Origin of the sequence: Brevundimonas naejangsanensis (genome assembly GCF_003627995.1) — a bacterium.
GTDB lineage: Bacteria > Pseudomonadota > Alphaproteobacteria > Caulobacterales > Caulobacteraceae > Brevundimonas > Brevundimonas naejangsanensis_B.
Map to the genome: position 1 here is coordinate 1846553 of NZ_CP032707.1, position 54938 is coordinate 1901490.

Annotated in this window: 55 protein-coding genes (2 of these 55 running past the window's edge); 28 read left to right on the plus strand and 27 right to left on the minus strand. The window is 70.0% G+C overall.

Annotated features, from left to right (window positions below):
- Positions 1-1050 carry the 3' portion of a P1 family peptidase gene (locus tag D8I30_RS08735; RefSeq protein WP_121482402.1) on the plus strand. 117 nt of this gene lie to the left of the window's left edge, so 1050 of the gene's 1167 nt are visible here — the last part of the coding sequence; its start codon lies off the left edge, out of view; the stop codon is at positions 1048-1050.
- 171 nt (positions 1051-1221) lie between these two features.
- On the opposite strand, the gene xseA is transcribed toward D8I30_RS08735, so the two are convergent.
- A complete protein-coding gene (gene xseA / locus D8I30_RS08740) occupies positions 1222-2697 on the minus strand; it encodes an exodeoxyribonuclease VII large subunit (RefSeq protein WP_121482403.1) in 1476 nt (491 codons plus the stop codon).
- 97 nt (positions 2698-2794) lie between these two features.
- Between xseA and D8I30_RS14415 the strand changes: the two genes are divergently transcribed.
- The 3 genes from D8I30_RS14415 to purD all read left to right on the plus strand — a co-directional run bounded on the left by D8I30_RS14415 (position 2795) and on the right by purD (position 4741).
- Positions 2795-2962, plus strand: a complete 168-nt coding sequence (locus D8I30_RS14415; RefSeq protein ID WP_162938845.1) for a hypothetical protein — start codon at positions 2795-2797, stop codon at positions 2960-2962.
- A 20-nt stretch (positions 2963-2982) separates the two neighbouring features.
- Positions 2983-3390 (plus strand): hypothetical protein, encoded by a 408-nt coding sequence (locus D8I30_RS08745; RefSeq protein ID WP_162938846.1) that lies wholly within the window; start codon positions 2983-2985, stop codon positions 3388-3390.
- Positions 3391-3463: 73 nt separating this feature from the next.
- The gene (gene purD, locus D8I30_RS08750) at positions 3464-4741 is read left to right on the plus strand and encodes a phosphoribosylamine--glycine ligase (RefSeq protein WP_121482405.1); all 1278 of its coding nucleotides are present in this window, start codon (positions 3464-3466) and stop codon (positions 4739-4741) included.
- Positions 4742-4759: 18 nt separating this feature from the next.
- On the opposite strand, the gene D8I30_RS08755 is transcribed toward purD, so the two are convergent.
- Positions 4760-5458 carry a murein L,D-transpeptidase catalytic domain-containing protein gene (locus tag D8I30_RS08755; RefSeq protein ID WP_121482406.1) on the minus strand — a complete coding sequence of 233 codons (699 nt, stop codon included), beginning with the start codon at positions 5456-5458 and terminating at the stop codon, positions 4760-4762.
- Between the two features lie 127 nt (positions 5459-5585).
- On the opposite strand from D8I30_RS08755, the gene D8I30_RS08760 reads away from it, so the two are divergent.
- The gene (locus tag D8I30_RS08760; protein WP_121483466.1) at positions 5586-6902 is read left to right on the plus strand and encodes a metal-dependent hydrolase family protein; all 1317 of its coding nucleotides are present in this window, start codon (positions 5586-5588) and stop codon (positions 6900-6902) included.
- Here D8I30_RS08760 and lpxK read toward each other — a convergent pair.
- From lpxK to D8I30_RS08780, 4 genes are read right to left on the minus strand one after another with little or no spacing between them, the layout of a single operon-like run.
- Positions 6893-7909, minus strand: a complete 1017-nt coding sequence (gene lpxK / locus D8I30_RS08765) for a tetraacyldisaccharide 4'-kinase (protein ID WP_121482407.1) — start codon at positions 7907-7909, stop codon at positions 6893-6895. The two genes, D8I30_RS08760 and lpxK, sit on opposite strands and share 10 nt — an antisense overlap.
- A complete protein-coding gene (locus D8I30_RS08770; protein ID WP_121482408.1) occupies positions 7906-9207 on the minus strand; it encodes a 3-deoxy-D-manno-octulosonic acid transferase in 1302 nt (433 codons plus the stop codon). Before D8I30_RS08770 ends, lpxK begins: the two co-directional genes overlap by 4 nt.
- Positions 9208-9209: 2 nt before the next feature.
- The gene (locus D8I30_RS08775; protein ID WP_121482409.1) at positions 9210-9896 is read right to left on the minus strand and encodes a lysophospholipid acyltransferase family protein; all 687 of its coding nucleotides are present in this window, start codon (positions 9894-9896) and stop codon (positions 9210-9212) included.
- Positions 9893-11746 carry an ABC transporter ATP-binding protein gene (locus D8I30_RS08780; protein ID WP_121482410.1) on the minus strand — a complete coding sequence of 618 codons (1854 nt, stop codon included), beginning with the start codon at positions 11744-11746 and terminating at the stop codon, positions 9893-9895. The genes D8I30_RS08775 and D8I30_RS08780 overlap by 4 nt, the downstream gene beginning before the upstream one ends.
- 100 nt (positions 11747-11846) lie before the next feature.
- On the opposite strand from D8I30_RS08780, the gene D8I30_RS08785 reads away from it, so the two are divergent.
- Positions 11847-12512: a fused DSP-PTPase phosphatase/NAD kinase-like protein gene (locus tag D8I30_RS08785; RefSeq protein WP_121482411.1), complete on the plus strand. Its 666-nt coding sequence runs from the start codon at positions 11847-11849 to the stop codon at positions 12510-12512.
- Between the two features lie 27 nt (positions 12513-12539).
- Here the strand turns inward: D8I30_RS08785 and D8I30_RS14420 are convergent, their stop codons facing one another.
- From D8I30_RS14420 to folE, 15 genes are all read right to left on the minus strand, one after another.
- Positions 12540-12713 carry a hypothetical protein gene (locus tag D8I30_RS14420; RefSeq protein ID WP_162938746.1) on the minus strand — a complete coding sequence of 58 codons (174 nt, stop codon included), beginning with the start codon at positions 12711-12713 and terminating at the stop codon, positions 12540-12542.
- Positions 12710-12904, minus strand: coding sequence for a hypothetical protein (locus D8I30_RS08790; protein WP_121482412.1), 195 nt, complete (start codon positions 12902-12904; stop codon positions 12710-12712). Before D8I30_RS08790 ends, D8I30_RS14420 begins: the two co-directional genes overlap by 4 nt.
- Before the next feature lie 101 nt (positions 12905-13005).
- Positions 13006-13257: a DUF4170 domain-containing protein gene (locus D8I30_RS08795; protein ID WP_121482413.1), complete on the minus strand. Its 252-nt coding sequence runs from the start codon at positions 13255-13257 to the stop codon at positions 13006-13008.
- Between the two features lie 11 nt (positions 13258-13268).
- Positions 13269-14063, minus strand: a complete 795-nt coding sequence (locus tag D8I30_RS08800) for a 3'(2'),5'-bisphosphate nucleotidase CysQ (RefSeq protein ID WP_121482414.1) — start codon at positions 14061-14063, stop codon at positions 13269-13271.
- Positions 14060-15406 (minus strand): TldD/PmbA family protein, encoded by a 1347-nt coding sequence (locus D8I30_RS08805; protein ID WP_121482415.1) that lies wholly within the window; start codon positions 15404-15406, stop codon positions 14060-14062. The genes D8I30_RS08800 and D8I30_RS08805 overlap by 4 nt, the downstream gene beginning before the upstream one ends.
- Before the next feature lie 65 nt (positions 15407-15471).
- The gene (locus D8I30_RS08810; RefSeq protein WP_430805156.1) at positions 15472-15864 is read right to left on the minus strand and encodes an MAPEG family protein; all 393 of its coding nucleotides are present in this window, start codon (positions 15862-15864) and stop codon (positions 15472-15474) included.
- A gap of 5 nt (positions 15865-15869) precedes the next feature.
- Positions 15870-17648, minus strand: coding sequence for a M14 family metallopeptidase (locus D8I30_RS08815; RefSeq protein ID WP_430804636.1), 1779 nt, complete (start codon positions 17646-17648; stop codon positions 15870-15872).
- A gap of 122 nt (positions 17649-17770) precedes the next feature.
- Positions 17771-20086, minus strand: coding sequence for a methyl-accepting chemotaxis protein (locus D8I30_RS08820; RefSeq protein ID WP_121482418.1), 2316 nt, complete (start codon positions 20084-20086; stop codon positions 17771-17773).
- A 94-nt stretch (positions 20087-20180) separates the two neighbouring features.
- A complete protein-coding gene (locus tag D8I30_RS08825) occupies positions 20181-21710 on the minus strand; it encodes a UbiD family decarboxylase (RefSeq protein WP_121482419.1) in 1530 nt (509 codons plus the stop codon).
- Between the two features lie 45 nt (positions 21711-21755).
- The gene (locus tag D8I30_RS08830) at positions 21756-22004 is read right to left on the minus strand and encodes a helix-turn-helix domain-containing protein (RefSeq protein WP_121482420.1); all 249 of its coding nucleotides are present in this window, start codon (positions 22002-22004) and stop codon (positions 21756-21758) included.
- 41 nt (positions 22005-22045) lie between these two features.
- Positions 22046-22900 (minus strand): aldo/keto reductase, encoded by an 855-nt coding sequence (locus D8I30_RS08835; RefSeq protein ID WP_121482421.1) that lies wholly within the window; start codon positions 22898-22900, stop codon positions 22046-22048.
- A 44-nt stretch (positions 22901-22944) separates the two neighbouring features.
- Positions 22945-23811 carry an alpha/beta hydrolase family protein gene (locus tag D8I30_RS08840; protein ID WP_121482422.1) on the minus strand — a complete coding sequence of 289 codons (867 nt, stop codon included), beginning with the start codon at positions 23809-23811 and terminating at the stop codon, positions 22945-22947.
- Positions 23812-23862: 51 nt separating this feature from the next.
- Complete coding sequence (locus D8I30_RS08845) at positions 23863-25716, minus strand: gamma-glutamyltransferase family protein (protein ID WP_121483467.1); 1854 nt, start codon at positions 25714-25716, stop codon at positions 23863-23865.
- A gap of 134 nt (positions 25717-25850) precedes the next feature.
- Complete coding sequence (locus tag D8I30_RS08850) at positions 25851-26288, minus strand: biopolymer transporter ExbD (protein ID WP_121482423.1); 438 nt, start codon at positions 26286-26288, stop codon at positions 25851-25853.
- Positions 26289-26505: 217 nt separating this feature from the next.
- Entirely contained in the window at positions 26506-27120 is a 615-nt protein-coding gene (gene folE, locus D8I30_RS08855) for a GTP cyclohydrolase I FolE (RefSeq protein ID WP_121482424.1), read from the minus strand.
- A 140-nt stretch (positions 27121-27260) separates the two neighbouring features.
- Between folE and cysS the strand changes: the two genes are divergently transcribed.
- A complete protein-coding gene (gene cysS, locus D8I30_RS08860; protein ID WP_121482425.1) occupies positions 27261-28667 on the plus strand; it encodes a cysteine--tRNA ligase in 1407 nt (468 codons plus the stop codon).
- A 33-nt stretch (positions 28668-28700) separates the two neighbouring features.
- Here the strand turns inward: cysS and D8I30_RS08865 are convergent, their stop codons facing one another.
- Complete coding sequence (locus D8I30_RS08865; RefSeq protein WP_121482426.1) at positions 28701-29984, minus strand: lytic murein transglycosylase; 1284 nt, start codon at positions 29982-29984, stop codon at positions 28701-28703.
- A 358-nt stretch (positions 29985-30342) separates the two neighbouring features.
- Between D8I30_RS08865 and ykgO the strand changes: the two genes are divergently transcribed.
- The 6 genes from ykgO to D8I30_RS08895 all read left to right on the plus strand — a co-directional run bounded on the left by ykgO (position 30343) and on the right by D8I30_RS08895 (position 34415).
- Positions 30343-30468 (plus strand): type B 50S ribosomal protein L36, encoded by a 126-nt coding sequence (gene ykgO / locus D8I30_RS08870; RefSeq protein WP_003165750.1) that lies wholly within the window; start codon positions 30343-30345, stop codon positions 30466-30468.
- Positions 30469-30731: 263 nt separating this feature from the next.
- Positions 30732-31004 (plus strand): DUF2312 domain-containing protein, encoded by a 273-nt coding sequence (locus D8I30_RS08875; RefSeq protein WP_121482427.1) that lies wholly within the window; start codon positions 30732-30734, stop codon positions 31002-31004.
- Between the two features lie 197 nt (positions 31005-31201).
- On the plus strand, positions 31202-31498 hold the full coding sequence (locus tag D8I30_RS08880; RefSeq protein ID WP_162938924.1) for a hypothetical protein: 297 nt from the start codon (positions 31202-31204) through the stop codon (positions 31496-31498).
- A gap of 622 nt (positions 31499-32120) precedes the next feature.
- Positions 32121-32411 (plus strand): hypothetical protein, encoded by a 291-nt coding sequence (locus D8I30_RS08885; protein ID WP_121482428.1) that lies wholly within the window; start codon positions 32121-32123, stop codon positions 32409-32411.
- A 415-nt stretch (positions 32412-32826) separates the two neighbouring features.
- Positions 32827-33267, plus strand: a complete 441-nt coding sequence (locus tag D8I30_RS08890; RefSeq protein WP_205570682.1) for a DUF805 domain-containing protein — start codon at positions 32827-32829, stop codon at positions 33265-33267.
- 203 nt (positions 33268-33470) lie between these two features.
- A complete protein-coding gene (locus tag D8I30_RS08895) occupies positions 33471-34415 on the plus strand; it encodes an alpha/beta fold hydrolase (RefSeq protein WP_121482429.1) in 945 nt (314 codons plus the stop codon).
- Positions 34416-34422: 7 nt separating this feature from the next.
- On the opposite strand, the gene D8I30_RS08900 is transcribed toward D8I30_RS08895, so the two are convergent.
- Both D8I30_RS08900 and D8I30_RS08905 read right to left on the minus strand, forming a co-directional pair.
- Positions 34423-35895 carry a sigma-54-dependent transcriptional regulator gene (locus D8I30_RS08900; RefSeq protein ID WP_121482430.1) on the minus strand — a complete coding sequence of 491 codons (1473 nt, stop codon included), beginning with the start codon at positions 35893-35895 and terminating at the stop codon, positions 34423-34425.
- Between the two features lie 115 nt (positions 35896-36010).
- Positions 36011-37816 carry an FG-GAP repeat domain-containing protein gene (locus D8I30_RS08905; RefSeq protein ID WP_121482431.1) on the minus strand — a complete coding sequence of 602 codons (1806 nt, stop codon included), beginning with the start codon at positions 37814-37816 and terminating at the stop codon, positions 36011-36013.
- A 250-nt stretch (positions 37817-38066) separates the two neighbouring features.
- On the opposite strand from D8I30_RS08905, the gene D8I30_RS08910 reads away from it, so the two are divergent.
- From D8I30_RS08910 to D8I30_RS08960, 11 genes are all read left to right on the plus strand, one after another.
- Positions 38067-39854: a M3 family oligoendopeptidase gene (locus tag D8I30_RS08910; RefSeq protein WP_121482432.1), complete on the plus strand. Its 1788-nt coding sequence runs from the start codon at positions 38067-38069 to the stop codon at positions 39852-39854.
- A gap of 192 nt (positions 39855-40046) precedes the next feature.
- Positions 40047-41390, plus strand: a complete 1344-nt coding sequence (locus D8I30_RS08915) for a serine hydrolase domain-containing protein (protein WP_121482433.1) — start codon at positions 40047-40049, stop codon at positions 41388-41390.
- A 96-nt stretch (positions 41391-41486) separates the two neighbouring features.
- The gene (locus D8I30_RS08920) at positions 41487-41732 is read left to right on the plus strand and encodes an aa3-type cytochrome c oxidase subunit IV (protein ID WP_162938847.1); all 246 of its coding nucleotides are present in this window, start codon (positions 41487-41489) and stop codon (positions 41730-41732) included.
- Between the two features lie 223 nt (positions 41733-41955).
- Complete coding sequence (locus D8I30_RS08925; protein ID WP_121482434.1) at positions 41956-43089, plus strand: Re/Si-specific NAD(P)(+) transhydrogenase subunit alpha; 1134 nt, start codon at positions 41956-41958, stop codon at positions 43087-43089.
- The gene (locus D8I30_RS14955; protein ID WP_121482435.1) at positions 43086-43613 is read left to right on the plus strand and encodes an endonuclease domain-containing protein; all 528 of its coding nucleotides are present in this window, start codon (positions 43086-43088) and stop codon (positions 43611-43613) included. Before D8I30_RS08925 ends, D8I30_RS14955 begins: the two co-directional genes overlap by 4 nt.
- The gene (locus D8I30_RS08935; protein WP_121482436.1) at positions 43614-43940 is read left to right on the plus strand and encodes an NAD(P) transhydrogenase subunit alpha; all 327 of its coding nucleotides are present in this window, start codon (positions 43614-43616) and stop codon (positions 43938-43940) included.
- Positions 43937-44218 carry a hypothetical protein gene (locus D8I30_RS08940; RefSeq protein ID WP_121482437.1) on the plus strand — a complete coding sequence of 94 codons (282 nt, stop codon included), beginning with the start codon at positions 43937-43939 and terminating at the stop codon, positions 44216-44218. Before D8I30_RS08935 ends, D8I30_RS08940 begins: the two co-directional genes overlap by 4 nt.
- 19 nt (positions 44219-44237) lie before the next feature.
- Positions 44238-44609: a hypothetical protein gene (locus D8I30_RS08945; RefSeq protein ID WP_121482438.1), complete on the plus strand. Its 372-nt coding sequence runs from the start codon at positions 44238-44240 to the stop codon at positions 44607-44609.
- A gap of 26 nt (positions 44610-44635) precedes the next feature.
- A complete protein-coding gene (locus D8I30_RS08950; protein WP_121482439.1) occupies positions 44636-46054 on the plus strand; it encodes an NAD(P)(+) transhydrogenase (Re/Si-specific) subunit beta in 1419 nt (472 codons plus the stop codon).
- A 48-nt stretch (positions 46055-46102) separates the two neighbouring features.
- Positions 46103-46480, plus strand: a complete 378-nt coding sequence (locus tag D8I30_RS08955; protein WP_121482440.1) for a cupin domain-containing protein — start codon at positions 46103-46105, stop codon at positions 46478-46480.
- Between the two features lie 50 nt (positions 46481-46530).
- Positions 46531-48000: an amidohydrolase family protein gene (locus tag D8I30_RS08960; RefSeq protein ID WP_121482441.1), complete on the plus strand. Its 1470-nt coding sequence runs from the start codon at positions 46531-46533 to the stop codon at positions 47998-48000.
- On the opposite strand, the gene D8I30_RS08965 is transcribed toward D8I30_RS08960, so the two are convergent.
- On the minus strand, positions 47978-48556 hold the full coding sequence (locus tag D8I30_RS08965; RefSeq protein WP_121482442.1) for an HdeD family acid-resistance protein: 579 nt from the start codon (positions 48554-48556) through the stop codon (positions 47978-47980). The two genes, D8I30_RS08960 and D8I30_RS08965, sit on opposite strands and share 23 nt — an antisense overlap.
- A gap of 251 nt (positions 48557-48807) precedes the next feature.
- Positions 48808-49044, minus strand: coding sequence for a hypothetical protein (locus D8I30_RS08970; protein WP_121482443.1), 237 nt, complete (start codon positions 49042-49044; stop codon positions 48808-48810).
- A 94-nt stretch (positions 49045-49138) separates the two neighbouring features.
- On the opposite strand from D8I30_RS08970, the gene D8I30_RS08975 reads away from it, so the two are divergent.
- From D8I30_RS08975 to D8I30_RS08985, 3 genes are all read left to right on the plus strand, one after another.
- Positions 49139-50122, plus strand: coding sequence for a helix-turn-helix transcriptional regulator (locus D8I30_RS08975; RefSeq protein WP_205570684.1), 984 nt, complete (start codon positions 49139-49141; stop codon positions 50120-50122).
- Positions 50123-50333: 211 nt separating this feature from the next.
- Entirely contained in the window at positions 50334-51773 is a 1440-nt protein-coding gene (locus D8I30_RS08980) for a hypothetical protein (protein ID WP_121482444.1), read from the plus strand.
- 80 nt (positions 51774-51853) lie between these two features.
- Positions 51854-52699, plus strand: a complete 846-nt coding sequence (locus D8I30_RS08985) for a hypothetical protein (RefSeq protein ID WP_121482445.1) — start codon at positions 51854-51856, stop codon at positions 52697-52699.
- 132 nt (positions 52700-52831) lie between these two features.
- On the opposite strand, the gene D8I30_RS08990 is transcribed toward D8I30_RS08985, so the two are convergent.
- Entirely contained in the window at positions 52832-54262 is a 1431-nt protein-coding gene (locus D8I30_RS08990) for a helix-turn-helix domain-containing protein (RefSeq protein WP_121482446.1), read from the minus strand.
- Between the two features lie 155 nt (positions 54263-54417).
- Between D8I30_RS08990 and aceA the strand changes: the two genes are divergently transcribed.
- A protein-coding gene (aceA, locus tag D8I30_RS08995; protein WP_121482447.1) for an isocitrate lyase crosses the window boundary here: on the plus strand, positions 54418-54938 show its beginning. 757 nt of this gene lie beyond the right edge of the window; only the first 521 of its 1278 coding nucleotides appear in the window; the start codon lies at positions 54418-54420; its stop codon lies beyond the right edge, outside the window.

The window sequence follows — 54938 nt, forward strand, 5'->3', positions numbered from 1 at the left end:
CGGGCGCCGGGCATTCTCTCGCCGGGGCCGCTGAACGCCATCACCGATGTGGCCGGGGTGCGGGTCGGCCAGGTGACGCTGCGGTCGGGCGACAGCGTCCGCACCGGCGTCACCGTCGTAGTGCCGCACGGCGGCGACCTGTTCCGCGACAAGGTCCCGGCCGGGCTGTCGGTCGCCAACGGCTTCGGCAAGCTGGCGGGCGCGACCCAGATTCGGGAGATGGGCGAGATCGAGACTCCCATCGTCCTGACCAACACCCTGTCGGTGGCGCGCGGCATCGACGGCGTCCTGGACTGGACGCTGAAACAGCCGGGGCATGAGGACGTCCGCTCGGTCAACGCCGTGGTGGGCGAGACCAACGACGGCGGGTTGAACGATATTCGCGCCCGCGTGGTCACGGCCGCCGACGTGGTGCGGGCCATCGAGACGGCGACGTCGGGGCCGGTGGCGCAGGGCGCGGTCGGGGCGGGGACGGGCACCATCGCCTTCGGGTTCAAGGGCGGGATCGGAACCAGTTCGCGCAAGCTGCCCTACAGCCTGGGCGGCTTCACCGTGGGGGTGCTGGTGCAGTCGAACTACGGCGGGGTGCTGAGCATCGACGGGGCGCCGGTCGGGGTGCGGCTGGGCCGCTACTATCTGCGCGAAGAGGTGGAGAATGAGCGCGCCGACGGCTCGATCATGATCGTGGTGGCGACCGACGCGCCGCTGTCGGACCGCAACCTGGAGCGGCTGGCGAACCGGGCCTTCGCCGGACTGGCGCGGACGGGGGCGGCGTTTTCGAACGGGTCGGGCGACTATGCCATCGCCTTCTCGACGGCGGAAGGCGTGCGGCGGACGGCTGAGCGCCGGGCGGGGCAGGCGAGCGTCGCGGACTGGCCCAACGACCGCATGTCGCCCCTGTTCGTCGCGGTGGCCGAGGCGACCGAGGAGGCCATTTTCAACTCCCTGCTGAAGGCGCAGACCACGACCTCGGTGATCGACGGCAAGACGGTGACGGTCGAGGCGCTGGACATCGAGGCGGTGAAGGCGGTGCTGGGCGAGGGGCGCTGACCTTCTCCTCCCCATGCAATGGGGAGGTGGATCGGCGGCGCAGCCGACGAGACGGAGGGGCCGCTTGGTTCCGCTGTCCCAGGTTTCTGGCAGGAAGGTTCGGAGGTTTTCGTGCCGCAAGCCCCTCCACCGCTGCGCGGTCCCCCTCCCCATTGCATGGGGAGGAAAGGGTCAGAACAGGTCGCCTTGGCCCGGCGGCGGGGCCTTCGGACGCGGGGCGGACTTGGGCGTAGGCGTCGGGCGCGGGGTTGAGCCCTCGCCGTCGATGGTCGCCCCTCTCGCCCCGTCGCCGAAGACGATCCGCACGGCCTGGCCGGGCGACAGGGCGGCGGCCGAGGCGATCATGGCGCCGTCGGCGTCCTCGATGCGGGCGAAGCCGGGCTTGGGCCGCTTGGGGTCGAGGGTGGCCAGCGCCCGCGACAGGGCGGCCAGCCGGGTTTCGTCGCGGTCCAGCCGTCGCTTCATCGCCGGGCCGAAACGGTCGGCATAGGCGGCCAGCCGGTCGCCGCGCCGCTCGATGGCGCGGTCCAGCAGGCCCCTGGACAGGCGCCCGGCGACGACCGCCAGTTGGCGTTCGTGCACGGCGACGTTGCGGTGAAGGCCCGAGCCCAGGCGGCTGGCGGTGTGGTCCAGCCGTTGCTGCGGCAGGGCCAGCAGGTCTTCGGGGCGGGCGGGCAGGCCGCGCGCGGCGGCGCGCAGGCGGGTGCGGCGGTCCTCCAGCATCCGCGCCCCGGCGCGCGACAGGCGGCCCTCCAGATCGCTGAGCGCCCAGCGCAGATCGGCCAGCACCGGCGTGGCGATCTCGGCCGCGCCGGTCGGGGTCGGCGCCCGGCGGTCGGAGACGAAGTCGATCAGGGTGGTGTCCGTCTCGTGCCCCACAGCCGAGATGATGGGGATGCGGGCGGCTGAGACCGTGCGCGCCAGACCTTCGTCGTTGAAGCACCACAGGTCCTCGACCGAACCGCCGCCGCGCGCCACGATCAGCAGGTCGGGGCGGGGGATCGGCCCGTCCGGCGTCATCTGGTCGAAGCCGCGGATGGCGTTGGACACCTGGCCGCAGGCGGCGTCCCCTTGAACCACCACGGGCCAGACGATGACGCGGCAGGGCCAGCGCTCGGCGATGCGGTGCAGGATGTCGCGGATGACCGCGCCGGTCGGGCTGGTGATGACGCCGATGGTCGCTGGGAAGGTCGGCAGCGGCTTCTTCTTCGCCGGGTCGAACAGGCCTTCGTCGCGCAAGCGGATCTTCAGCCGCTCCAGCTGGGCCAGCAGGGCGCCCGCGCCCGCCGCCTCCATGCTCTCGATCACGATCTGATAGGAGGAGCGCGCCGGATAGGAGGTGATCTTGCCGGTGACGATGACCTCCAGCCCCGTCTCGGGCTGGACGCCCAGGCCGCGCACCACGCCCTTCCAGATCACGCCGTCGATGGCCGACTTGTCGTCCTTGAGCGTCAGATAGACGTGGCCCGAGGCGTGGCGGTTCACCTTGGAGACCTCGCCGCGCAGCCGCACATGGCCGAAGCGGTCCTCGAGCGTGCGCTTGAGCGCGAAGCTCAGCTCCGAGATCGACAGGGGCGGGTTGTTGTCGCGAGCCGGGGCGGGCGTCTGGGCCGCGCCTTCGAAGGCGTAGTCGTCGTCGGAATGCATGGCGCCACCCTAGCGGGACCGGCGGCGGGCGCAAAGGCATGGAGCATCGCGGCGAAGCGTGGCGGAACGGCCGCGTCCCGGCGCGCGTTGGCCCGCCATGATTCAGTCTTCAGATCCTGGATCGCCCGACGACCTGCCGCCGGATCAGGCGCGGGAGCGCGACATGGCGCGCCGCAGCAACAATCCGACGCTGAGCCTGTGGCTGGTTCTGACGCTGATCCTTCTGGCCGGCGCCGGCGTCTATGTGGTCTCGGCCCTGTTCTAGCGACTTACGGAGATTTTCTCATGATGAGGTCTTTGCTCGCCGCCGCTTCGGTCACGGTCCTGATGGCTGCCTGTTCGCCGGCGCCCCGTCAGGCCGAGACGCCCGAGGCGGCGCCTGACGCCGCCTCGGCGCCCGCCGACACCCCGGTCGCCCCAACGGGCGCCATGGCCCTGGGCCTGACCGCGACGCAGCTGGAGAATGCGGCCCTGGCGGCGCCTGACGGGACCGGGCTGGGAGACATCCAGCGCGTCGACGTGAACGGGGCCGGGCAGATCACCGGCCTGGTGGTGGCGCCGATCGGCGCCGGCGAACGCTGGGTGCGGCTGCCGCTGGAGGGGCTGACCGTCAAGACGATCGGCCAGGACCACCTGGTGGTGGCCGACCTGACCCTGGATCAACTCAAGGCCATGCCCGCCTGGGCCCCCTGATCATTGCCCGACGCGTCGCCGGTAACCCTTTCCGGCGCTTGACCGCGGCGGCGCGTCCGGTCATTCCGCCAGCATGAACATTCTGCTCGTCGGATCGGGTGGGCGCGAACACGCCCTGGCCTGGAAGATCGCCCAGTCGCCGCTGGCGACGCGGCTCGTCGTCGCGCCCGGCAATCCCGGCATGGCGAAACACGCCGAGCTGCGGCCCGAGTTCAAGGTCACCGACGCCGAGGGGCTGGCGGCCCTGGCGCGCGAGATGAAGGCCGATCTGGTCGTGGTCGGCCCCGAGGCGGCCTTGGCCGAGGGCCTGGCCGACCGGCTGAACGCGGCGGGCATCCCCTGTTTCGGCCCCACGGCCAAGGCGGCCCAGCTGGAGACCTCCAAGGCCTTCTCCAAGGCCTTCCTGCAGCGCCACGGCATCCCCACGGCGGGCTATGGCGTCTATGAGGACGTGGCCGAAGCCAAGGCCGCGCTGGCGCAATACTCAGCCCCCTATGTCATCAAGGCCGACGGCCTGGCGGCGGGCAAGGGCGTGGCCATCAGCCCGGATCGCGCCGACGCCGAGGCCGAGATCGAGCGGATGCTGGGCGGCCGGTTCGGCTCGGCTGGGTCGCGCGTGGTCATCGAGGAATTCATGGACGGGGAGGAGGGCTCCCTCTTCGCCCTGTGCGACGGCAAGCGGGCGGTGCTGTTCGGCGGCGCCCAGGACCACAAGCGCGCCTTCGACGGCGACCTGGGCCCGAACACGGGCGGCATGGGGGCCTATTCGCCCGCCCCGGTCTTCACCCCCGAGCTGGTCCAGCAGGCCGACGAGCGCGTGGTCCAGCCGACCATTCAGAAGATGGCCGAGGAAGGCGCTCCCTATCGCGGCGTTCTCTACGCCGGCCTGATGGCGACCAGCGACGGCCCCAAGGTAGTCGAGTTCAACGCCCGCTTCGGCGACCCGGAATGCCAGGTGCTGATGATGCGTCTGGACGGGGACATCGTGCCCCTGCTGCTGGCCTGCGCGCGCGGCGACCTGACCCAGGCCCCGACGCCCCGGTTCAAGCCGGGCGTGGTCATCTGCGTCGTGCTGGCGGCCAAGGGCTATCCCGACAGCCCGCTGGAGGGCTCGGTCATCCGCGGCGCCGATCAGGACTTCGGCCCCCACGTCCAGGTCTTCCACGCCGGGACGCGCAAGCGCGACGACGGCGCCCTGGTCGCGGCGGGCGGTCGGGTGCTGAACGTCTGCGCCTATGGCGAGGACGTGGCCCAGGCGCGCGAGCGCGCCTATGCAGCCATCGCCCAGATCGACTGGCCCGGCGGCTTCCACCGCAGCGACATCGGCTGGCGGGCGTTGGCGCCGCGCTGACGCGGTTGCCGCTTCGGCTCAGGTCATGGCGAAAAGCAGCCGGCCCTCGCCCATGCGCTCGCGCAAGGGGACCAGGTCGGCGTGGGACACCGAGAAGCAGCCGTACGACCGGCCCAGCTTGCCCTCGCGCGCCAGGAAGGCCGGATCGGCGTAGTCGGCGCCGTGGATGATGATGGCCCGTTGGCGCGCCCGGTCGTTGGTAGGCTCCAGCCCGTCGAGCAGGACGTTCGGCCCCTGCTGGCTGCCCCAGCCGGCGCCGCCCGTGGCGTAGGCGCCGATCGAGGACATATGGCTGTCGGGCTTGTTCGAGAACCGCTCCGCATAGCCTGAATGCTTGGGGTCCGAGCCCCGGCCGTGGCTGGTGCGGTAGGCGGTGACCCGGCCGCCTTCGAGATCGACCTCGTAGAAGCGTTCCGAGCCCGAGAACTTCTGGAAGTCGACCAGATACATCCGGTCGCGCTGGATGATCCTGTGGCCGTGGGCGTCCAGGGCGGCGCGGGCGCGCTCCATCAAATCCTTACGGACGAGGCCTTGGGGGTCGATCAGCGCGCCAGCCTCGGCGACCTGAATCTGCGGCGCGGCGGCTCGGTGGGGCAGGATCGGAAGGGCGGGCACCACGGCTCCGGCCAGCTTCACGCTGGAGGTCGAGGCGGCGGACGAACACCCCGCCAGAAGGGCGGAACCGCCCAGGATCAAGCCACGTCTGGAAAGCCGCATGCAACGCCCCCCGCACCGTTAAACAACTGTGCCGGCTTGTTTCATGAACCTCGCCGGGGAAGCAACCTTGGCCTTGGCGCGAAGTTTGGAATGGTTATGTTGCCGCGTGGAGTTCTGGGAGGGATTCGTGAAAAAACTTGCCCTGATTGTGACCGCCGCCGTTCTGGCTGCGACCGGCGCCCAGGCGCGCCAAGCTGCGGCGCCCGCGCCGGTTTCCGCTGAACAGCCGACGCGGTTCGTTCAAGTGGGGCGGCTCTTGGCCGATCCGGCCAGCGGCCGAGTGCTGCGCGATAAAACTCTCGTGATCAGAGGGAACCAAGTCGTTGAAATCCGCGACGGCTTCGTCGGCCAGGGCGACGTGGTCGACCTGCGCAACGCCTTTGTCCTGCCCGGCCTGATCGACAGCCACGTCCACCTGGGCAGCGAGCAGAGCCCGAACAGCCGCCTGGACCGGGTGACCCAGTCCAATGCCGACCAGGCCATGATCGGCGCGCGCCACGCCCGGCGCACCCTGAACGCGGGCTTCACCACCGTGGCCGACCTGGGCGGGGCCAATGAGGCCATCTTCGCCTTGCGCGACGCGGTGCGGCGCGGCGACGTGGCCGGTCCGCGCATCATCGCGGCGGGTTCGTCCGTCTCGGTCCACGGCGGCCACGGCGACGCCAACGGCTATCGCGACGACATCCTGCACGTCCTGTCCAACGAGAGCGTCTGCTCAGGGGCCGAGGACTGCCGCCGCGCGGTGCGGACCCAGGTGCGCGCGGGCGCCGACATCATCAAGATCACCGCCACGGGCGGCGTGCTGTCGAACACGGCCGCCGGTCTGAACCAGCAGTTCACCCAGGACGAACTGGCCTCCATCGTCGAGGTGGCGCACCGCATGGGCCGCCAGGTGACGGCCCACGCCCACGGCGTCGACGGCATCAACGCCTTCCTCAAGGCGGGCGGCGATTCCATCGAGCACGGCACCTATCTGGACGACGAGTCCATGCGGCTGTTCAAGGCGAACGGCGCCTGGCTGGTGCCGACCCTGCTGGCGGGGGATTTCGTGGCCCGCGTGGCCTCCGGCCCGGACAACTTCTTCACCCCCGCCCAGAGCGCCAAGGCGCTGGAAGCCGGGCCCAAGATGCTGGACATGGCGCGGCGCGCGCACCGGGGCGGGGTCAAGATCGCCTTCGGCACCGACTCGGGCGTCTCGGCCCACGGCGACAACGCCCAGGAGTTCGCCCTGCTGGTCCGTGCGGGTCTGACCCCGCTGGAAGCCATCCAGGCGGCCACGGTCGGCGCGGCCGAGCACCTGAAGATCGCCAATGATGCGGGCCGCATCGCGCCGGGCATGCCCGCCGACCTGATCGCCGTGTCCGGCGATCCGCTGAGCGACGTCACCGAACTGGAACGCGTCCGCTTCGTAATGAAGGGCGGCCAGGTCTTCCGTCAGGACTGAGGCTTCAGCCGATCCCGCAGGAAGGCGGCGAAAGCCGCCTCATCCTCGAAACGCGCGGCCACGGGCCAGGGTGACACCCTGGCCCTTTTTTCTGGGCTGAGCCGGACCCAGTCCTTTTCCGTCGTCACCAGACCGGCGCCGTAAACCGAGGCGCGGTCGTTCAGGAAGGCGAAGTCGCGGTCCGACAGTTCGGCGTGGTCGGGATAGGGCACGAAGTCCTTGAGGTCGCAGCCCGCCGCGATCAGCGACCGCTCCACCTTCCACGGCTTGGCGATCCCGGCGAAGCCGACCTGGGGGCCGGGCGGCGGCGGGGCGGCGGGCTCCAGCCGGGCGATGAAGACGGGCAGGTCGCCGAAGACGGCCAGCAGCTCGGCGTCGGCCTCGGGCGCATCGGCGGGCAGCAGGACGACCACGCCGTCGGCCCGCGCCAGGCCAGCTTTCAGCGGCTCGCGCATCGGACCGGAAGGGAAGACCGAACCGTCGCCGAAGGGCCATTCGTCGCCGCGCGTCTCGCCGTCGACCACGACCAGGCTGAGCGTCTTCTTCAGGGCCGGGTTCTGGTGGGCGTCGTCCAGCACCAGGGCCTGGGCGCCGTCGGCGGCGGCGGCGCGGGCCCCGGCCACGCGATCCCGGGAGATCCAGGCGGGCGCGCCCTGCGCCAGCATCAGCGGCTCGTCTCCGACGTCGGCGGCCGTGTGACGGACCAGGTCGACGCGGACGGGGCCTTCGAGCCGCCCGCCGTAGCCGCGCGACAGGGCGGCGGCGTTGATCCCTTGCGCGTGCAGCAGGCGCAGCACCTCGCGCGCGATCGGGGTCTTGCCTGAACCGCCGACGGTCAGATTGCCGATCGAGACGACCGGGGCGCCGGGATCGGCGGGGACGGCGCGGGCGATACGGCGGGCCGTGACCCCGGCCCAGATCCAGGAGGCGGGCTTGAGCAGCATCCGCGTCACCGGGGCGTGGCGCGCGTCGCGGCTGTACCACCAGCGGGGGGTGTTCAGCTTCATCGGCGCCTCCGCGACGGGGCGGCGGGCAGGTGCGCCTGCAGCGCCAGCCACAGCCGGTCCAGGCCCGCGGCGGCCTCGGAGGCGGCGCGGCGGGCTCGCTCGCCCATGTCGCGGGCGGCCTCAGGATCGGCCAGCAGGGGGGCGACCACGGCGGGCAGTTCGGCGGGCGACAGCACCGAGACCAGGCCGCCCGCCTGTTTCAGCATGCGCGTGACGGACTGCCAGTTGCTGGCGTCCGGCCCGGTGACGATGGGCTTGGCCAGGCGGGCGGGCTCGAGCGGATTGTGGCCGCCGACCGCGCCGCCGCCCAGGGCCGGGGCGAAGGAGCCGCCCATGACCACTACGTCGGCCAGGCGCAAAAACAGGCCCAGTTCGCCCAGGGTGTCGGCCAGGTAGATGTCGGTGTCGGGACAGATCGCCTGGCCCTGGCTGCGCCGGGCGAAGCGGTAGCCGTCGCGCGCCAGCCCCTCGGCCACCCCGTCGCCGCGCTCGGGATGGCGCGGCACGACGATCAGGAACAGGCGGTCAGCCAGATGGTCCAGCGCCCCGACGATGGCCGTTTCCTCGTGCTCGTGGGTGCTGGCGGCGACGACCACGGGGCGATCGTCGATCAGGGCCGACAGGCGGGAAAACTCGCCCTGGTCATAGGGCAGGGGCTCGCCGGACAGCTTCAGGTTCACCTGGCTGTCGACGCGGGCGCCCAGGGCCGTCAGGCGGTCGGCGCTGTCCTGGTCCTGGGGCCAGACGTGGGAGAAGCCCGCCATCAGGGCGCGCGCCATGCCGGGCGCCTTCCTCCAGCCCTCGGCGGTCCTGTCGGTGATGCGGGCGCTGACCAGGGCCAGGGGCACGCCGCGCTTGCGGGCCGTGGCCAGCAGATTGGGCCACAGCTCGCTCTCGACGAAGACGCCGACATCGGGCCGCCAGTGGTCGAGGAAGCTCGCTACGGCCGAGGGGGCGTCCACTGGGGCGAACTGGTGGATGACGCCGGGCGGCAGGCGCGTCGCCAGCACCTGGGCCGAGGTCAGGGTGCCGGTGGTGACCAGCACCGTCACGTCGGGCCGGTCCTTGCGGATGCGCTCGGCCAGGGGAAGGATCGACAGGGCCTCGCCGACGCTGACGCCGTGGATCCAGACCAGGGGGCCGTCCGGGCGCGGCAGGCCGGGCTGACCCAGCCGCTCGTCGACCCGGGCCGGGTCCTCCTTGCCCTTGGCGACGCGGGCGTCCAGCAGGCGCGGAGCCAGGGGCTCCAGCAGGCGGGTCAGGGCCTGATAAGCCAGAAGGGCGGGGCTGAAGACCACGGTCAGACGCGCTCCAGCCCGGTGATGGCGTCGGCGCGCGCCTCGACGGCGTTCAGGCGCGCGGTCCAGTCGGCGGCGACGTCCGCCATGTCGGCGCCCTCGGGATACCAGGCCTTGTCCCATACGACGGCGCCCTTGCCGAAGGGCAGGGGCAGGATCGCCTTGTCCCAGCTGTCCAGCCGGATCGCAGGCTTGCACGACAGGCCGATGAACAGGACCGGCGCGCCGGAGATACGGGCCATCAGCGGCAGACCCTCGGCCATCTGGCGGGCGGGGCCGCGCGGCCCGTCGGGGGTGATGGCCAGAGCGCCGACCTTCAACTGCCTCAGTCCGTCGCGAAGGGCCTGGGACCCGCCCTTGGCCGCCTCAGCCTTGTTCTTGTTGGCCGAGGAGCCGCGCACGGCGGGAAAGCCCTGGCGCGCCACGGCCTTGGCGATGAACTCGCCGTCGGCGGACAGGGAGATCAGGGCCTTGGCGGGCTGCGCCCGGTCCAGCGGCCAGCAGGCCGGCGACAGGCCGATGCGCGAATGCCAGAAGGCGCACAGCACGCCGCCGCCCTGGGCCCAGACCGCCTCGGCGGCCTCTTCGTTCTCGTAGGTCCAGCGGATGGTGGCGAAGCAGAAGCGCATCCATTGGGCCAGGGTCCAGGCCAGGGCGGACTGGATCACCGGGTTGCGAAGCGGCCTCATGCGCCGGTCTCTTCGGGCAGGGGGGCGGGTTCGCCGTCCAGCGACTGTTGCCGGGCCAGGCGGGCGTAGAGGCCGCCCTGGACCACCAACTGCTCGTGCGAGCCTTCCTCGACCACCCGTCCGGCCTCGATGACGTAGATGCGGTCGGCGTTCCTGACCGTCGACAGGCGGTGGGCGATCATCAGGGTGGCGCGGCCGGCCATCAGCCGCTCCAGGGCGGACTGGACCAGGGCCTCGCTCTCGGTGTCGAGCGCGCTGGTGGCTTCATCCAGCAGCAGGATGGGGGCGTCCTTCAGGAAGGCGCGGGCGATGGCGATGCGCTGGCGCTGGCCGCCCGACAGGCGGGCGCCCGCCTCGCCGACGCGGGTGGCGTAGCCGTCGGGCAGGGCGGCGATGAAATCGTGGGCGGCGGCGGCGCGGGCGGCCTGGATGATCTGATCGGCCGTCGCTCCCTTGCGGCCATAGGCGATGTTGGCGGCGACGGTGTCGTCGAACAGGAAGGGCTCCTGCGTCACCAGGGCGATGTGGTCGCGCAGGTCGGCCAGGCTCAGTTCACGCACGTCGCGGCCGTTGAGCGTCACTCGCCCCTCGGTCACGTCGTAGAAGCGCGGCAGCAGGCTCAGGATGGTCGACTTGCCGCCGCCCGACGGGCCGACCAGGGCGACGGTCTCGCCCGGGGCGACGTGCAGGCTGACGTCCGCCAGGGTGGGGGCCGCGCCCTCCTCGCCGGCGTGATAGGCGAAGCAGACATGGTCCAGGGCGACGGTCACCGGGCCGGGCGTCAACCGGACCGCGTCGTCGGCCTCGCGGATCTCGGGCTCGATGTCCAGGGCGGCGAACAGCCGTCGCGCCGCCGTCAGCCCCTCGCTCAGCACCGTGGCCAGATTGGTCACCTGGCGCAGGGCCTGGCCGGCCAGCAGCAGCATGGCGATGAAGGAGGCGAAGGCCCCGACCGTCATCGCGCCCTGGCCGGCGCGCCAGCCCGCGTAGGCCATGACGGCGGCGACGATGCCGTAGGCCACGATGTCGCTGGCCGGCCCGGCGAAGGCGCGGCTGTCGGCGCCCTTGATGACGTGGCGCTGGCGTCGGTCGATCACGGCGGCGACGCGGGCCTCCTCGGCCGCCTCATGGTTCTCGATCTTGATGAGGCGGACGCCGTCCAGGTTCTCCATCAGGGCGCTGGACAGGGCCTCGGTCTCGACCATGGCGCCGTGCGCGGCCTTGCGCGAGCGCTTGCCGAAACGGCGGATGATCCAGTTCACCACCGGCACGCCCAGCAGCACGATCAAGGTCAGCGGCAGGTCGATGAAGCCCATGGCGATGATGACGGCCAGCAGCATCAGGGCGTTCTGGGTGTAGTTGACGACCCCGCCGGTGAAGGCCTCGCGCACCAGGTTGGCGTCGAACAGGACCGAGGAGACGAAGGTGCCCGAATGCTGGCTGCGCAGGCGCGACAGGTCGGCCCGGATCATGCCCGAGAACAGCTGCTTCTGGATGTCGCCGACCACCCCGTGCCCCAGCCGGTTCACCAGGGCCGCCTGGCCGACGATGGACAGGGAGCGGATCACTGCCACCACCACGATGAACAGGGGAACGGCGATCAGCACCATGTTCGCGGGGATGGTCAGGGAGCCCCACACCGTCACCGGCCCTTCCTCGCGGCCGAACAGCAGGTCGATCGCCGGCTCCAGGAATTTGAGCAGGACGGCCGTCAGCCCGGCCGAGACCGCCGCCAGCAGCATGGAGGCGAAGAACGCTGGCTTGTGCCGCGACAGATAATCCCGCCAGATGCGGACGAGCAGAGGCCGCAAGGGCTCGCGGGCGTCGGATGCTGGGGCGGGAACGGTCATCGGCCTTCGGTCGAACGGCAAGGGCGGCAAGTCAAGCGGCAAGGGTGAGGGAAGTCGCCCAATGGGTGACGTCGGACGTAATCGGCGCTATCTGGCGCCTATGGGGCGCTTCGATCTGACTACGCCGTTCGGCCGTTTCAAGGCGCGCTGGTCCTATTTCTGGGCCGATCACGCCTTCCTGCGCACGGCCTTCACCAATGCTCATTGGCTGGGACCGGACCTGGTGCGCACCAACCAGCCTTCGCCGGCCCAGCTGGCCTGGTGGAAGCGGCGGGGGATCAGGACCGTCATCAATCTGCGCGGCCAGAGGGACGAGGCCTACTACTGGCTGGAGAAGGACGCCTGCGCCCGCCTGGGCCTGACCCTGATCGACGCCCCGCTGGATTCGCGCGATCCGCCGGGCAAGGACCGAGTGCGCCGGGCCAAGGCCCTGTTCCAGACCATCGAATACCCGGCCCTGATCCACTGCAAGTCGGGCGCGGACCGGGCGGGGATGATGGCGGTCTTCTATCGCCATTTCCACCTGGGCGAGCCGATCTCGGCGGCCATGTCGGAACTGGGCAAGCGGACCCTGCACAGCCGCGAGGGGCTGACCGGGGTGCTCGACCATACGCTTGAAAAATACGTCCGCGAGGTCGAGCCGACGGGCGTCAGCTTCGAGGACTGGGTCGAGAGCGACGCCTACGACCCCAAGGCGATCCGCGCCGAGTTCAAGGCCGGCTGGTGGGGCAAGCTGGTGGTGGATCGGCTGTTGAAGCGGGAATGAGGCCCTATCCCGGCGGGAGAGGGAGCCTTACCCCCAGGGGCCGCGGGCGGCGGGCGGGGTCTTGCGGTCGGGCTTGTCGCCGTGATGACGCTTCTGCCCCCTATGCCGCGCCAGAACGATGAGCCACAGGGCCAGGACGGCGACCAGGGACGCCACGCCGAAGACCTGCTGGGCGTCCAGCGGCTGGCCGAACAGGGTCACGGCCGGTCTTCACGCGGGGAGAGGGGAGGCTCGGCCTCATCCTCCTCGTCCGCGGGAGTGATGGGGTCGTTCCAGGCGGTGTCCTGATCCTCGCCCGTGTGGGGCACATGGGGCGGGCCGCGACGCACCACCCAGACGACGGCGGCCAGGGCCACGATCACCAGCAGCAGGACGATCACAGTCGGCATCATGAGGGTCACATCCTGTCCAGAAGCGCCAAAGGCGGCTGAAGCGAAAGCGCGCCAGCCGCCTTTGCGGTTCCGAAGCGGCGCCGTGAGGCGGCCGCGGTCGATCAGTCGTCGCCGCGCGGGTCGATCAGCTTGTGCGCGTGCAGGATGAAGTAGCGCATGTGGGCGTTGTCGACCGTCGCCTGCGCGCGGGCCTTCCAGGCCTTCTTGGCTTCCTCGTAGTTGCCGTAGGCGCCGACGAACTCGACCTGGGACAGGTCGCGGAAGACGGGCTCGGACGGGTGGCGCATCTCGCCGCCGATGACGAGGTGAAGCAGTTGAGGGTCGTGGGCGTCGGCCATGGAGAGGGGGTCCATTGCTGAGGGTGTCAGATGGCGAGCGGGATAGGCGCTGTGCGGCGAACGATCAACGGGTGAAGGGCGGGCGCGGCGCAGATCAGGCTGGTTTGTCGCGGATCGGGGCGGTTGAAGCGCCAGGGGCGGCCCCGGTGGTCGCTGACCTTGGCCCCCGCCTCCTCGGCGATCAGGGCGCCGGCGCAGACGTCCCAGTCCCATTTGGGGCTGACGGCGATGGCCGCGTCGAAGGCGCCGGCCGCCACCAGGGCCATGCGATAGGCCAGGGCGTTGCGCTTGGAGAAGCGCATCGGCGGCCAGGGCTCGTCCCAGTCGCGCGCCTCCATCAGCCGGGCGTCGGCGAGGACTTCCGCGTCCTCCAGGTCGGCCGTGTCCGAGGCCGAGATGGGCCGTCCCTGCAGCCGCGCCCCGCCGCCCAGCGTCGCCTCGAAGGTCTCGTCCAGGGCCGGGGCGTGGATCACGGCGGCGATGGGACGGCCGTCCTCGACCACGGCGATGGGCACGCACCACCACGGCTTGTTCTTCATGAAGGCCACGGTGCCGTCGATGGGGTCGACGACGAAGATGCGCTTGCGCTCCAGCCGATCCGGGTTGTCGGCCGTCTCCTCGGACAGCCAGCCGTAGTCGGGCCGCGCGCCCAGCAGGGCGTCGCGCAGCAGCTGGTCGACCGCCAGGTCGGCGTCGGTGACGGGCGAGCCGCCTTCCTTGGACCAGACCTTGAGGCCCGCCTCGCGATGCTCGAGCGCCAGCCGACCCGCGGCCAGGGCCGCGTCGCGGATCAGCTCGAGATCGGCGTGGAAGTCGCTCATTTGCCGGCGATCGCCACCTTGTCGAACAGCAGGGAGGGGCTGTTGAATGAGCTGCGGAACTCCAGGTCCCCGGCGCGCTGCAGGCGGGCGTAGAGCTCGATCAGATTGCCCGCCACGGTGACTTCGCTGACCGGATAGGCGCGCTGGCCGTTCTCGAACCAGAAGCCGGATACCCCGGCCGACCAGTCGCCGGTGTTGCCGTTCAGCGAGGGGCCGAACATGGAGGTGATCAGCAAGCCGGTCCCGGCCTGGGCCATCAGGGCGTCCAGATCGCCCTCGCCCGGCGCCAGGTGCAGGTTGTGGGTCGAGACGCCGGACGGCCCCGCCAGGCCGCGCGAGGCGTGGCCGGTGGTCTGGAGGCCCAGTTGCGCCGCCGAGGCGGTGTTCAGCAGCCAGGTGGTCAGGACGCCGTCGCGGACGATGTCGCGCCGCTCGACCGCCACGCCCTCGTCGTCGAAGGGGGTGGAGCCCAGGCCGCGCGGGCGGAACGGGTCGTCGATCAGGTCCACGTCGGTCGGCAGCACCGCCTGGCCCAGCTTGTCCTTCAGGAAGGAGCTGCCGCGCGCGATCGACGGGCCGGAGATGGCGCCCAGCAGGGGCGACAGCACCTGGGTCGCGATGCGGTTCTCGAAGATGACGGGGGCGGTGGTCGAGGCGATCTTGCGCGGGCCGACGCGGGCGGCGGCGCGCTCGCCCGCCTTCAGGCCGATCTCGGCGGCGCCGGGCAGGTCGGACAGGTGGCGGACAGTGCGGCTCTCGCCGCCGCGCTCCATGGCGCCGTCCTTCTCGGCGATGACGCCGACGCCCAGCGAGAAGGCGCTGCCGCGATGGCGGCCGTCGAACCCGTGCGAGGTGACCAGCCGCCACTCGCTGGACGACCAGGAGGCGTAGCCGCCCTCGGACTTGGCCACGCCCGCGACGGACAGGGCGGCGGCCTCGGTCTCGGCGGCGGCGGCTTCCAGGGCCTCGGCCGAGCGTTCGGCCGGGTCGTAGAGGTCGAGGTCGGCGTGCGGCGCGGGGGCCAGCCGGTCCTGCGGCGCGAGGGAGGCGTAGGGGTCTTCCGGCGCCAGCCTGGCCATGGCCACGGCGCGCTCGACCAGGCGGGCGCGCGTCGCCTCGGACAGGTCGGAGGCCGAGACGGTCGCTTGGCGACGGCCGATGAAGACGCGCAGGCCCAGGTCGCGGGATTCCTCGCGCTCCACGTCTTCCAGAGCGGCGTTGCGCACGCCGACGGACAGGGAGGCGCGGTGGGCCGAGACGGCCTCGGCCGCATCGGCGCCAGCCTTCAGCGCGGCGGAGATCAGATCGTTGAGGATGTCGGGGGAGGGCGTCTTATCGGACATGCCCCGATATGGCGGACGGAACTGCGACCTGCAACCGCTGTCACCCTCTCCCATCGGGAGAGGGATTAGAGGATCGACCAGGCGATCAGGCTGACCGCCGCCACCAGCAGCGCCAGCCAGGTCAGGATCATGCCGATCGAGCGGCCCAGCGACGGCCCTTTCTGGAACAGCAGGCCGAGCGCGTGGATCACGCGGCCGACGAACAGCGTCCCCCCGACCGCATGGATCAGCAGGGCCGGCGCGCCCAGGAAGGCCAGCAGGATCAGGCCGCACATCCCGGCGGGGATGTATTCGGCGGCGTTGGCGAAGGCGCGGGTGGCGCAGATCAGGTCGCGCTCGCCGCCGTCGCCGAACTCGACCATGTGCTTGCGGCGCCGGTTAACCACCACGCCCGACAGCGCGAACAGCTGCAGGATCAGCAGCCCGCCCCACAGGGCGGCGGCCTGGATGGTCGGCACCTGGCTCAATTCTCGCGCCCCACCGGATAGAGGCGATAGCGCTGGTCGTAGAAGGGGGTGCGCTCGTAGAACCAGGCCAGGCGCGCGTCGCCGTCGGCGGCGAAGGCGGGGTCGGCCGCCAGCCTGGCCTCGAACTCGGCCTTCAGCGCCGGATCGGCGGCCAGCATCTTCTCGGCCAGGGGCGCGATGGCGTAGGCCTCGATGTATTCGACGCGGTTCAGCACCTCGGGGAACATGCCCCAGGCGAAGAAGCTCTCGTTCGACTGCGGCTCCAGCAGCAGGATGGCCACGTCGCCCATCGGCTGGTCGGTCGGCACGCGGACCGAACCAACCGGGAAGGTCCAGTCCTTCGGCTCCGCCCGCACCTCGGTGACGGTGATCGGCACATGGCCTTCATTGGTGCGGCCCGAGACCTTGGGATCGACCAGGCGCAGCATGTCGACGGCGACCGTGCGCGGGGCGTCCAGCGTCTCCATCTGCACGCCGTGGATACGCAGCCGCTCGATGACGTCGGTGCGGTAGGGCGGCACCCAGTAGGCCGTCGGGCGCTTCAGCGTCAGGGTGGAGTGGGAGCCGTAGAAGGGCGCCTGCCACAGCTCCGGCTCGGGCTGGCCCAGCCAGCGAATCTCGCGGCGGCCCGAGGCGGGGCTGTCGTAGGTCTCGTAGCGGATGGCCTTGAAGGGGCGGATGCGGCTGGGCTGGTCGTCGCCGTCGAAATTGGCGGGCAGTTCGGCCGGGCGAAGGGCGCGGTCGGCGGCGATGGCGGCGCGCAGGCCGTCGGAGCCCTCGGCCAGCCGTTTCAGCGCGGCTTCGAGGAAGACGTAGGTGCCCAGCACGCGCTGTTCATGCGGCTTCAGGCTGTGGTTCTCGATCAGGATGGTCGGGACGTGGGCCGCCGCGCCCCAGCCGTTGGAATAGCGCTCGCCCAGGCCGCCGTCGTTCAAGCCCTTGGCCGGGTCGCGCTCGTCCACGGCGAAGACCAGTTCGCCGGGGATGTGGCCCTTGGCTTCCAGGGCTTCATAGACGGCGGGCCTGAAGGCCTCGTCCAGCCACTTGGCGATGGCCGGGCTGCGGCTCCAGACGCCGTCCTCGCCGTTGTAGCCGAAGGTGACGTCGTATTGATAATCGATGCCGTCGGTGACGTGGATGTCGACGTAGAGGTCGGGCTTGTACTTGTGGATCAGGCCCATGACGGCCTGCATCTCGGCCTGGTCCAACTTCATGAAGTCGCGGTTCAGGTTCTGGTTCGTGGCCGTGTGGCGCCAGCCCTGGTTGCGCGGTCCGCGCTGGTTGGGGCGGGAGTAGGGGCCGGTGCGCTCGTGGCCGTCGACGCTGAGGATCGGGATCAGGATCAGGTTGGCCCGGTCCAGCAGGCCGTCCTTGCCGTAGAAGGCGATGTCGCGCAGCAGCATCATGCCCGCGTCCTTGCCGTCGATCTCGCCTGGGTGGATGCCGGCCTGAGCCAGCAGCAGGGGCTTGTTCGGATCCAGCGTCGCGCCGTCCTTGGACGCGATGACGGCGTAGATCGGACGGCCTTCCGGCGAGACGCCGAACTGTTCGATGCGGATCAGGTCGCTGGCCGCGTCCAGCCGGTCGAACCAGGCGCGGGTGTCGGCGTAGGACGGCGAGAAGTCATGCGCCGGGTCGGCCTCGAAGGCCGTAACCCACGGGTCCGAGGCGCCCCGCAGCAGGGCGCGGCTCGCGCCGTTCCACGCTGTCGCCGGCGGCAGGAAGGTCTGATCCCAGGGGGCGGTGTTTGGAACGGAGGTCGACGATTGGGACATGGCGGGACTCGACGCGAGAGCCGCGACGGCGGCGAGGACAAGGGCGGAGCGCATGGGGCTTCGTGAGCCGATCGCGCCCGCCTGGCAAGCCCCGTCCGCCTTCGGCCGTCCCGGCTCCTGGGTCAAAACTCCTCCCACTCCTCGGCCGCAGGCGCGGCCGACAGGCCCCGTCCGCCCGCGGTCTTCAGGGCGACGACGGTGCGGGCCACGGCGGGCGATGGGGCGGCGGCCGCGGCGCGCGGGGGCGCGGCTCCGTCGCTGATGCGGAACCGGGCCATCAGGTCGCCCAGGCTGGCGGTTTCCTGGGCCAGGGCGTGGGAGGCGGCGGTGGATTCCTCGACCATGGCCGCGTTCTGCTGGGTCATCTGGTCCATCTGGGTCACGGCGACGTTGATCTCGGCCAGACCGCCGGCCTGTTCGCGCGCCGAGGCGGCGATGTCCGAGACCAAGCCGCTGATCTCGGCCACCTCGGCGATGATGCGGCTCAGGGCCTCGCCCGTGTCGTCGACCAGGCGGACGCCCTGGTTGACCCGCTCGGTGCTGGCGCCGATCAGGGCGCGGATTTCCTTGGCCGCCTCGCCCGAGCGCTGGGCCAGGGCGCGCACTTCCGAGGCCACCACGGCGAAGCCGCGACCGGCGTCGCCCGCCCGCGCCGCCTCGACGCCCGCGTTGAGGGCCAGCAGGTTGGTCTGGAAGGCGATCTCGTCGATCACGCCGGTGATCTGGGCGATCTGCTGGGCCGAAGTCTCGACGGCGTGGATGGCGGCGACCGTCTCCTGCACCACGGCGCCGCTGCGCTCGGCGTTGCCGCGGGTCTTCTCGACGATGTCGCGGGCGCGGTCTGCGCCGTCGGAGGCGTGGCGGATGGTGGTTGTCACCTGCTCCAGGGCGGCGGCGGTCTGTTCCAGGCTGGCGGCCTGCTGTTCGGTGCGGCGCGACAGGTCGTCGGAGGCCTGGCTGATCTCGGCGGTGGTCGAGCGGATGCCCGCCGCGCTGCCGATGATGACGGCCATCGTCTCTTCCAGCCGGCCCATGGCCGCGTTGAAGTCGTCGCGCAGCTTGCGATAGTCGTCGGGGAAGGCGGCCTTCAGTCGATAGGTCAGGTCGCCCTCGGACAGGCGCTCCAGTCCCTCGCCGAGGGAGGCGACGACGAAGCGCTGTTCCTCCTCGGCCGCCTGGCGGACGGCGTCGTTGCGGCGGCGCTCGGCCTCGGCGGCGGCGCGGCTCTCCTCCTGCTCGGCCCGCAGGCGGCCGGTTTCGGCCAGATCGTGGCGGAAGCCTTCCAGGGCGCGGGCGATGCGGCCGACTTCGTCCGAGCTCTGCGTGCCCTGGACCGGGACGTCGTAATGGCCGGCGTTCAAGGTGTTCACCGAGGCGGTCAGCCGGGCCAGCGGGCGGCGCACCACGCGGTCGCTGGCCACGAACAGGCAGGCCAACACCAGGCCCAGGATCAACAGGCCGCCGACCATCATGGCGATGGCCAGCCGGTCCGCCGGACCGTTGATCGCCGCCGTGGGGATGTCGGTCACCAGGCCCCAGGTCGCGCCCAGGCCCGTCAGGGGCGCGGGGCTGACCAGGCGCTCGATCTTGCGGCCTGTCAGGTCGCGCAGGTCGTGCAACTGCGTCGCCTGGCCGCCTTGCAGCACGGCGCGCACGGCCTCGGCCCCGGCTTCCGCATAGGGCTGGGTCCGCAGGGCGGCGTCAGGGTGGGAGGCCCAGTTTCCGCCGCCGGTCAGCAGCATGGTCTGGCCCGAGCCGAACGGCTTCATCCGGCCCAGCAGGGTCGAGATGTCGTCCAGCGCCAGGTCCAGCCCCGCCACGCCGATCACCTTGCCCCCGGAGACGACCGGATAGGCGACGGAGGTCATCAGCACCGACTTCCCGCCGACCTGATAGGCATAGGGTTCGATGATGGCGGGCTTGCCCGTCGTGAAGGGCTGTTTGAAGTAGGCCTGGTCGTAGTCGGCGCCGGTGTCGAGCGGCTGCAGGGCGACCGCGCCGCCGTCGTTGACCCAGTAGGGCAGGAAGCGGCCGGCGGTGTTCGAGCCCAGGGCCGTGCGTCCCGCCATGGCGGCGTCGCGGCCGTCGAAGGCGTCGGGCGCGGCCATGAACCAGCCGCCCATGACCAGGGGGGTGGCGGTGGCGGCGGGCTTCAGCATGGCCACGATCGTCGCGCGGTCGCGGACGCCGGCCTCATGCGCCTGGCCGATGGTCGCGGCCAGGGATCGGGCGGAGGCGGAGGCCTCGGCGATCTGGCCGCTGACGCCGGCGACGGCGCCCTGGCTCAGCGCCTGGGCGTAGTCGCGCGACAGGTCACGGGCGATGGTCCGCGTGTATTGCGAAACCCCGACGGCGGCGAGCACCAGCAGGACGCCGGTGACCGCGCCCCCCGCCAGAAGCAGTTTTCCGGCGACGGACAAGTTTCTGAAAGCACGCATGATCTCTCCCCGATTACCTTGGCCATAAAGGCGATAATCTTAAGAAGAGGCTTATTGCGGTTCGGGGAACGGCGGCGGCTGTACGGTCCGGGCGCTACTTCCAGATCGGCGAGCCGTCGCCCGGCAGGCCCAGGGAAGCCCACTTCTCCGACACGCGGTCGATGACGTCCTGCTCCATGCGGATCTCCTCGCCCCATTCGCGCTTGGTCTCCGGTTCCCACTTGTCTGTGGCGTCCAGACCGATCTTGGAGCCCAGGCCGCTCTCGGGGCTGGCGAAGTCCAGGTAGTCGATGGGGGTGTTCTCGATGACGGTGATGTCGCGCGCCGGGTCCATCTTGGTCGAGACGGCCCACATGACGTCCTTCCAGTCGCGGGCGTTGATGGCGTCGTCCACGACGATGATCCACTTGGTGTACATGAACTGGCGCAGATAGCTCCAGCAGCCCATCATCACGCGCTTGGCGTGGCCGGGATAGGCCTTCTTCATCGACACCACGGCGATGCGATAGCTGCAGCCCTCGGGCGGCAGCCAGAAGTCGGTGATCTCGGGGAACTGCTGGCGGATCAGGGGGATGAAGACCTCGTTCAAGGCCTCGCCCAGCACGCTCGGCTCGTCCGGCGGACGGCCGGTGAAGGTGGTCAGATAGATGGGGTCCTTGCGCATGGTGATGGCGCTGACCTGGAAGACCGGGAACTTCTCGACCGAGTTGTAGTAGCCGGTGTGGTCGCCGTAGGGGCCTTCGTCCTCGAACTCGTCCAGCAGGACGTGGCCTTCCAGCACGATCTCGGCCTGGGCCGGGACCATCAGCGGCACCGTCTTGCACGGAACCAGCTCGGCCTTGGCGCCGCGCATCAGGCCGGCGAACTGATACTCCGACAGGGTCTCAGGCACCGGGGTCACGGCGGCCAGAATGGTGCCGGGATCGGCTCCCAGCACCACGGCGCAGGGCAGGGGCTCCTTGGGTTTCGCCTTGCGGTGTCGGGCGTAGTGCTGGGCGCCGCCGCGATGGGCCAGCCAGCGCATGATGGCCTTGTCCTTGCCCAGCACCTGCATCCGATAGATGCCCAGGTTGAAGTCGTCTTCGCGGTCGTCGGACGGCCCCTTGGTCACGACCAGGCCCCAGGTGATCAGCGGCGCGGGCTCGCCAGGCCAGCAGCCCTGAATGGGCAGGGCGGTCAGGTCGATCTGATCGCCCTTCAGCACCACCTCCTGCACCGGGGCCTTCTTCACCGTCTTGGGCCGCATGGACATGACGGTCTGGGCCAGGGGCAGCATCTCCATCGCATCGCCGAAGCCGCGCGGCGGCGTCGGGTTGCGCAGGAAGGCCAGCAGTTCGCCGACCTCGCGCAGCTCGCCCGCCGTGGTGCGCTGCTTGCCCTCCAGCGTCACGCCCATGGCGACGCGCTTCACCGTGCCGAACAGGTTGGCCAGGCAGGGGATGGGGCTGATCGAGCCGTCCGGCATGACCGGCTTCTCGAACAGGACCGCCGGGCCGCCATTGCGCAGCAGCCGGGTTTGGATCTCGGTCATCTCCAGATGGGTGGAGACGGGCTCCGACACGCGGACCAGTTCGCCGTCGGCTTCGAGGGTCGCAAGAAAATCGCGCAGGGACTTGTAGGCCATGCGCTGACGCTTAGGCGGCAATCGCCCGTCTGTCACGCGCGGCGATCAATAGGCGGGAGCGTCCGACACCAGCGCCCACACCGGCAGGCGCAGGGCCCGGGTGGCGGCGTCCAGACGGGCCGAATCCAGCCGCTGGCGCCCGGTCTCGACACGGCGCAAGGCTTCGGGCGTCAGGTCGAGGGCGGCGGCCAGATCATCGAACGGCACGCCGCGCCGGTCGCGCCAGCGGCGGATGCGGGCGCCGACGACGGCGTCGTTCGGATCGCTCGCCGGGAAATCCAGAACTGAACCCAAAGCCCCCTCCTGTGCGCCCGCGCCTTTAGATCGGCGTCGGATCAGGCATCCTGATCCCACTCAAAGGCCTCGTCCAGCCAGTCGCCGATGCGGCCGTCGGGGTGGGCCAGTGCGGAGATACGGGCCATCTCGTCCGCCGAAAGCTCGAAGTCGAAGATGCCGAAGTTCTCGGCCGCGCGGCTCTCCTTGGTGGTGCGGGGGATGGCGGCGATACCCTGCTGGATGATCCAGCGCAGGGTGATCTGGCCGTTGGTCTTGCCGTGCGCACTGGCGATGTCGCCGATCACGGCGTCATTGGCGATTTTGCCCTGAGCCAGCGGCGACCAGGCGGTGATGGACGAACCCAGTTCACGGGCCGTCTCGATCAGCGTCTTCTGCGACAGATAGGGGTGGTACTCGATCTGATTGGTGATCAGCGGCGCGCTCGACAGGCTGGCGGCCTCCCGGAACAGGGCCGAGGGGAAGTTGGACAGGCCGATGTTCTTGGTGAAGCCCTTGTCCTTCGCCTCGTTCAGGGCGCCGATGGTTTCCGCCAGCGCCGGCGCCGGCTTGGGCCAGTGCAGCAGCAGAAGGTCCGGCGTCAGCCCCAGGCTGAGCGCCGATTCCTCGGCCTGACGCAGCAGGGCGTCGCGATGGAAATGCTCGACCCAGATCTTGGTGGTGACGAAGATGTCGTCGCGCGTAACGATCCCTTCGGCCACGGCGTCGGCGATGCCGTCGCCGACCGCCTTCTCGTTCTTGTAGATCCAGGCCGTGTCGATGTGGCGATAGCCGATGCGCAGGGCCTCGCGCACCATGCGGCGCGCGTCGTCAGGCTCCAGTTGCCAGGTGCCGAAGCCGAGCAGCGGAATCTTCACGCCCGAGGCGGTCACGGTCGGCTGGTCGGAATAGGGCATGGGGAGGCTCCGCGGGATCAGAAGCCTTGGATATAGGGGCCCGATCAGCCTTCGCCATTGTCCAGCCAGCCGAAAATCCCGTCCCACAAGGGCTCCATTCCCCTGCGGAAGGCGCCCTCGTGGCCGATGCGGCGCGCGCCGAAGTCGCCGGGGGCGTGGACGCTGATCTCGGACGGGGCCTTGGGATAGACGCTCAGCAGGTCGCGCGCCGTGTCGGGCGTGGCGATGGGATCGTCGCTGAAGATCCATGACCGGATCGGGGCGGTCACGGCCTCATAGTGGTGCGGCTTGAGCGTCGTCTCCAGCTCGCGCGAGAAATACTCCCGCTTCAGGCACCAGCGCCGCCAGGTGGTGAAGACCCCGCGCGGCAGGTCCGTTCCGCCCCACAGGCCGCCGCCCTTGATGTAGCCGTGCCGCATCAGGCTGAACGGGCCGAAGCCCAGCCAGAAGAACAGCTCCAGCGGATTGTAGATGCGGTGGTGCCCGCCCCACCATCCCGTGCCGACCGAGATGAAGGCGTGGCGGTCGATCCGGTCCTGATTGCTCATGAAGCCGAGGAAGTGCCCGCCGACGCTGTGGCCGACATGAACGACGCGCAGGCCCGGCGCCGCCGCAATCAGGGCGTCCAGGGCGGCGGGCATGTCCAGCCGGCCCCAGTCCGGATAGTCCATCCGCATGGCCTTCAGGTCGTCGGGCCGTGACCCGGCGATGCCGCGAAAGTCATAGGTCAGCACCGCCGCGCCCTTGTCCGCCAGATGCCGGGCGAACCGCTCATAGAAGCCCTTGGGAAAGCCGGTGCCGGACGAGACCAGCACGGCCATCCGGGGGGCCGCCGCCGAGACCAGCCGCATCGACAGCGGATAGCCGTCGGCGGCCGGGGCGGTGAAGTCTCGGGTGACGAGATCGGTCATCGGGTCCGTCCTGTTTGGAAACGGACTGTAGGCGATTGACGCGACGTCAGGTCAATAGGCCAGCGCGTTGCCGTCCTTGCGCATCTCGGTGGCTGCGCCGTAGGTCCAGCGGCCCTGCTCGTTGATCTGCTTCATGACGTTCTGATAGCCGCCGAAGCCGCCGTCGGGCGGGCCGAGGACCCAGCCCATGGCCGCCAGCTGCCGCTTGGTCGCGTCGGGCACGCCGGATTCCAGGTGCAGCTTGCCGACGCCCTCGGCGGGCTGGCCGGTCGGTTCGGACGAGCCGTAGTGCTGCCAGCGGGGACTGTCGCCGGCTTCCTGCGGGTCCAGGCCGTAGTCGACCATGTTGATGATGATCTGGGCCTGCCCTTGCGGCTGCATCCCGCCGCCCATGACGCCATAGGCCATCCACGGCTCTCCGTCCTTGCAGGCGAAGCCGGGGATGATGGTATGGAAGGGGCGCTTGCTCGGCGCATAGACGTTGGGGTGGCCGTCGGTCAGGGCGAACAGTTCGCCGCGGTCCTGGAACATGAAGCCCAGGGTGCTGCCGTCCGGGCCGTCGGGCGTCAGGCCGGAGCCCATGCCGCGATAGTTGGACTGGATCCAGCTGACCATCATCCCGTCCTTGTCGGCCACGCTGAAATAGGTGGTGTCGCCCTGGGTCGGGGCGTCGCCGGGGAAGACGCGGTCCATGACGCGGTTTGGGTTGATCAGCTTGGCGCGTTCGGCGGCGTAGGCCTTGGAGTTCAACCAGGCGGTCGGAGCCTTGGCGAACCGCTCGTCGGCGAAGTAGCGGGCGCGGTCCTCGAAGGCCAGGCGCTTGGCCTCGGCCTGGACGTGGATCGAGGCGGCCGACTGGAAGCCCATGGCCTTGAGGTCGAACTGCTCGCAGATGTTCAGGATCTGGTTGGTCGACAACCCTTGAGTGTTCGGCCCCAGCGAATAGACCTCGACCCCGCGATAGGTGGTCATCAGCGGCTCGACCCATTCGGTGCGGTGGGCGGCCAGGTCGGCGCGGGTCATCCAGCCGCCGATGCGCTTGAAGTAACGCTCGATATGGTCGGCGATGGCGCCGTCATAGAAGGCGTCGCGCCCGCCCTCGGCGATCATGCGATAGGTGCGGCCCAGATCCGGGTTGGCGAAGACCTCGCCCGTCTTGGGCGTGCGGCCGTGGGGGCGCCAGACCTTCTTGCGGTTGTCGTTCTCCTCGATCTGGGCGCTGGCGCGGTCGAAGCCGGCCATGTTGCGCTCCAGATACCAGGCGATGACCTCGGGAACCGGCACGCCCTGTTCGCACAGTTCGGCGACGGGCAGCAGGACGTCCTTCCACGGCAGCTTGCCGTAGCGCTGGTGGGCGCTCCACCAGGCGTCGACCGTGCCAGGGACGTTGACGGTCACGGCGCCGTATTTCGGCAGATAGCCGTCGGGACCGGCCTTGGAGCGGGCGGTGGCCAGAGACAGGCCGCGCGGGCTGTTCCCCGAGCCGTTGAAACCGACGACCTTCTTCTGGGCCGGGTCCCACATCAGGCAGAAGGCGTCGCCGCCGATGCCGTTGGCGGTCGGCTCCAGGAAGCCCAGGGCGGCGTTGATGGCGATGGCGGCGTCGATGGCCGAGCCGCCGCGGCGCAGGGTGTCCAGGCCGATCAGGGTGGCGGTGGGGTGGGCCGTGGCGGCGGCGCCGTTGGCGCCCCAGACGGTCGAGCGGCCTACGAACTTCGGCCCCGTCACCCGGTCGCCGATGCCGACGCCGGCATAGGGATCGGCCGAGGCCGGCTTGGCCCCCGTGGCCTGAGCGCCGGCGGACTGGACGGCTGCGGACTGGGCGGCGGCCGTAGGCTGGGCGCCGGCGGTTCCCGCCATCAGGGCGCCCGCCGGCAGGGCGGACAGGAAGGTGCGACGACGCATGATGATATTCCCCTCGTTCGTGGCGCGCATTGAGGCCGGATCGCGGGGGTGGCGCAAGTCATCGAATGGGCGCGGGGCAAAAGAAAAAGGGCCGCCCGGAGGCGACCCTTCAATCCGTTCGGATCGGGATGATCCTATTCGATGTCCTCGTTCAGGAGGCCGACTTTGAAGAAGCCGTTTTCCTGAAGCTTGTTCATCACTTCCATGAACTGGTGATACTTCACCTCGGCCTGGGCGCGGACGAAGACGCGCTCGTCGCGGCAGTCGGCCACGGCGCCCTGGGCGGCGCAGACGTCGGCCGGCAGCTTGTCGATCGAGGTTTCCTTCTCGGCGATGTAGAGCGAGCCGGATTCCTGGATCGTGATGTAGACCGGCTCTTTCGGCTTGTCCGTCGGGGCCGGCGGGGTGGCCGGCGGCAGGTCCAGCTTGATCGACACGGTCGCCATCGGCGCGGCGACCATGAAGATGATCAGCAGCACCAGCATGATGTCCACAAACGGCGTGACGTTGATGTCCGCGTTCTGCTGGGCCGTTTTACCTTTGCCCCCGGGACCGGAAAGTTTCGCGCCCATACGCCGTCGTCTCCATCGAAGATCCGCACCCTCCGGCGGACCGCACTGAAAGTCAGACCGTCTCTTGGCGTCCCGAAGCGGGCTTGTAAAGCCGTCCCGGACGAGGAAAACGCGTCGAAGGGCAATAAGATTGCGAATTCGGCCAAGGCCCCGCTTGGCCGCGACCGATTCAGCCCCGTGTTCGCCTTCTGCTCAGCTTGAGGCCTCGCGCGCCCGCTCAGCCCCGGGCCAGCTTGAGGAATCGCTCGGCCAGGACGGGGTCGTCCTTGAAGGCGCCGGTGAAGCGGGTGGTGATGGTCGAGACGTGGCGGTGATGCACGCCGCGCGTGGTCATGCACTGGTGCGCCGCATCGACCAGCACGGCCACGCCCTTGGGCTGCAGGTGCGATTCGATGGCGTCGATGATGTCGTTGGTCAGGGTCTCCTGGTTCTGGAGACGACGGGCGAAGATCTCGACCACCCGGGCCAGCTTGGAGATGCCCACGACCTTCTCGCCCGGCAGATAGGCGACATAGGCCTTGCCCAGGAAGGGGGCCAGGTGGTGCTCGCAGTGGCTCTCGACCTCGATGTCGCGCAGGATGACCATGTCGTCATAGCCGGTCACGTCCTCGAAGGTGCGCGACAGCTCCTTGCCCGCGTCGGCGTCATAGCCGTCGAACCATTCGCCATAGGCGTCGACCACGCGCTTGGGCGTGTCGATCAGGCCGGGACGGTCGGGATTGTCGCCGGCCCAGGCGATCAGGGTGCGCACCGCCTCCAGCGCCTGCTCGCGGCTGGGGCGATTGGACGCCTCATTGGCGACGAGGACGGGCTTGGCGGGGGTGCTGCTCATGAAACGATCCGGCGGCGGCGAGAGCGCCTGTTCAGATTACTATTATATATGGACTTGGGCGCGCGGCCCTGACTGTCTATCAGGCCGCTATATGGGACGCTCCGTCCGTCCCGCAAGAAAACTCGCAAAAGACCTGACCTATGGCCCTGCACATCCACGACACCCTGCGCCGTGAAAAGCGCCTGTTCGAGCCGCGCGATCCGAACCGGGTGAGCCTCTATGTCTGCGGCCCGACGGTCTATGACTACGCCCATATCGGCAATGCGCGACCGCCGGTGGTGTTCGACGTCCTGGTGCGGCTGCTGCGCCGGACCTACGGCGCGGATCAGGTCATCTACGCCCGCAACGTCACCGACGTGGACGACAAGATCAACGCCAAGGCGGCCAGGGAAGGCGTGCCCATCGGCGAGGTCACGGCGCGGTACGAGGCCGCCTATCTGGCCGACATGGGCCTGCTGAACGTCAGCCCGCCCGACATCGCTCCCCACGTCACCGACTACATCGAGGCCATCACCGCCCAGATCCAGGCCATCATCGACGCCGGCTGCGCCTATGCGGCCGAGGGCCATGTGCTGTTCGACGTCTCGTCCTATCCGGCCTACGGCGCCCTGTCGGGCCGGAACCTGGACGACATGATCGCCGGCGCCCGCGTCGAGGTCGCCCCCTACAAGAAGAACCCGCACGACTTCGTCCTGTGGAAGCCGTCCAAGGCGGACGAGCCGTCCTGGCCGTCGCCGTGGGGCGACGGGCGGCCGGGCTGGCACATCGAATGCTCGGCCATGATCGAGCAGACCCTGGGCCTGCCCATCGACATTCACGGCGGCGGCATCGACCTGGTCTTCCCGCACCATGAGAACGAGATCGCCCAGGGCGTCTGCGCCCACGGCCACGCCCACGGCGATCAGGCGCACGACGAATACGCCCGCTACTGGATGCATAACGGCTTCCTGACCGTGGACGCTGAGAAGATGTCCAAGTCGATCGGCAACGTCCTGCTGCTGCACGACCTGGTGCAGGCCATGCCGGGCGAGGTGGTGCGCTGGGCCTTGTTGAGCGCGCATTATCGTCAGCCTCTGGACTGGAACCAGACCCTGCTGGAGCAGAGCCGCAAGAACCTGGATCGCCTGTACGGCGCCCTGCTGCGGGCGGCGGCGGTCGAGCATTCGACGCAGGAACCCCCCGCGGAGTTCCTGAAAGCCATCGAGGACGACCTGAACACGCCGGGCGCCATGGCCACGCTGTTCGCCCTGTCCAGCGAGATCGAGCGCGGCATGACGGCGGGCGACACCGCCGCCGTGGCCGAGGCCAAGGGCCGGCTGATCGCGGCGGCCTCGATCCTGGGCGTGCTGCAGGCCGATCCGGCCGAGTGGTTCTCGGGCGTCGACGAGGGGCTGAAGGCTGAGGTCGAGGGCCTGCTGGAGCAGCGAGCCGCCGCCCGCACGGCCAAAAACTGGGCCGAGGCCGACCGCATCCGCGACCGGCTGAACGAGCTGAACGTGGTGGTCATGGACGGCCCGCAGGGCGCGACCTGGCGGATGAAGGGCTGATTTCCCTTCTCCCACAAGGGGAGAAGGGAAGGTCTATCGCGCTCGGCGGATCAGCTCGTCCGCCAGCACGTCCGTCAGATAGCCGTCCGCGACCCGGCCGTTGGCCAGCTGCCAGCGGCGCAGGGCGGCGCGGGTGTTTGCGCCGATGACGCCGTCGACGCCCTGGGTGTCGAAGCCCATCCTGGTCAGGGCCTGCTGGGCGCCGACGCGCTGGTCGCGGGTCAGAGGGCCGTCGTTGGGCCAGGCGACGCTGAGGGCGGGCTTGCCTTGCACGGCGTCGGCGATCAGGCCGATGGCCAGCGCATAGCTGACCGAGTTGTTGTAGCGACGGATCACATAGTGGTTGGGCAGGGCCAGGAAGGCTGGGCCCTTGGCGCCCTGCGGCAGCAGGATGGCCGCGCCCTCGGCCGCCTCGGCGCCGTTCAGGCTCTGGCCGCCGGCCAGGCGCACGCCGCGCGCGGCCCAGAAGGACCAGGGGTGCTTGGGCCCCTCGGCCTCGGCGTAGTCGAAGCCCGACGGCAGGATGACCTCATAGGCCCAGCCCTGGCCGCGCTTCCAGCCGGCCTGGGCCAGCAGATTCGCCGCCGAGGCCAGGGCGTCGGCATCCGAGCCCCAGATGTCGACCTGGCCGTCGCCGTTCTGATCGACGCCCAGCCTCAGATAGTTGTCGGGCATGAACTGCGTCTGGCCCATGGCTCCGGCCCAGCTGCCCTTGAGGCCCGCGCGGTCTCGCTTGCCCGAGACGACGATGTCGAGGGCGTGCTTGAGCTGGCCCTCGGCCCAGTCGCGGCGGCGGCCGTCGTAGGCCAGGGTGGCCAGGGAGCGGATGACGTCGAAGTCGCCCTGGACCTGGCCGAAGGCGCTCTCCTGGGCCCAGACGCCCAGCAGGATCTCGGTCGGCACGCCGTATTTCTGGGTCACTTCCCACGGCACGCGGTCGACGCGCTGGCGGGCCATGGCGATTCGCGCCGGGGTGGTGGCGTTCTGGATATAGACGCCGGCCGGGCGCGAGAATTCGGGCTGGTTGCGGTCCAGGCGGACGACGCTGGGATTGGGCGTCACGTTTTCCAGCTCGCGGGCGTACTCCCATTTGTGCGCGCCGCCGTGGCGTTCGAGGAAGCTTTGCTTCCAGGCGTCGAAGCCGGCGTGGTCATAGGCTTCGCTGAGATCCGGCTGGGCGGGGACAGGCGCGGGCGGCGTGGCCGGCGCCGGCTCGATCACCGGGGGGGGCGCGGGCTGGGGTTGGGGCAAGGCGGGGACCATGGGCGCGCAGGCGGCGACGGAACCCAACAACAGAAGGCGATAAGCGATACGCATAGACACAGGCTAACGCCCCCGGATTCCACGACCAGTCACAAGCGCGCGAAGGCTCGATCAGTTTCCGTGATAGGGGTGAAGGCGTCGTTAACCCTTTTTGGCGGCAGGCGGTTAAGTGGCGGAATTTACATTGCGCCGTTCCCTGAGCGCGGCCTGGTGGCGGAGGGGCGACGCGCCGGACGTGCATGTCCGGAGACCCTCCGTTCGACTCGGAGGCCAGGCCTCCAACGGATTTCCCGCGCGGAATGTTGACGAAAGGCCGAGGCCTCTCTATACGCACCGCCTCCGCCGCAGGTTCGCCCGCGGCTCTTTTGTTTTACCCGCCCTCACGGGCCTCCAAATACCGGGACGTCCGACCATGAAGGTCCGTAGCTCGCTGAAGTCGCTCAAGGGTCGCCACCGCGACTGCAAGATCGTTCGCCGCAAGGGCGTTCTGTACGTCATCAACAAGACCGACCCGCGCTTCAAGGCCAAGCAAGGCTGATCAGGCGCGACCGGCGCGCCCCGCCTTTCGCGGGCGAGGCGCGCGCCGATTGTCGGTGGATGGGATGACTATCCACAGGGCCGCGGGCGTTGTCCGCGGCTTTTTCGCGTCCGGCGTTGAGCCGGGCGGCCGCGCGTGATTAGTCCATTTTCCTTGCCCTAACGGCCTTTGGCCTGCTTGAGGGCGATTCTTCATTCCTTCGCCCCTAACGGCCTTTGGCCGGCTTGAGGGCGTAGCCTCTTTTTGAGTTCTGGAGTTCAGCCATGGACGACGCTTCCTTCGACGCCAGCCCCGACGTCCTGACCGCCACGGCCCAGGGCCGACTGCGCTCCATCATCGAGCGCCTGGAGCGTCTCGAGGAGGACAAGCAGGCGGTGATGGCCGACATGAAGGAGGTCTTCGCCGAGGCCAAGGGCGAGGGCTACGACGTCAAGGTCCTGCGCAAGGTCATCCGCATCCGCAAGCAGGACAAGGCCAAGCGTCAGGAGGAGGAGGCGATTCTCGACCTCTATCTCTCGGCCCTCGGCGAGGTCTGAGGCGCTCGGGCTTGAAGCGCACGCCGTTCAAGCCCCCCAGCGACCGCCCTTCGCGCTCCAGCAGCCTGAAGGGCGGCGACGCGAGCAAGCCGCGTTCCGGCGGCCTCTCGCGCTCAAGCAGCCCGAAGGGCGGTAGCGCCCTCCAAGCGCGCTCAAGTAGTCCGAAGGACGATAGCGCCACTAGAAAGAAGCCTTCGCTGAGCCCTTGGGAACAGCAGAAGGAGGCGGCCAAGCGATCCGCCTTGAACGCCCTGAAACGCGCCCGCCGCTCGGCCGAGAAGGCGGGCGTTTCCCTGTCCGGCTGGGAGGGCGAGTTCCTCGATTCGGTCGACGAGCGGATTCGCGAGCACGGCCGCGCCTTCGCCGACCCGGAAAAGGGCGCGCCGGGCCAGGCCCTTTCGTCTCTGCAGGGCCGCAAGCTCAAAGAGATCACCGCCAAGGCCAAGGGCGAGGAAACCCGGCCCTGGATGCGCAAGGCGAAGGCGAAGGAGTGAAGAGGGCCCAAGTGTAAGAGGCGCCTTTCACGGGCTTCACCCTTTCGGGCGGTCCCGGGTGACGGCTTATGGCCGATGCAGCGATTTCCGCTTCCGACCCATTGCGGACATTAGGGCCGATAAGGAGCACCGGGGCCGTCGATGATTACCCAAGCTGATCCGTCGATTGCGATCATGACTTCTTGCTGCGCCCATACGCCAGCCGCGTCTCGCTTGCGGTAGCTACACCCAAACTCAGTCGGCTCCTCAGGAATGTCGTAGCAGCGCAACGCCCTGATGTTGGACGGCGAAGTTTGAAGTACGCCCGCCAGATCGCCACGGTTCGGGCCAACCGAAGATGAACATCCACCGACTATCAGCAGGACTGCTAGGAGGATGTGAACGGGCTTGGTCATGCAGCCAAGGTGGCATTCTTCTGATGCGCTGTGAATGTCCGCTTCCCACCCTTAAGCGAACTTCGCTTCACGACCCATTGCGGACCTTCGAGGAGCTTGAACAGTGACCGCTTCAAGCTGATGGTCGATCCGGGAGAGCCGCTATGTTCCGAAGAGACGTCTTCATACTCATCGCCGCGACATTGGTCGGGAGCGTGCAGTGCTGAAGGCACAGATTGAGGGATGCCATGGCGACTGAACTGCTCGCAACTCATCGACCGTCATTCGTGGCCGTCCTGCTCTCCAGCTACGCATTGGCCATTGCAGCCTCGATCCTCATTTCAATTACGTGGATCGAAGGGTTCCTGTGGGCTGGTGGCGTAGTCTTAGTGGCTTGGCTGGCATTGGTCTGCTGGGCGTTTTCCAAGTTCGGAGCGCGCGCTGCGTGGGCCTTTCTCGGCGTTCTTGTCGTGAACCCCGTTGCGGTGTTCTTCTTTGGAGTGACTTATGCCTGCGCCGCCAAAGCCGCCTGTCTGTAAGTGGAGCGCCACGCCTCGTTGATGGGTATATGCCGCCGAACGTTGGCAACGTCCGCTGCCCACCCCTAGCGGTCATTCAGCGGGTCCGCTTCGCGTTAGCCCTACTTGCTGCTCCACGGCCGGGCGGCCCCGCTCCTGATGCAGACGGGGATGATCGCCTGCTTTTCACGCAGGGCGCGCTGGATCGGGGTTTCCCAAGGGTGCCCTCTGGCGGGGCCGGAGAGGCGGACAAGTCGTCGCTGGGGGCGCGCATGACGACAGCCGGGCGAGGTCTCAGTCCAGCCTGAAAGCCGCGTCCGTCATCCGATCCCCCCGTCGTGGCGTCGCCTTGCAAGCGTCGATCGGCGATCCCGGTTCCGCCGGGCGTCGGATCAGGCCAAGATAGGCGACTCAACACCTGGGGAAGGGCGAAACCATGCGGACGATTCTGGACGGATTCCGGCGGGTGGCGGATTTCAGCGGCCGCGACCGGCGCGGGCGGTTCTGGCCCTATGCCCTGACGGTGGTGGCGCTCGTCTATGTCGGGATGGCGCTGGCGATCATGCCGATGATGGCCAAGATGTTCGCCGAGGCGGCCCGCTATGCGGCCGAAAATCCCGAGCAGGCGACCGTCGTGACCGGGCCGGGCTATTATTCGGTGCAGATCCACGAGGCGGACGCCGTTCCCATGCCGGATTTCGGCCTGTTCTTCGGAGCCGTGGCGACGGCGGCGGCGGTCGGCGTCGGGCTGCTGGCCGCGGCGGTGACGCGGCGGCTGCATGACACGGGGCGAAGCGGCTGGTGGGGCCTGCCCGCAGCGGTCTTCCTGGCGACGGGTCTGACGCTCTTCCCGCGTCTGATGGAGGGCATGATGTAGGCCGAGGCGGAGGCGCAGCCCCTGGGTCTGTTCTTCCTGCTGTTCGGCTTAGCCATACTCTATAATTTGAGCTTGGTCGGGCTGATCGTCCTGCTGGCCCTGGACGGGACAAAGGGGCCGAACCGTTACGGACCGCGGCCCGACTGAGGCGTCTCGGCGCGCTTTTCCAATCTCTTCCTCGCCTGTTGAAAGAACCCCCGCGCATGATCTTGCGTTCGCTCCTCATCAGCCTGGGCGCCCTGGCGGTGCTGTCATCCCCCACGGCGGCGCGGGCAGAGCCTCGCGCGGATCTGGCGCCGGGCGAGCATCAGGCGATCGTCAACGGGGTGCGGCTCTGGTACCGCGTCGCCGGGCAGGGCGAGGGGACGCCGGTGGTCTTCCTGCACGGCGGACCGGGACAGGGCAGCCAGACCTTCGCGCGCTTCGCCGGGCCGCAGTTGGAACCGCATCTGCGCATGGTCTATCTGGACCAGAGGGGCGCGGGCCGCTCGGAACGGCCGTGGAACGACGCCTATTCACTGGAGCTGATGGTCGACGACCTGGAGCAGCTGCGGCGGGCCTGGGGCGTGGAGCGGATCGCCGTCGTGGGGCACAGCTTCGGCTCCATCCTGGCCCTGGAATACGCCGCCCGGCATCCGGAGCACACCGCGCGCGTCGTCCTGACGGCCGCGCCGTCCGACCTGCCGGCGGCCATGGAGCTGCAATGCGACCGGCTGGAGCGGCAGGACCCCGAACTCTATGCCCAGGCCGTGGCCCAGCGGCCGGCCGATCTGGGCGCGCGCTGCAACGCCTTCGCCGCGGGGCGGGCCTTCATCGACGCGGCCATGTTCCCCGATCCCGCCGTCATGACCCTGGTGGACGAGACCGACGCGACCGACGGCATGCGCAACACCGGCGAGGTCGGCCGGGCGCTGTTCGGCGCGGGCGGGCTGATGAACTACCGTTTCGACGGCCACGCGCGCCTGACCATGCCGGTATTGATCGTGGCGGGCCTGGCGGACTTCCAGACCGGGGTCGAGCCTCAGCGTGCCCTGGCGGCGCGGCTGCCGGACGGCCGCATCCTGGAATATCCGGGCCGCGGTCATTTCATGTTCGTCGAGGATCCCGAGCGGTTCGCGGCCGACCTGGTCGCCTTCCTGGGGCGATAGGCGCGCCTCAGCCCGCTTCGCGGACCTGTTCTTCCAGCCCCTGTTCGCGCACCTTGCGGTACAGGGTCGAGCGGCCGATGCCGAGGCGGCGGGCGATCTCGGACATATGGCCGGAATAGACCTCGATCGCGTGCTGGATCAGGTCGCGCTCGATCTGTTCCAGGGTGCGGACGTGGCCGCGCTCGTCGGTGATGCGCACGGGCGTGTCGGCCGAGGCGTCGTCGCCGCCGGGCGCGGCCATGGCGGCGTGAGCGGGTGAAGCCTGCGCCGACGCGGCGGCAGGCGCGGCCAGGTCCAGCGGCACGGCGACGCCCGAGATGGCCGGGAAGTCGTGCGGCTGCAGCAGCGGCGAGTCGGCCAGCACCAGGGCGCGATAGACGGCGTTCTCCAGCTGGCGCACGTTGCCGGGCCAGTCGTAGGCCTGGAGCAGGGCCAGGGTCTCGGGCGAGCAGCCCGCGACGCGCTTGCCTTCTTCCACGTTGAAGCGGGCGATGAAGTGCTCGACCAGGGCCGGGATGTCGCCGCGCCGTTCGCGCAGGGCCGGGGCCTCGATCGGGAAGACGTTCAGGCGATAGAAGAGGTCCTCGCGGAAGGCGCCCTCCTTCACCTGTTGGGCCGGGTCGCGGTTGGTGGCCGAGACGATGCGGACGTCGACCTTGACCGGGCGCTTGCCGCCGACGGGATCGACCTCGCCTTCCTGAAGGGCGCGCAGCAGCTTGACCTGCATGTCCAGCGGCAGTTCGCCGATCTCGTCCAGGAACAGGGTGCCGCCGTTCGCCTCGACGAACTTGCCGGCGTGTTTCTCATGGGCGCCGGTGAAGGCGCCCTTCTCGTGGCCGAACAGGATGGACTCGACCAGATTGGCGGGCAGGGCGCCGCAGTTGACGGCGATGAAGGGCTTGCCCGCCCGGTCCGAGGCGCCGTGCAGGGCGCGGGCGATGACTTCCTTGCCGACGCCGCTCTCGCCGGTGATCAGCACGGGAATGCCGGACTTGGCCGCCCGGACGCCCAGGGCCTTGACCATGCGCATGGGCTCGCTGTCGCCGACCATGTCGTCGAAGGAGGTGCGGCCGGCGGCGCGTTTCCTCAGACGGCCGATCTCGGCGGTCAGCTGGGTCATCTGCAAGGCGTTGCGGACACCGACCAGCAGGCGCTCGGGCCCGACCGGCTTGACGAAGAAGTCCTGGGCCCCGGCCTGCATGGCCTTGACCACCGTCTCGATGCCGCCGTTGGCCGTCAGCACGATGACCGGCGTGGTCACGCCCGCCGTGCGCATCTCGGCCAGGGCCTCCAGGCCCGACAGGCCCGGCATGACCAGGTCCAGCAGGACCACATCGGCGCCGCCGCCCTTGGTCAGGCGGTCGATGGCCTCGCCCCCGCTCTCGGCGTGGACGACGGCATAGCCTTCGCGGTCCAGCACAGCCTGGATCAGGCGGCGCTGGGTGGGATCATCGTCGACGACCAGAACGGTCTTGGCCATGGGAAAACACCCTTCAACATCACCGTGGAACGGCGGCCCTCGTTCAAGCGGGACCGGCTCGTTTCGGCACAACTCTAGAACCGAGGGGATGAAGATCGGGTTTCGGAGACCTGAGTCAGGGGTTAACGGCGGCGTGTTGCGGCGGGCAGCCGGCTTTGGGCTGGAACCGCCCGGTTTCGGCGCCCAGGCGGAGGTCGGGCCAAGCCGAGGCGGCGGCCTCCAGATCGGGGCGTTTGAGCGCCTCGCGCAGGTCGCGGAGCTCTGAGCCTGGGCCAGGGCAATACGAAACCTGATAGTCGCCTTGATGGACCCATCGGTCGTCGTCGTCCTGGGCGAACAGGGCGATGCTGTACGACGAAGCCAACAGGATTTCGTCGCGGCCGTCGCCGTTCAGGTCCCGCTGGACGGCGAGGCAATCATTCTGTCCACCGCAGGCGTAGCGCGGATCGCCCGCCGCCGTCGGAGCCAGGAAGGCGGGCGGCAGGGTCGCGCCCTCGGGCCAGGCCGTGACGGTCGGCGTGCGCGGCGGGACGGCGGCCTGCTTCACCTCATAGCGCGAGGTCGCGGCCTGGGCCGCCTTGGCGCGGCGGACGATCTCGGCGTCGGACGACCGGGCCAGGTCGGCCAGGGCGGCGCGCCCGGCCTTGCCCGCGCCGAAGCGCAGGAAGGCGTAGTCGAAGTCGGCCGCGCTGACGGCGCCCCGCTTGAGCCGGGCGGTCTGGTCGGCGACCGACAGGCGGGCCGGGTCGGCCAGGGGGCTGAACAGGGCCAGGATGATCCCGACCGTCAGGACGGCGGAGACGACGTTGGTGCGCTCCAGCGGCTTCATCCAGGCGGTCTTGCGCAGGAAGGGTGAGAGCGCCGCCCAGCCGTAGCCCGCCGCATAGACCGCCCCGACCACGGCGCAGGCCGAGGCGATGATGCGGTCGGGCGTCAGCCCGTGCTGACCGATGCGCAAGGACAGGCACCAGACGGCGATCAGGATCAGCGGCGTCAGCAGGACGGCGGCGACCCGCACGGCGACGCGCAGGACGACGGGCGGCAGGTTGTCCGCGCGCCCGTCCTGATAGGCGGTGTTGATCAGGATGATCAGGGAGGCGGCGGCCGACAGCACCAGGGCCGTGGCGCTGCCCGTCTTCCACAGCCCCTCCAGCCCGGTGAAGGGCAGGGCGGCCAGGAAGCCCGCGACCAGGACGGTGATGACCAGCAGCAGCCAGGACAGCAGCATGAGCGCCACGGTCCGCACGCCCCGGATCAGGCCGCTCCTCACGTCGGTCAGCTGCACCGCTGTGGCGAAGACCAGGCAGGTGACGGGGATGGAGAACCACGCCTCGCCGATCAGGTCGGCCAGGAAGCTGAGGCCGATGACCCGGAACAGGGCCGCGCCCAGGAACAGCAGCAGCCAGAAGGCGCCGGTGAAGCCCAGTGACAGGACCAGTTGCACCCCCGCCTTCCAGGCCGTGTCGAAATAGTCGTCGAAGTCGGCGATCCAGCGCCGGGCGGCGACGGCCGGGAAGATCAGGTGGTGGGCGATGAACAGGGCCGCCGCCGCGAAGGCGACAACCGGGAAACGCAGATAGGGCGGGCGGAAATAGTCGCTGGCCTGATGGGCCGCGTCGTGCCAGCCGAGCAGGGCCAGCACCGTCGCCGCGACGACGCCCCACAGGGCCAGCGTCTTCCACCCCAGGCGTCCGACTCCCGCCAGCAGCATGACCGGCGTGAACGTCGCCGCCAGCACCAGGGCGGCGAACAGCGGCGGCTGGGTCGCGGGCCAGGCCGGCCCTTCCGCCTGCGCCGCCGCGCGATACAGCAGATAGAGGATCACCCCCTGCGCCAGGCCGATGCCGAGGCGGGCGGGCGCCAGGCCGCGCGCCCCGTCGAGCGAGGCGCGGCCGGTGGGGTCGTGGGCGAAGTCGGTCATGAGGTGCCCTCCCTGAGCTTTGCAGGCAGGGTGGACCGGGACGGCGAGAAGGGAAAGACCTGTGTTATCCTTCTCCCCTTGTGGGAGAAGGTGGCGGCCGCAGGCCGACGGATGAGGGGTTGCGGCGCCGTCGAGAGACCCATCATCCGACCTCCCCGGATCGGGTCCGGGGTCGGCCACCTTCTCCCGCAAGGGGAGAAGGAACTGGGGCGGCTTGCATCGCGCCTCGCGCCTCCCCACAACCAAGGCCATGAACGCGCCCGTCAAACCGACCGAATTCGCCGACGCCCCGCTGTGGGACCTGTCCGACCTCTACGCCTCGCGTGAGGATGCGCGCATCGCCGCCGATCTGGAGCGGGCGAAGGGGCTGGTGGACCGGCTGAACGCCTTCCAGGGGCGGCTGGCCGGTCTGTCGGGCGCCGAGCTGGGCCAGGCGCTGGATGAGGCGATCGGCCTGTATGAACAGGCGGCGGACGTGATGGGAGGCCTGGGCGCCTACGCCTTCCTGGCCGCCTCGACCAACCGCGAGGACGCGGCGGCGCAAGGGTTCGAGGCCGACGTGCGCGAGAAGCTGACCGTCATCGCCACCCCGACCGTCTGGCTGACCTTGGAGATCAATGCGCTGGACGAGGCGGCTGTCGAGGCGGCGCTGGCGGCCCATGCGCCCGCCGCGCGCTGGGCGCCGTGGCTGCGTCGGGTGCGGGCGATGAAGCCGCACGAGCTGTCGGCCGAGCTGGAGACCTTCATCGCCGAACGCGGGCCGATCCAGGCCCAGTGGCCGCGCCTGTTCGACGAGACCCTGGCCGTGCTGCGCGCCGAGGTGGGCGAAGAGCAGCTGACCCTGGCCGAGGGGCTGAACCGCCTGACCGACGCGGACGCGGCCAAGCGCCAGGCGGCGGGCGAGAGCTTGTCCACGGCCTTTTCGGCCATCGCCCGGACCATGGCCATGGTGCTGAACACCGTCGCCGCGGAGAAGGCGCTGGAGGACCGCAAGCGCGGCTTCAAGCGCCCCGCTGATAGCCGCCACCTGGCCAATGAGGTCGACGGCGAGAGCGTGGACGCCATGGCCGACGCCGTCGCCGAAGCCTATCCGCGCCTGGCGCACCGCTATTACGCCCTGAAGGCCAGGGCGATGGGCAAGGAGCGGCTGGCCCACTGGGACCGCAACGCCCCGATCGAGGCGGCGCCGCCGCGCGCCTATGACTGGGCGGCCGGGCGCGAGGTGGTGCTGTCCAGCTTCGCCGCCCTGGGCGAGGACTTCGCCGAGCGGGCGGGCTGGTTCTTCGGCCGGCCGTGGATCGATGCACGGGCGCGGGCGGGCAAGCAGTCGGGCGCCTACGCCCACCCGGTGACGGCGGACCGGCACCCTTATGTCTTCCTGAACTGGATGGGCGAGCGGCGCGACGTCCTGACCCTGGCCCACGAACTGGGTCACGGGGTGCACCAGACGCTGGCGGCGGGGCAGGGGTCGCTGCTGGCCGATACGCCGCTGACCCTGGCCGAGACGGCCTCGATCTTCGCCGAGGGGCTGACCTTCGACCGCCTGCTGGCCGAGGCGACGCCGGACGAGCAGCGCGCCCTGCTGGCGGGGCGGATCGAGGACGGGCTGAATACGGTCGTGCGCCAGATCGCCTTCCACCGCTTCGAGACGCGGTTCCATGACGAGCGGGCGGCGGGCGAGGTTCCGGTCGAGCGCATCCGCGAAATCTGGATGGCGGAGCTGACCGCCAGCCTCGGCCCGGCTGTGGACCTGACCGGCTATGAGGACTGGTGGGCCTATGTCAGCCACTTCGTCCACGCGCCCTTCTATGTCTATGCCTATGCGTTCGGCGACCTGCTGGTCGCGGCGCTGATGGAGACGCGGGCCAAGGACCCGGCGGCCTTCACGCCGCTGTATCGCGACCTGCTGTCGGGCGGCGGGGCGCGGACCTATGTCGAGGCGCTGAAGCCGTTCGGCCTGAACCCGCGCGACCCGGCCTTCTGGACCATCGGCGCCAAGCGGCTGGAAGGCCTGATCAACCGGTTTGAAGCGCTGTAACAGCGTCCTTCTCCCCTTGTGGGAGAAGGTGGCAGGCGAAGCCTGACGGATGAGGGGTTGCGGGACGTTAAAGTCAGTCCCCCGTCAGGCTGCGGAGAAACCCCTCATCCGGCCCTGACGGGCCACCTTCTCCCACAGGGGGAGAAGGGAAGGGGCGTTGACAGGTTGGGCGAGGCGTTGAAGCGTGGCCGCATGAAACTCGCGTCCCGTGTTCTCGTTCTCGCCGCCGTCCTCGCCCTGCCGACGACGGCTCTCGCCCAGGCTTCGGCCCAGCACCGCGCCCTGGCGGCGGGGTACAAGGCCCTGACCGTGTGCAGCGCCGTCCACTCGGCGCGCGCATCGGGCGCCGAGCGGACCGTGGCCAGCGTCGAGGGGAACGAACTGGTCGGCATCTACCCCGAGCTTCAGCCCCTGGTCGCCGCCATGACGGCCGAGATGGCCGGGAACACGGTCGCCGTCGCCTGGGACGAGGCGGCCCCGCCGCGCGTCGCGACCTGGACCGACGGCCGGGGCTGCGTCATCGAGCCGATGGGCTATGTGTCGGGCGCTGCGCCTGAACGGACGCCGCTGGCCCGCCGGGCCTCGGCGCCCGACCTGCCGACCGCCCGGCCCAGGGGCGACGCCCGCGCGCTTGAGGCCGCCGTCGGCCGCGCCTTCGATCAGGGATTCGGCGGCGGGACCAACACCACGGGCGTGGTGGTGATGCAGGGCGGCAGGCGGGTGGCGGAACGCTATGCGCCGGACTTCGGCCCGAACACGCCGCAGCGCACCTGGTCGGTGGCCAAGAGCCTGGCCGGGACGGTCATCGGCGCGGCGGTCCAGCGCGGCGAGCTGGACGTGAAGGCGCCCGCCGCCATCGCCAATTGGCGTACGCCCGGCGATCCGCGCGCGGCCATCACCGTCGACGCCCTGATGCGGATGGCCTCGGGCCTGACCAGCGATACGGCGGGCAACCGCACCGACGCCCTCTATTTCGGCGGCACGGCCGTGGACGAGCAGGCGCCGGGCTGGCCCCTGCTGGCGCCGGTCGGGACGGTCTATCGCTACGCCAACAACGACACGCTTCTGGCGACCATGGCGGCGGCGCCGACCTTCGCGGCCCATCCGCCCGCCGAACTGTTCGACAGGTTGGGCATGACCCACACCTGGGCCGAGACCGACTGGCGCGGGAACTACATCCTGTCGAGCCAGGTCTGGACCACGGCGCGCGATCTGGCCCGCTTCGGCCAGCTGTATCTGCAGGACGGGGTGTGGGAGGGCGAGCGCATCCTGCCCGAGGGCTGGCGCGCCTATGTCACGGCCCCGACCGGGCCGCAGCCGCCGACGGGCGACTTCGGCTATGGCGCGACCTTCTGGCTGATGAACCGGTCGGAGGGCGTGCCCGCCGACGCCTTCGCGGCCTTCGGCAACCGGGGCCAGTATGTGGTGATCGTGCCCAGCCGCGACGTCGTCATCGTGCGGCGTGGCGAGGACCCGGCGGGCAAGCCGTTCGATGTCGCCGCCTTCGCCAGGGCGGTTCTGGCCACGCTGGACTGAGGGCCTGGACCGAAGGCCGCGCGGGGCGGGCTTGAGCCGCGCGCCGGCCCCGCTATAAGGGCGGTCGAAATCTCGACTCTTTTTTTGGAAGACCTGATGGCCGACCAGCACGACGCGCACGCCGCCCCCCACGTCCACGGGGAAATGAACATCACCGAACAGGCCTGGACCTGGGCCCTGTTCGTGGGCCTGACCAAGTGGGTGTCGCTGTCGATGGCGGCGCTGATCCTGTTCCTGACGGTGTGGTTCGCCGTCGGCGCCGGCTTCATGCCCGCCTTCATCAGCGCCGCGGTGCTGTCGGTCCTGGGCTTCTTCGCCCTGCGCACCAAGAAGGCGCACTAAGCCGCACCGAATCTCGCAAGGGTTCGAGACAAAGGCCCGTCGGCGTCGTCCGGCGGGCCTTTTGCTTGCGCGCAATCGGCGCGGGCCGGATGGATCGTGCCGGTTCGCCCTGAGCGCCGCGACGAGGGGGGAAAAAAGCGCCGCGCGGGCGCACGGCGGCTTTGACGGCCCTTCGGCCTTCGGCCTAACGTCGGCCCGACCCTGGGGAGTGGGAGGGATTCGCTTGGCCGTCGCCATCGCCGTGACCCGTGAACGCCGTGACGGCGAGACGCGCTGCGCCGCCACGCCCGAAACCGTGAAGAAGCTGATCGCCCTGGGGGCGACGGTGACGGTCGAGGCTGGGACGGGCCTGGGCTCCTCCATTCCCGACGCCGACTACGCCGAGGCGGGGGCCGGCGTGCGGCCCGACCTGGCGGCCGTGCTGGCCGGGGCCGACGTGCTGCTCAAGGTGCGCGGTCCGACGGCGTCGGAGATCAGCGCCCTGAAACCCGGGGCGGTGGTGGTGGGCCTGCTGGACGCGTGGCGCGACAAGGCGACGGTCGAGGCGCTGAGGGGTGCGAACGCCACCGCCTTCGCCATGGAATTCGTGCCGCGCATCACCCGCGCCCAGGTCATGGACGTGCTGTCGTCCCAGGCCAACCTGGCCGGATACCGGGCGGTGATCGAGGCGGCCTACGCCTATGGCAAGGGTTTCCCGATGATGATGACGGCCGCCGGGACGGTGGCCGCCGCCAAGACCTTCGTCATGGGGGCGGGCGTCGCGGGGCTTCAGGCCATCGCCACGGCGCGGCGGCTGGGGGCGGTGGTCACGGCCACCGACGTGCGCCCCGCCGCCAAGGAGCAGGTCGAGAGCCTGGGCGCCAAATTCGTCGCCGTCGAGGATGAAGAGTTCAAGGCGGCCGAGACGGCGGGCGGCTACGCCAAGGCCATGTCGGCCGAGTACCAGGCCAAGCAGGCCGAACTGACCGCCGCCCACATCGTCAAGCAGGACGTGGTGATCACCACGGCCCTGATCCCCGGCCGCCCGGCGCCCAGGCTGGTGACGGCGGCGCACGTCGCCTCGATGAAGCCGGGCTCGGTCATCGTCGACCTGGCGGTCGAGGCGGGCGGCAACGTCGAGGGCTCGAAGCCGAACGAGGTCGTGACCACGTCGAACGGGGTGAAGATCGTCGGCTGGAGCAACCTGCCCGGCCGCATCGCGGCGGACGCCAGCGCCCTCTACGCCCGCAATCTGGTCGCCTTCCTGGGGCTGATGGTGAAGGACGGGGCCCTGTCGGTCGACCTGGAGGAGGAGATCCTCAAGGCCGCCGTCGTCACCCACGGCGGCGCCGTGGTGCATGAGGGGGTGAGGGGATGAGCGACCATGCTCCCTTCCCCCTCGATGGGGGAAGGGCTGGGGATGGGGGTGTGCGCGCTGCCGCCGCCGGGCGGGCGCGGGAGGCGTCTCCCTGCCTTGTTCTTAAACCCTTTGCCTCCACCCCCACCCACCCCTCCCCCATCGAGGGGGAGGGCTTTGAGAGGGAGCGGACGTCCGCGCGGGTCGTGAAGCGGGCGCGAGAGATGCGCGCCGAGCCGACCTGGACCGAGAAGAAGCTCTGGGAGCGTCTGCGAGCGCTTCCGGTGCGTTTTGGGCGACAGGCGCCGGTCGGCCCGTATGTCGCCGATTTCCTCTGCCATCGCGCCGCCTTGGTGGTCGAGGTCGACGGCGACGTACATGATCGAACCGATGTGGCGTTGCGCGACCTGAAGCGGGACGCCTGGTTCGAGAGCCAAGGCTATTTTACGCTCAGAGTGTCCACGCGAGCGGTCGAAGCCGACATGGACGCGGTCGTGACGCGTATCCGCAACCTCGCCTCGAACCGTTTAGGGAAGGCCGTCTGAATGGAACACGTCGATCCCACTGTCTTTCGCCTGGCCATCTTCGTCCTGTCGATCTTCGTCGGCTACTATGTCGTCTGGAGCGTGACGCCGGCGCTGCACACGCCGCTGATGGCGGTGACCAACGCCATTTCCAGCGTCATCATCGTCGGCGGCCTGATCGCGGCGGCGGCGATGAGCGCCCAGGCGGGCGGGCCGAACGCCTGGATCGCCAAGGGGGCGGGCGTGGCCGCCGTGACCCTGGCCAGCGTCAACATCTTCGGGGGCTTCATGGTCACGCGCCGGATGCTGGCCATGTATCGCAAGAAGGAAAGGCCCAAGGCCTCGTGACCCTGTCGCCTGTTCTGTTTGCGTTTTATTGTTCCTGGGTCGTCACCGGCCTGGGCGTGGGGCTGTGGATCTGGAGCTGGGTGCGGGTCAAGGACCCCATCGGGCGGCTGAGGTTCCAGGACTGCGGCGTGGTGCTGGTGTTCGCCGCCGTGCTGACGCGCATCATCATCCAGGACCGGGAAATGACGGTCTTCGACTGGGCCATGATTCTGCTCGGCCCCCTGTTTATCGCGGCCGCCCTGTGGCGCCTGTCGCGCACCCAATCCACCAAACGTTGAACCTAGAGAGTATCGCGTGATGAAAGCTTCCCTGATCTCCGTCGTCGCCCTGTCGGTCGCCGCTGTCGCCGGCGCGGCCTCGGCCCAGTCCTCGCGCGAAGTGGGCCAGAATCCCTACGGCGGCCTGCACTGGTCGGTCGTCGCGCCCCAGGGCGCCGGCTGGGCGCTGGAGTGCGGCTTCGCGCCCGTGACCATCCGCGGCATCCACATGAACCGCATCAACCACACCGGCTCGGGCCGGATGGCCGGGCGCCTGCCGGGCGACAACGGCCGCTGCCGCGTGACCAAGACGGGTGGCGAGGGGCCGGTCGGCCTGGCCGTGGTCAAGAACGGCGAGGCCACCGCGGCGGGCACCAACGGCGGGGCGCCCGCCATCGTCAACGTCTTCTGATTTGACATGAAACGAGGGGGGAGGGGATGAACGCATCCATCGCGGCGCTGGCCTATCTGGCGGCGGGGGTCCTGTTCATCCTCTCGCTCAGGGGGCTGTCCAGCCCCGAGACCAGCCGCAGGGGCAACACCCTGGGCATGCTTGGCATGGCCCTGGCGGTCGGCGTCACCCTGCTGACGCTGGGGACCAGTGAGGCGCTGGATCCCCTGACCCTGGCCCTGATCGCGGGCGGGGTCGTGGTCGGCGGAGGCGTCGGCGCCGTCATCGCCAACCGCGTGCCGATGACGGCCATGCCGCAGCTGGTCGCGGCCTTCCACTCCCTGGTCGGCCTGGCGGCCTGTCTGGTGGCGGTGGGGGCGGTCTATGCGCCCGACGCCTTCGGCATCGTCACGGCGGACGGGGGCATCAAGACCCTGTCGATCGTCGAGCTGAGCCTGGGCGTGGCCATCGGGGCCGTCACCTTCACCGGCTCGGTCATCGCCTTCGCCAAGCTGGATGGGCGGATGAGCGGGGCGCCGATCCTGCTGCCCGCGCGGCACCTGATCAACATTGCGCTGGCTCTGGCCCTGGTCTTCCTGATCGGCATCCTGATCGGGACGGGCGGGACGGCGGTCTGGGCCTTCTGGGGCGTGTTCGTCCTCAGCCTGATCCTGGGCGCGACTCTGATCATCCCCATCGGCGGGGCCGACATGCCGGTGGTGGTGTCCATGCTGAACTCCTATTCCGGCTGGGCGGCGGCGGCCCTGGGCTTCACGCTGGAGAACATCGCCCTGATCATCACCGGGGCCCTGGTCGGGTCGTCGGGGGCGATTCTCAGCTACATCATGTGCAAGGGCATGAACCGCAGCTTCGTCAGCGTCATCCTGGGCGGCTTCGGCGCCGAGGCGGGCGCGGCGGCGGGCGGCGGAACGGTCGAGACGCGCCCGGTCAAGCAGGGCTCGGCCGAGGACGCCGCCTTCATCATGAAGAACGCCTCCAAGGTCATCATCGTCCCCGGCTACGGCATGGCCGTGGCCCAGGCCCAGCACGCCCTTCGCGAAATGGCCGATATCCTCAAATCGGAAGGCGTCGAGGTGAAATACGCCATCCACCCCGTCGCGGGTCGGATGCCGGGCCACATGAACGTCCTGCTGGCTGAGGCCAACGTCCCCTATGACGAGGTGTTCGAGCTGGAGGACATCAACTCCGAGTTCGCCTCGGCCGACGTGGCCTTCGTCATCGGCGCCAACGACGTGACCAACCCCGCCGCCAAGACCGACCCGCAGTCGCCCATCTATGGCATGCCGGTGCTGGACGTGGAGAAGGCCGGGACGGTGCTGTTCATCAAGCGGTCGATGGGCAGCGGCTATGCGGGGGTCGAGAACGAACTCTTCTTCCGCGACAACACCATGATGCTGTTCGCCGACGCCAAGAAGATGGTCGAGGGGATCGTCAAGGCGCTGTGAGGCGTCACCGACGCGGCGCCCGCATGGACGCGAGCGGCGAAACGGCTCATGAGCGGGCGGATGGAAGGCGAGGATTTCACCGTCGAGGAGGTCGTGATGACCCTGGGGCTGGCGCGGCTGCCGGGCGGCGGCTGGGGCCGGGTCATGGAGCCGACCGAGCCGACGGCAGCCGGCGGCCTGGTCAGCGCCTATCGCCTGCTGACTGCCGAGGAAACGGACGACTGGCGGGCGGCCGAGGCCGAGGAGCTGTGGACCGCCTATATGGGCGCGGGGCTGGAGGTCGAACTGGCGACCGAGGTCGGGGTGCGCCGCGAAAGGGTCGAGGCGGGATCGGGCGTCTGGATCACCGCGCCCCAGGGGGGCTGGCTGCGCACGCGGGCGCTGGGCGCCTGGTGCCTGGCGGGATGGGTCGGGCCGGCGGATTAGAAACGGCAGCGCTTGCAGAGGGCAGGGGGCGCCCTGTAGCGGGATGTTTCATGCGCACCCTGCTGATCGCCGCCGCCGCCGCCCTGTTGTCCGCCTGCGCCACGGCGCCGCTGACCGCCGTTGAAGCCCCGGTCGAGACGGTCGACCTGCTGCTGACCTCGGCCACGGTGGTCGACGTCGAGAAGGGGACGACGACGCCCGATCAGCTGGTGGCCGTGCGCGGCGGGGACATCGTCGCCGTCCGGCCGGAAGGCCAGGCCAGCCGCTATCGCGCGACGCGAACGGCGGACCTGGGCGACCGCTACGTCATGCCGGGCCTGTGGGACATGCACGTCCACTTCGGCGGGGGCGAGGCCCTGATCGGCGAGAACGCCGAGCTGATGCCCCTCTATGTCGTCAACGGCGTGGTCGCGGTGCGCGACGCGGCGGGCGACCTGGCCCAGCAGGTTCTGGACTGGCGCGACGCCCCGCCGACGCCTGACAGCCCGCGCATCTTCACCTCGGGCCCCAAGATCGAGGGCATCGCCCCGGTCTGGAAGGGCGTGATCGAGACCGGCAACGAGGCGGACGTAGACGCGGCCCTGGACCGGCTGCAGGCCCTGCGCGTCGACTTCGTCAAGATCACCGACAACACCCTGAAGCCCGAGCTCTTCCTCTACGCCGTGCGCGAGGCGAAGAAGCGGGGCATGAAGACCTCGGCCCACATCCCGGCCAGCATCACCGTGCTGGAGGCCGCCGAGGCGGGCCTGTCGTCCATCGAACACCTCGACTACGCCATGAAGGCGGGCTCGCGCGACGAGGCGGCCATCGCGGCCGACTATCTGGCGGGCAAATACACCTACGCCCAGACCATGCGGCGCTATGCCGACACCTTCGACGTGGAGACGGCGCGGCGGGTCTATGCGCGTCTGAGGGAGCTGGGCACGGCGGTGTCGCCGACCCTCTACGGCTCGACCACCCTGGCCAATCTGGATCTGGATGACCATTCGCACGACGAGGGCCTGGCCTATGTCGGGCCGGGCATTCGGGCGACCTATGACTGGCGCGTCGAGCGCGCGGCACAGGCCACGCCGCAGCAGGTCGAGGACCGCCATTTCGTCAAGGACGTCACCGCCCGCACCCTGCCCATGCTGCGCGACGCGGGCGTGACCATCCTGACCGGGACGGACGCGGGCTTCCTCAACTCGTTCAACTATCCGGGCTTTTCGCTGCACGACGAGCTGGAGCTGTATGTGAAGCTGGGGCTGACGCCGCGCGAGGCGTTGGCGGGCTCGGTCGTGGACGGGCCGCGCTTCCTGAACCAGGGCGAGCGTTATGGCGCTGTGGCGGCGGGCAAGTCGGCCGACCTGCTGGTGCTGGAGGCGAACCCGCTGGCCGATGTCAGCGCGACGCGGCGCATCGCCGACGTGGTGCTGCGCGGCCGCCTGATCGACGCCCCCACGTTGGAGCGGATGCGCGGCGAGATCCGCGCCCGGGTGGCGGCGCGCGACGCGAGCTTCAAGCCTTCGCCAGCTTCCTGACGCGGAAGGCCACGACGATCATCAGGGCGCCGAACAGGATGGCCCAGGCCGCGATCAGCCACAGCAGGCCCAGGGCGCCCGGACCCGGCGCGAAGACCAGGATCAGGCCGAACAGGATCGACAGGACGCCGGCGGCGGCCAGGGTCCATTCCCTGGCGATCTCCTTGCGCAGGTGGATGGCGCCGACGATCTCGAGCACGCCGCGCATGATCGACCAGAAGCCGATCAGATAGATCAGCACCAGGGCCGTCAGCCCCGGCAGGGTGAAGGCCAGAACGCCCGCCGCCACCCCGGCGACGCCCGACAGGGCCAGCCACCAGCGCGGGGCCAGTCCGCCGCCCCGGATGGCGGCGACGATGGCCAGAACCCCGTCGACCAGGGCGTAGGCGCCATAGACGATGATCAGGCTCAGCAGGCTGATCTGCGGCCAGGCGAAGGTCAGGACGCCGAAGACCACGGCGGCGATCCCGCGCAGCAACAACAGCCACCAGGAGCGGTGCAGGGCGGATTTCACGATGCTGTCCAGCGTCGGCATGGCGGCGTGGGGCGAGGACATGGTCTGCTCTCCTGCGCGGGCGGCGATACGGCGGCGCTGGCGCAACGTGGGAGAGGGGGAGGGGTTCCGCCTTTCGCTTCCCTCTCCCGTTGGGAGAGGGCTCCGAGAGCGAAGCGATCGGCATAGGCGAAAGGGTGAGGGTTCGAGATTTCAGTCGGCGTCAGCCGTTGCGGCGGCGGCTTGCGCCGACGGACGCTGGGAACCCTCATCCGCCCCTTCGGGCCGCCTTCTCCCATCGGGAGAAGGGATGTTCAGGCCGCCATGCGCCAGTCGTGCGCTACGGGCGCCGCATGGAACTCGTCCCACAGGGCGTCCTCGTCGGAGTAGCGGCTGCTGGCGGAGGCCGAGATGACGTCCACGACCTGTTCCTCCTGACGGTCCCAGATGACGGCCAAGTCGCCCTCGGCCTCGCACGGCACGATCATGTAGCGGTCGGCGAAGGTCTTCTTGGCGGGCTTTTGAACCGTCGGGGTGCGGGCGAAGGCCATGTCGTGATCTCCTGGAAGCGAATGCCTCTTGCTGATGTTGAGAGGATGCGACAGCATTACGCCAGTTTCGGACGTATCTCTGTGGAGAAGTCATTTGCGGCACGACAAGGCGGCGCTGGTCATCGATCTGGCGCGGGGCATGGCGGCCAGCGCCGAGGGGCTGACGCTGAACGAGATGGCGGCCCAGCTGAACGTCGGGCGTCGCACGGCCGAGCGGATGCGCGACGCCGTGCTGATGCTGTTCCCTCAGGTGGAGGAGGTGTCGGACCCGCCGACCAAGCGCTGGCGCATCCGCGGCGGGCTGTCGGCCTTTGAACAGGCGCCGACGGCGACCGAGATGCTGGAGCTGACCAAGGCGGCGCAGGGCTTGCGCGCGGCGGGCGAACCGGCGCGGGCGGCGGCGCTGGAAAGCCTGGAGCGCAAGGTGAAGGCGGCGATGCGCTCGACCACCCTGAACCGGATGGCGCCGGATCTGGAGGCTCTGGTGCGGGCCGAGACCATCGCCGTCCAGGCCGGGCCGCGCCCCAGCGCCGACGAGACGGTGCTGGCCGAGATTCGCGGGGCCGTGCTGGCCGAGCGGCCGCTGAACTTCATCTACGCCCGGCCGGGGGCGGAGGCGCGGACCCGCAGCGTGGCGCCGTGCGGCCTGATGTTCGGACGGGCCAACTATCTGGTGGCGTCGGACCGCGAGAGCGGGCGCATCCAGACCTTCCGCCTGGACCGGATGAGTTCGGTCGAGGCGGGCGAGGGCACGGCGCGGCCGCCCGAAGACTTCGACCTGGGCGCCTTCGCCAGCCAGTCCTTCGGCATCTATCAGGACGAGATCGAGGAGGTCGCCTTGCGCATCGCGCCCGAGGGGGCGGACGAGGCGCGCGGCTGGCGCTGGCACCCGACCCAGACGATCGAGGATCAGGCGGACGGGGCCGTGGTGGTGCGGTTCCGCGCCTCGGGGATGCGCGAACTGGCCTGGCACCTGTTCACCTGGGGCGAGCAGGCGACCATCCTGGGGCCGCAGCGGCTGAAGGCGGTGATGGCCGAGGAACTGGCGGCGGCGGGCCGCGCCCTCGAACGGGCGTAAAGCTGAGCAAAGCGTAAGGTGACGGGCGTAAGGCTTGGCCTCTACCTTTCACCCGTCATCCTCGGGCTTGACCCGAGGATCGGGCCATCGGCGTGCGCAACGTTGGAAAGGTCGAGTGCGCCCTGCGCTCGATCCTCGGGTCAAGCCCGAGGATGACGGAGTGTCGTGAAGCCTAGCGATGGGGTGTGAGTATGCAGAACAGGAGTCGTGCGTGAGTCTGAAAATCCTGTCCACGGGGGCTGTCGCAGCCGCCCTCCTGCTGACCGCCTGCGCCGCCGCGCCCGCGCCCGGCCCCTGGAACGTCGAGGCGGCGCCGCAGGTGACGGTGACGCGCGAGGGCGGACGGCTGACAGTCGATTACGCCTTCAACCGCGACGCCCCGGCCTGGGCCTTCATGGACTCGGCGCTGATCGACGGCGCGCGCGAGCCGTGGCGCCCGAGGCAGTGGACGGTCGAGACGCCGGGCGTGGCGATGGAGCGGCGCGGCCACTACGACATCATCCGAAGCATGGACGGCGGCCCCGTGCCGCGTCATGTCCGCTTCAGCGTGAAGCCGAAGGCGGTCGAGCTGGAGGCCGAATACAAGACCCTGGTCTTCTCGGACGGGGCGGTGGCCCTGCCGACGCGGCAGATGGACGTCTTCGCCCTGGCCTCGCCCGAGGCGGCGGAGGCGGTGCCGGCGGACCTGAACGGGGTCAGAATCGACGGCGGGCCGTCGCGCGTGACCTGGCGCGACCGGGACGGGCCGGTGCTGTTCAATGGCGAGCGCCACGCCGAGCTGTCGACCACGGGCGAGCGGTCCTACGTCCTGCTGGGCGAGGCGCGAGTGACGCCGGGCGAAGGGCTGACCACGGTCATGGACCCGAATCTGCCGCCGTGGATCGGCCAGAAGATCCGCGACTTCGCCCCGCGCATCGGCCAGTTCTACATGCAGCGCCTGGGGCGGCCCGGCGCGGGCGGGGACAAGCCGGTGGTCATGGCGGCCTGGAACGGCCCGACCGAGCGGATGACCAGCATGGGCGGCAGCGTCCTGCCTGGCCTGATCGTCATGTCGTTCGAGGGCACGGGCGTGACCCGGCCCAGCGCCGAGATGGAGCGGGTGTCGCGCTGGTTCATCGGCCATGAGAGCGCCCACTTCTGGCTGGGCCAGACGGTCCGCTATGAGTTCGCGCGCGAGGCCTGGATCACCGAGGGCGGGGCCGACCTGATGGCGGTGCGGGCGCTGAAGGCGCTGGACCCGGCCTATGACGCCCGCAAGGAACTGCAGGGCGAGGTCGACGACTGCGTCCAACTGAGCCGCGGACGCGGCGTGGCCGAGGCGGGCGCGCGCGGCGAGCACCGGGCCTACTACGCCTGCGGCGCCGTCTTCGCCCTGGCGGCGGAGGGGGCGCAGAAGCAGCGCGACGGCGGCGACTGGTTCGACTTCCTGCGCCCGCTGCTGGAGGCCAACAAGAAGGACGGGGTGCTGACGCGCGCCGAATGGCTGGGCGCCCTGACCCGCGTCTCGGGCGACCCGACCCTGGCGGCCGACATCGAGCGGGTGCTGGAACAGGGGGCGGCCGACCCGGCGGCCGAGATCGCCGCCCTGTTCCGCCGTACCGGCGTGCCGCACGCCGTCGAGAACGGGCGAGTGCGGCTGCTGCTTGACTGACGCCGCCCGAATTGATCGAGATCAGGGCGCGTAACGCCGTTTCGCGCGTTGATGCGGACACGCTCGCAAGGGAGGCCGCGATGACCTGGTCCAGTCTGATCGTTTACGTCGATGACGAAGCCGACTGCCCCGCCCGGCTCAAGGAGGCCTGCTCCCTGGCCCGGGCCTTTGGCGGGGAAGGCGGCGCGCGCCTGATCGGGGTGTCCGGCTGCGCGCCCGAGACGCCCATGGCCGACGCCTATGGGGCGGGCATCCTGCTGGGCGAGGTGATGGCTGCGCAGAAGGAGCGGGCCGAGAGCGCGCTGAAGGCGGCCGAGACGCGGTTCCGGGCGGCGGCGACGGCGGTCGGGGTGGCGTGCGAATGGCGCGGCGACGTCGGCGATCCCACCGAGCTGGCCACCCGCCACGCCCGGGCCGGGGACGTGCTGATCGTTGGGCGCGACGCGGGCGGGGCCAGCGCCTGGCGCGCGCCGCACCCGGCCGACCTGGCCATGCGGGCCGGGCGGCCGGTGATCGTCCTGCCGCCCAATCCGGTGCGCTCCATGGTCGGCGCGCCCGCCCTTCTGGCCTGGACCGACACGCGCGAAAGCCGGCTGGCGGCGGCCGCGGCCTTGCCGCTGCTGAAACGGGCGGCCGGGGTCAAGGTGGTGGAGCTGTGCGATCCCGAGGACGTGGACGGGGCGCGGCTGCGCACCCAGGACGTCGTGCGCTGGCTGGCCGGGCACGGCGTGGCGGCCGAGTCGGACGCCCGCGCCCACGACGACCGGCCCGCCGCGCGGCGCCTGATCGACGGCGCCGAGGAGATGCAGGCGGGCCTGATGATCGCCGGCGCCTGGGGCCACGCTCGGATGCGGCAGTGGATCTTCGGCGGGGTGACGCAGAGCCTGCTGATCGAAGCGCCCGTGGCTCTGATGCTGGCGCACTGAGGCCCTTCTCCCCTTGCGGGAGAAGGTGGCAGGCGAAGCCTGACGGATGAGGGGTTTCGCTGTCGGTTGAGAGACCCCTCATCCGACCTCGCTTTGCTCGGCCACCTTCTCCCGCAAGGGGAGAAGGGAGATCTAGGCGAACGGATATGGGCTCACCGACTTGGACCAGTCGTCCACCGTCAACGCCCGCCCGACCGGCGGGGCGGCGCGTTCGGCGCAGGGGTGGCGTTCGCACAGGCGGCAGGCAGGGCCGATCGGGGTGACCTCGGGCTTCTGCAGGTCCAGGCCGCGGGCGTAGATCAGGCGGTGGGCGTGCTTGAGCTCGCAGCCCAGGCCGATGGCGAGGTCCTGGCCTTCGGTGAAGGCGTCCTGGCCCTGGCGATCGACGGTGCGGGCCAGGGTGAACCAGCGGCCCCCATCAGGCGTCTCGATGATCTGGGTGAGGATGCGGCCCGGCGTGCGGAAGGCCGAGTGCAGCCGCCAGCGCGGGCAGGCCCCGCCGAAGCGCGAGAAGGGGAAGGCGCCCGAGGCGTAGCGCTTGGACACATTCCCCGCCTGATCCACCCGCATCAGGAAGAAGGGCACGCCGCGCGCCGTCGGCCGGGACAGCGTGGTCAGGCGGTGCGCCGCCTGCTCGAAGCCGACGCCGAAGCGGGCCTGAAGTCGGGCCAGGTCGTAGCCGGTCTCCTCCGCCGTCCGCTGGAAGGCGGCGTAGGGCATCAGCACGGCGGCGGCCAGGCTGTTGGTCAGGGAGGTCTTCAACAGGTTGCGGGTCGGGGCGTCGGGGGTGTTCGCCGCCTCGGTCAGGGCCTGAAGCTCGGGCCCGTGCTCGATCAGGACCAGTTGCGTCGCCACGGCGAAGGCGCGCGACGACGGGCCCAGCGCATCGGACAGCAGCAGCCGCCCCCGGTGCGGGTCGAAGCGGCGGGTCCATTCAACCATGACCTCGGCTGGCAGGGTGCGGACCGTCAGGCCGTGACGGGCGAACAGGCGCGCGCGGGCCAGGGCCTCGAAGCCCTCGTCGGGGGCGGGGGCTTCCGCGCGTAGGGCGTCGTGCAGGGCCTCGCCCAGGGCGTCGAGCTCGGGGAAGTGGTTGTGGCGGGCCTGGACGTATTCGCGCACCCATTCGGACGGGCTGTCGGTCGGGGCCGCGCCGCCGCCCGCCTCGACCTCGGCGCGGTCTCGCACGCGGCGGTCGGTGAAGGCGCGGTAGAGGCGCAGCACGGCGTCGGCGGCGGCGGGCTGGTCCTCGGCCAGTTGCATGATCTCGTGGCGCGGCACGGCCAGACCCTGAAACAGGGGGTCGGCGAAGACCTCGGACAGTTCCGCCTCGGACGCCGGGCCGCCGGACTGGCTGAGGTTGCGCAGGTCGACGTCATAGGTTTCGGCCAGACGCAGCAGCAGCTGGGCCGAGACGGGACGCTGGTTGCGCTCGATGTGGTTCAGATAGGAGGGCGAGACGCCCAGGTCCGCCGCCATCGCCGTCTGCGACAGGTCAAGCTCGCGCCGCAGCCGCTTGAGGCGGCCGCCGAGAAAGAGTTTGCGATCAGCGGCGACGTTCATGGCGCGATCATGTCACATCATGACTTCAAAGCAAGTGTCATGATGTGACTGTTTGACTTGAATGAAGCTCCTAGTGATGTGTCATTCGTGACGGGTGCGTGTTCAGGTCTTGGGGACGGCGGCTGCGGCCGCGCCTTATCGAGACCGAGACGAACATGACGACCTTCGCCGATCTGGTTCCTTCGCCCGCCGGCCGTTTCGACGGCATCGAGCGCCCCTATTCGCCGGAAGACGTTCTGCGTCTGCGCGGCTCGGTGCCGATCACCCATACGCTGGCCGAGCGTGGCGCCAACCGCCTGTGGGAGCTGCTGCACAGCGAGCCCTACATCAACGCCCTGGGCGCCGTGACCGGCAATCAGGCGATGCAGATGGTCCGCGCGGGTCTGAAGGCCATTTATCTGTCGGGCTGGCAGGTCGCGGCCGACGCCAACACGGCCAGCGCCATGTATCCGGACCAGTCGCTGTATCCGGCCAACGCCGCGCCGGAACTGTGCCGCCGCATCAACCGCACCCTGCAGCGCGCTGACCAGATCGAGCACGCCGAGGGCGGCGCCAAGCGCGACTGGTTCGCCCCCATCGTCGCCGACGCCGAGGCCGGTTTCGGCGGGCCGCTGAACAGCTTTGAGATCATGAAGGCCTTCATCGAGGCGGGCGCCGCGGGCGTCCACTTCGAGGA

Excerpts from the sequence above, each read along its gene's own strand:
- D8I30_RS08755 (WP_121482406.1), bottom strand. The coding sequence starts at position 5,458 with ATGCGGCTTTCCAGACGTGGCTTGATCCTGGGCGGTTCCGCCCTTCTG.
- D8I30_RS08920 (WP_162938847.1), top strand. The coding sequence starts at position 41,487 with ATGGCCGACCAGCACGACGCGCACGCCGCCCCCCACGTCCACGGGGAA.
- D8I30_RS08840 (WP_121482422.1), bottom strand. The coding sequence starts at position 23,811 with ATGACCGATCTCGTCACCCGAGACTTCACCGCCCCGGCCGCCGACGGC.
- D8I30_RS08775 (WP_121482409.1), bottom strand. The coding sequence starts at position 9,896 with ATGAGGCCGCTTCGCAACCCGGTGATCCAGTCCGCCCTGGCCTGGACC.
- ykgO (WP_003165750.1), top strand. The coding sequence starts at position 30,343 with ATGAAGGTCCGTAGCTCGCTGAAGTCGCTCAAGGGTCGCCACCGCGAC.
- D8I30_RS08825 (WP_121482419.1), bottom strand. The coding sequence starts at position 21,710 with ATGGCCTACAAGTCCCTGCGCGATTTTCTTGCGACCCTCGAAGCCGAC.
- D8I30_RS08835 (WP_121482421.1), bottom strand. The coding sequence starts at position 22,900 with ATGCCCTATTCCGACCAGCCGACCGTGACCGCCTCGGGCGTGAAGATT.
- D8I30_RS08935 (WP_121482436.1), top strand. The coding sequence starts at position 43,614 with ATGGAACACGTCGATCCCACTGTCTTTCGCCTGGCCATCTTCGTCCTG.
- D8I30_RS08945 (WP_121482438.1), top strand. The coding sequence starts at position 44,238 with ATGAAAGCTTCCCTGATCTCCGTCGTCGCCCTGTCGGTCGCCGCTGTC.
- D8I30_RS08950 (WP_121482439.1), top strand. The coding sequence starts at position 44,636 with ATGAACGCATCCATCGCGGCGCTGGCCTATCTGGCGGCGGGGGTCCTG.
- D8I30_RS08815 (WP_430804636.1), bottom strand. The coding sequence starts at position 17,648 with ATGTCCCAATCGTCGACCTCCGTTCCAAACACCGCCCCCTGGGATCAG.
- D8I30_RS08790 (WP_121482412.1), bottom strand. The coding sequence starts at position 12,904 with ATGATGCCGACTGTGATCGTCCTGCTGCTGGTGATCGTGGCCCTGGCC.
- D8I30_RS08955 (WP_121482440.1), top strand. The coding sequence starts at position 46,103 with ATGAGCGGGCGGATGGAAGGCGAGGATTTCACCGTCGAGGAGGTCGTG.
- lpxK (WP_121482407.1), bottom strand. The coding sequence starts at position 7,909 with ATGAAGCTGAACACCCCCCGCTGGTGGTACAGCCGCGACGCGCGCCAC.
- D8I30_RS08865 (WP_121482426.1), bottom strand. The coding sequence starts at position 29,984 with ATGCGTATCGCTTATCGCCTTCTGTTGTTGGGTTCCGTCGCCGCCTGC.
- xseA (WP_121482403.1), bottom strand. The coding sequence starts at position 2,697 with ATGCATTCCGACGACGACTACGCCTTCGAAGGCGCGGCCCAGACGCCC.
- D8I30_RS14955 (WP_121482435.1), top strand. The coding sequence starts at position 43,086 with ATGAGCGACCATGCTCCCTTCCCCCTCGATGGGGGAAGGGCTGGGGAT.
- D8I30_RS14415 (WP_162938845.1), top strand. The coding sequence starts at position 2,795 with ATGATTCAGTCTTCAGATCCTGGATCGCCCGACGACCTGCCGCCGGAT.
- D8I30_RS08970 (WP_121482443.1), bottom strand. The coding sequence starts at position 49,044 with ATGGCCTTCGCCCGCACCCCGACGGTTCAAAAGCCCGCCAAGAAGACC.
- D8I30_RS08845 (WP_121483467.1), bottom strand. The coding sequence starts at position 25,716 with ATGCGTCGTCGCACCTTCCTGTCCGCCCTGCCGGCGGGCGCCCTGATG.
- D8I30_RS08915 (WP_121482433.1), top strand. The coding sequence starts at position 40,047 with ATGAAACTCGCGTCCCGTGTTCTCGTTCTCGCCGCCGTCCTCGCCCTG.
- D8I30_RS08780 (WP_121482410.1), bottom strand. The coding sequence starts at position 11,746 with ATGACCGTTCCCGCCCCAGCATCCGACGCCCGCGAGCCCTTGCGGCCT.
- D8I30_RS08795 (WP_121482413.1), bottom strand. The coding sequence starts at position 13,257 with ATGGACCCCCTCTCCATGGCCGACGCCCACGACCCTCAACTGCTTCAC.
- D8I30_RS08895 (WP_121482429.1), top strand. The coding sequence starts at position 33,471 with ATGATCTTGCGTTCGCTCCTCATCAGCCTGGGCGCCCTGGCGGTGCTG.
- purD (WP_121482405.1), top strand. The coding sequence starts at position 3,464 with ATGAACATTCTGCTCGTCGGATCGGGTGGGCGCGAACACGCCCTGGCC.
- D8I30_RS08805 (WP_121482415.1), bottom strand. The coding sequence starts at position 15,406 with ATGTCCGATAAGACGCCCTCCCCCGACATCCTCAACGATCTGATCTCC.
- cysS (WP_121482425.1), top strand. The coding sequence starts at position 27,261 with ATGGCCCTGCACATCCACGACACCCTGCGCCGTGAAAAGCGCCTGTTC.
- D8I30_RS08960 (WP_121482441.1), top strand. The coding sequence starts at position 46,531 with ATGCGCACCCTGCTGATCGCCGCCGCCGCCGCCCTGTTGTCCGCCTGC.
- D8I30_RS08745 (WP_162938846.1), top strand. The coding sequence starts at position 2,983 with ATGATGAGGTCTTTGCTCGCCGCCGCTTCGGTCACGGTCCTGATGGCT.
- folE (WP_121482424.1), bottom strand. The coding sequence starts at position 27,120 with ATGAGCAGCACCCCCGCCAAGCCCGTCCTCGTCGCCAATGAGGCGTCC.
- D8I30_RS08905 (WP_121482431.1), bottom strand. The coding sequence starts at position 37,816 with ATGACCGACTTCGCCCACGACCCCACCGGCCGCGCCTCGCTCGACGGG.
- D8I30_RS08785 (WP_121482411.1), top strand. The coding sequence starts at position 11,847 with ATGGGGCGCTTCGATCTGACTACGCCGTTCGGCCGTTTCAAGGCGCGC.
- D8I30_RS08885 (WP_121482428.1), top strand. The coding sequence starts at position 32,121 with ATGGCGACTGAACTGCTCGCAACTCATCGACCGTCATTCGTGGCCGTC.
- D8I30_RS08965 (WP_121482442.1), bottom strand. The coding sequence starts at position 48,556 with ATGTCCTCGCCCCACGCCGCCATGCCGACGCTGGACAGCATCGTGAAA.
- D8I30_RS08850 (WP_121482423.1), bottom strand. The coding sequence starts at position 26,288 with ATGGGCGCGAAACTTTCCGGTCCCGGGGGCAAAGGTAAAACGGCCCAG.
- D8I30_RS08890 (WP_205570682.1), top strand. The coding sequence starts at position 32,827 with ATGCGGACGATTCTGGACGGATTCCGGCGGGTGGCGGATTTCAGCGGC.
- D8I30_RS08985 (WP_121482445.1), top strand. The coding sequence starts at position 51,854 with ATGACCTGGTCCAGTCTGATCGTTTACGTCGATGACGAAGCCGACTGC.
- D8I30_RS08875 (WP_121482427.1), top strand. The coding sequence starts at position 30,732 with ATGGACGACGCTTCCTTCGACGCCAGCCCCGACGTCCTGACCGCCACG.
- D8I30_RS08900 (WP_121482430.1), bottom strand. The coding sequence starts at position 35,895 with ATGGCCAAGACCGTTCTGGTCGTCGACGATGATCCCACCCAGCGCCGC.
- D8I30_RS08800 (WP_121482414.1), bottom strand. The coding sequence starts at position 14,063 with ATGAGCGACTTCCACGCCGATCTCGAGCTGATCCGCGACGCGGCCCTG.
- D8I30_RS08820 (WP_121482418.1), bottom strand. The coding sequence starts at position 20,086 with ATGCGTGCTTTCAGAAACTTGTCCGTCGCCGGAAAACTGCTTCTGGCG.
- D8I30_RS08990 (WP_121482446.1), bottom strand. The coding sequence starts at position 54,262 with ATGAACGTCGCCGCTGATCGCAAACTCTTTCTCGGCGGCCGCCTCAAG.
- D8I30_RS08910 (WP_121482432.1), top strand. The coding sequence starts at position 38,067 with ATGAACGCGCCCGTCAAACCGACCGAATTCGCCGACGCCCCGCTGTGG.